Source organism: Streptomyces sp. NPDC054770 (assembly GCF_053611985.1).
Window position 1 is genome coordinate 169,332 of sequence record NZ_JBSHBL010000002.1, and the last position, 57,544, is coordinate 226,875.

The 57,544-nt window shown below is 71.3% G+C and carries 48 protein-coding genes (2 of these 48 only partly in view); 24 read left to right on the plus strand and 24 right to left on the minus strand.

Annotation, left to right across the window (positions count from 1 at the left end; all coding sequences use genetic code 11):
* Window positions 1-383 carry the start of an MFS transporter gene (locus ACWGKQ_RS03335; protein WP_453290156.1) on the minus strand. The gene continues 1,120 nt to the left of window position 1, outside the view, so only the first 383 of its 1,503 coding nucleotides appear in the window; its start codon is at window positions 381-383; its stop codon lies off the left edge, out of view.
* A 218-nt stretch (window positions 384-601) separates the two neighbouring features.
* Between ACWGKQ_RS03335 and ACWGKQ_RS03340 the strand changes: the two genes are divergently transcribed.
* Both ACWGKQ_RS03340 and ACWGKQ_RS03345 read left to right on the plus strand, forming a co-directional pair.
* Window positions 602-952 (plus strand): ArsR/SmtB family transcription factor, encoded by a 351-nt coding sequence (locus ACWGKQ_RS03340; protein WP_453290157.1) that lies wholly within the window; start codon window positions 602-604, stop codon window positions 950-952.
* Window positions 953-957: 5 nt separating this feature from the next.
* Complete coding sequence (locus tag ACWGKQ_RS03345) at window positions 958-1,482, plus strand: SRPBCC family protein (RefSeq protein ID WP_453290158.1); 525 nt, start codon at window positions 958-960, stop codon at window positions 1,480-1,482.
* A gap of 4 nt (window positions 1,483-1,486) precedes the next feature.
* On the opposite strand, the gene ACWGKQ_RS03350 is transcribed toward ACWGKQ_RS03345, so the two are convergent.
* The 5 genes from ACWGKQ_RS03350 to ACWGKQ_RS03370 all read right to left on the minus strand — a co-directional run bounded on the left by ACWGKQ_RS03350 (window position 1,487) and on the right by ACWGKQ_RS03370 (window position 8,543).
* Window positions 1,487-4,303: an NHLP bacteriocin export ABC transporter permease/ATPase subunit gene (locus tag ACWGKQ_RS03350; RefSeq protein WP_453290159.1), complete on the minus strand. Its 2,817-nt coding sequence runs from the start codon at window positions 4,301-4,303 to the stop codon at window positions 1,487-1,489.
* A gap of 1 nt (window position 4,304) precedes the next feature.
* Window positions 4,305-6,527, minus strand: coding sequence for an NHLP family bacteriocin export ABC transporter peptidase/permease/ATPase subunit (locus tag ACWGKQ_RS03355; protein WP_453290160.1), 2,223 nt, complete (start codon window positions 6,525-6,527; stop codon window positions 4,305-4,307).
* Window positions 6,524-7,330 (minus strand): HlyD family efflux transporter periplasmic adaptor subunit, encoded by an 807-nt coding sequence (locus ACWGKQ_RS03360; protein WP_453290161.1) that lies wholly within the window; start codon window positions 7,328-7,330, stop codon window positions 6,524-6,526. The genes ACWGKQ_RS03355 and ACWGKQ_RS03360 overlap by 4 nt, the downstream gene beginning before the upstream one ends.
* A 110-nt stretch (window positions 7,331-7,440) precedes the next feature.
* Entirely contained in the window at window positions 7,441-7,656 is a 216-nt protein-coding gene (locus tag ACWGKQ_RS03365) for a type A2 lantipeptide (RefSeq protein ID WP_453290162.1), read from the minus strand.
* 473 nt (window positions 7,657-8,129) lie between these two features.
* Complete coding sequence (locus ACWGKQ_RS03370) at window positions 8,130-8,543, minus strand: PaaI family thioesterase (protein WP_453290163.1); 414 nt, start codon at window positions 8,541-8,543, stop codon at window positions 8,130-8,132.
* A 207-nt stretch (window positions 8,544-8,750) separates the two neighbouring features.
* Here ACWGKQ_RS03370 and ACWGKQ_RS03375 point away from each other — a divergent pair, with 207 nt between their 5' ends.
* Window positions 8,751-10,160, plus strand: coding sequence for a S1 family peptidase (locus ACWGKQ_RS03375; protein ID WP_453290164.1), 1,410 nt, complete (start codon window positions 8,751-8,753; stop codon window positions 10,158-10,160).
* 91 nt (window positions 10,161-10,251) lie between these two features.
* On the opposite strand, the gene ACWGKQ_RS03380 is transcribed toward ACWGKQ_RS03375, so the two are convergent.
* Window positions 10,252-12,408 carry a SpoIIE family protein phosphatase gene (locus ACWGKQ_RS03380; protein ID WP_453290274.1) on the minus strand — a complete coding sequence of 719 codons (2,157 nt, stop codon included), beginning with the start codon at window positions 12,406-12,408 and terminating at the stop codon, window positions 10,252-10,254.
* Window positions 12,409-12,767: 359 nt separating this feature from the next.
* Between ACWGKQ_RS03380 and ACWGKQ_RS03385 the strand changes: the two genes are divergently transcribed.
* The 6 genes from ACWGKQ_RS03385 (at window position 12,768) to ACWGKQ_RS03410 (ending at window position 19,607) form a co-directional block, all read left to right on the plus strand.
* Window positions 12,768-15,215 carry a SpoIIE family protein phosphatase gene (locus tag ACWGKQ_RS03385; RefSeq protein WP_453290165.1) on the plus strand — a complete coding sequence of 816 codons (2,448 nt, stop codon included), beginning with the start codon at window positions 12,768-12,770 and terminating at the stop codon, window positions 15,213-15,215.
* Window positions 15,216-15,283: 68 nt separating this feature from the next.
* Window positions 15,284-15,559, plus strand: coding sequence for a hypothetical protein (locus tag ACWGKQ_RS03390; RefSeq protein WP_453290166.1), 276 nt, complete (start codon window positions 15,284-15,286; stop codon window positions 15,557-15,559).
* A gap of 162 nt (window positions 15,560-15,721) precedes the next feature.
* The gene (locus ACWGKQ_RS03395) at window positions 15,722-16,789 is read left to right on the plus strand and encodes a glucose-1-phosphate thymidylyltransferase (RefSeq protein WP_453290167.1); all 1,068 of its coding nucleotides are present in this window, start codon (window positions 15,722-15,724) and stop codon (window positions 16,787-16,789) included.
* Window positions 16,786-17,784 (plus strand): dTDP-glucose 4,6-dehydratase, encoded by a 999-nt coding sequence (gene rfbB, locus ACWGKQ_RS03400; protein ID WP_453290168.1) that lies wholly within the window; start codon window positions 16,786-16,788, stop codon window positions 17,782-17,784. The genes ACWGKQ_RS03395 and rfbB overlap by 4 nt, the downstream gene beginning before the upstream one ends.
* Window positions 17,784-18,665: a dTDP-4-dehydrorhamnose reductase gene (gene rfbD / locus ACWGKQ_RS03405; RefSeq protein ID WP_453290169.1), complete on the plus strand. Its 882-nt coding sequence runs from the start codon at window positions 17,784-17,786 to the stop codon at window positions 18,663-18,665. The genes rfbB and rfbD overlap by 1 nt, the downstream gene beginning before the upstream one ends.
* A gap of 129 nt (window positions 18,666-18,794) precedes the next feature.
* Window positions 18,795-19,607 carry a hypothetical protein gene (locus ACWGKQ_RS03410; protein ID WP_453290170.1) on the plus strand — a complete coding sequence of 271 codons (813 nt, stop codon included), beginning with the start codon at window positions 18,795-18,797 and terminating at the stop codon, window positions 19,605-19,607.
* Here the strand turns inward: ACWGKQ_RS03410 and rfbC are convergent.
* The 5 genes from rfbC to ACWGKQ_RS03435 all read right to left on the minus strand — a co-directional run bounded on the left by rfbC (window position 19,534) and on the right by ACWGKQ_RS03435 (window position 24,960).
* Window positions 19,534-20,205, minus strand: a complete 672-nt coding sequence (rfbC, locus tag ACWGKQ_RS03415) for a dTDP-4-dehydrorhamnose 3,5-epimerase (RefSeq protein ID WP_453290171.1) — start codon at window positions 20,203-20,205, stop codon at window positions 19,534-19,536. The genes ACWGKQ_RS03410 and rfbC overlap by 74 nt on opposite strands.
* 5 nt (window positions 20,206-20,210) lie before the next feature.
* Window positions 20,211-22,235, minus strand: a complete 2,025-nt coding sequence (locus ACWGKQ_RS03420; RefSeq protein ID WP_453290172.1) for a glycosyltransferase family 2 protein — start codon at window positions 22,233-22,235, stop codon at window positions 20,211-20,213.
* A gap of 282 nt (window positions 22,236-22,517) precedes the next feature.
* On the minus strand, window positions 22,518-23,102 hold the full coding sequence (locus ACWGKQ_RS03425; RefSeq protein ID WP_453290173.1) for a hydrolase: 585 nt from the start codon (window positions 23,100-23,102) through the stop codon (window positions 22,518-22,520).
* An 8-nt stretch (window positions 23,103-23,110) separates the two neighbouring features.
* A complete protein-coding gene (locus ACWGKQ_RS03430; RefSeq protein WP_453290174.1) occupies window positions 23,111-24,526 on the minus strand; it encodes an MFS transporter in 1,416 nt (471 codons plus the stop codon).
* Window positions 24,523-24,960, minus strand: a complete 438-nt coding sequence (locus ACWGKQ_RS03435; protein WP_453290175.1) for a MarR family winged helix-turn-helix transcriptional regulator — start codon at window positions 24,958-24,960, stop codon at window positions 24,523-24,525. Before ACWGKQ_RS03435 ends, ACWGKQ_RS03430 begins: the two co-directional genes overlap by 4 nt.
* A gap of 96 nt (window positions 24,961-25,056) precedes the next feature.
* On the opposite strand from ACWGKQ_RS03435, the gene ACWGKQ_RS03440 reads away from it, so the two are divergent.
* Window positions 25,057-25,557 carry a metallophosphoesterase family protein gene (locus tag ACWGKQ_RS03440; protein ID WP_453290176.1) on the plus strand — a complete coding sequence of 167 codons (501 nt, stop codon included), beginning with the start codon at window positions 25,057-25,059 and terminating at the stop codon, window positions 25,555-25,557.
* 9 nt (window positions 25,558-25,566) lie between these two features.
* On the opposite strand, the gene ACWGKQ_RS03445 is transcribed toward ACWGKQ_RS03440, so the two are convergent.
* From ACWGKQ_RS03445 to ACWGKQ_RS03480, 8 genes are all read right to left on the minus strand, one after another.
* The gene (locus ACWGKQ_RS03445; RefSeq protein ID WP_453290177.1) at window positions 25,567-27,027 is read right to left on the minus strand and encodes a hypothetical protein; all 1,461 of its coding nucleotides are present in this window, start codon (window positions 27,025-27,027) and stop codon (window positions 25,567-25,569) included.
* Between the two features lie 121 nt (window positions 27,028-27,148).
* Window positions 27,149-27,805 (minus strand): SRPBCC family protein, encoded by a 657-nt coding sequence (locus ACWGKQ_RS03450; RefSeq protein ID WP_453290178.1) that lies wholly within the window; start codon window positions 27,803-27,805, stop codon window positions 27,149-27,151.
* A gap of 33 nt (window positions 27,806-27,838) precedes the next feature.
* A complete protein-coding gene (locus ACWGKQ_RS03455; protein ID WP_453290179.1) occupies window positions 27,839-28,945 on the minus strand; it encodes an XdhC family protein in 1,107 nt (368 codons plus the stop codon).
* Complete coding sequence (locus tag ACWGKQ_RS03460; protein ID WP_453290180.1) at window positions 28,938-30,152, minus strand: vWA domain-containing protein; 1,215 nt, start codon at window positions 30,150-30,152, stop codon at window positions 28,938-28,940. Before ACWGKQ_RS03460 ends, ACWGKQ_RS03455 begins: the two co-directional genes overlap by 8 nt.
* 6 nt (window positions 30,153-30,158) lie before the next feature.
* Window positions 30,159-31,034 (minus strand): AAA family ATPase, encoded by an 876-nt coding sequence (locus tag ACWGKQ_RS03465; protein WP_453290181.1) that lies wholly within the window; start codon window positions 31,032-31,034, stop codon window positions 30,159-30,161.
* Window positions 31,035-31,049: 15 nt separating this feature from the next.
* Entirely contained in the window at window positions 31,050-31,904 is an 855-nt protein-coding gene (locus ACWGKQ_RS03470; protein ID WP_453290182.1) for an FAD binding domain-containing protein, read from the minus strand.
* On the minus strand, window positions 31,901-34,396 hold the full coding sequence (locus ACWGKQ_RS03475) for a xanthine dehydrogenase family protein molybdopterin-binding subunit (protein ID WP_453290183.1): 2,496 nt from the start codon (window positions 34,394-34,396) through the stop codon (window positions 31,901-31,903). The genes ACWGKQ_RS03470 and ACWGKQ_RS03475 overlap by 4 nt, the downstream gene beginning before the upstream one ends.
* Window positions 34,393-34,929 (minus strand): (2Fe-2S)-binding protein, encoded by a 537-nt coding sequence (locus ACWGKQ_RS03480; RefSeq protein ID WP_453290184.1) that lies wholly within the window; start codon window positions 34,927-34,929, stop codon window positions 34,393-34,395. Before ACWGKQ_RS03480 ends, ACWGKQ_RS03475 begins: the two co-directional genes overlap by 4 nt.
* 451 nt (window positions 34,930-35,380) lie before the next feature.
* Here ACWGKQ_RS03480 and folP point away from each other — a divergent pair, with 451 nt between their 5' ends.
* The 7 genes from folP (at window position 35,381) to ACWGKQ_RS03515 (ending at window position 43,069) form a co-directional block, all read left to right on the plus strand.
* Window positions 35,381-36,268, plus strand: coding sequence for a dihydropteroate synthase (gene folP / locus ACWGKQ_RS03485; RefSeq protein WP_453290275.1), 888 nt, complete (start codon window positions 35,381-35,383; stop codon window positions 36,266-36,268).
* 184 nt (window positions 36,269-36,452) lie between these two features.
* Window positions 36,453-37,796, plus strand: a complete 1,344-nt coding sequence (locus tag ACWGKQ_RS03490) for an aminomethyl transferase family protein (protein ID WP_453290185.1) — start codon at window positions 36,453-36,455, stop codon at window positions 37,794-37,796.
* A 137-nt stretch (window positions 37,797-37,933) separates the two neighbouring features.
* Window positions 37,934-38,806, plus strand: coding sequence for a methylenetetrahydrofolate reductase (locus ACWGKQ_RS03495; protein WP_453290186.1), 873 nt, complete (start codon window positions 37,934-37,936; stop codon window positions 38,804-38,806).
* Window positions 38,803-39,708 (plus strand): formyltetrahydrofolate deformylase, encoded by a 906-nt coding sequence (gene purU / locus ACWGKQ_RS03500; protein ID WP_453290187.1) that lies wholly within the window; start codon window positions 38,803-38,805, stop codon window positions 39,706-39,708. Before ACWGKQ_RS03495 ends, purU begins: the two co-directional genes overlap by 4 nt.
* Before the next feature lie 245 nt (window positions 39,709-39,953).
* Entirely contained in the window at window positions 39,954-40,823 is an 870-nt protein-coding gene (locus tag ACWGKQ_RS03505; RefSeq protein WP_453290188.1) for a bifunctional 5,10-methylenetetrahydrofolate dehydrogenase/5,10-methenyltetrahydrofolate cyclohydrolase, read from the plus strand.
* A gap of 58 nt (window positions 40,824-40,881) precedes the next feature.
* A complete protein-coding gene (locus ACWGKQ_RS03510) occupies window positions 40,882-41,910 on the plus strand; it encodes a chorismate-binding protein (protein ID WP_453290189.1) in 1,029 nt (342 codons plus the stop codon).
* 232 nt (window positions 41,911-42,142) lie between these two features.
* Window positions 42,143-43,069, plus strand: coding sequence for a LacI family DNA-binding transcriptional regulator (locus tag ACWGKQ_RS03515; protein ID WP_453290190.1), 927 nt, complete (start codon window positions 42,143-42,145; stop codon window positions 43,067-43,069).
* 21 nt (window positions 43,070-43,090) lie between these two features.
* Here ACWGKQ_RS03515 and ACWGKQ_RS03520 read toward each other — a convergent pair whose 3' ends face one another.
* The gene (locus ACWGKQ_RS03520) at window positions 43,091-43,588 is read right to left on the minus strand and encodes a MarR family winged helix-turn-helix transcriptional regulator (RefSeq protein WP_453290191.1); all 498 of its coding nucleotides are present in this window, start codon (window positions 43,586-43,588) and stop codon (window positions 43,091-43,093) included.
* A 137-nt stretch (window positions 43,589-43,725) separates the two neighbouring features.
* Here ACWGKQ_RS03520 and ACWGKQ_RS03525 point away from each other — a divergent pair, with 137 nt between their 5' ends.
* The 5 genes from ACWGKQ_RS03525 to ACWGKQ_RS03545 all read left to right on the plus strand — a co-directional run bounded on the left by ACWGKQ_RS03525 (window position 43,726) and on the right by ACWGKQ_RS03545 (window position 51,049).
* Window positions 43,726-45,069 (plus strand): aminomethyl transferase family protein, encoded by a 1,344-nt coding sequence (locus ACWGKQ_RS03525; protein ID WP_453290192.1) that lies wholly within the window; start codon window positions 43,726-43,728, stop codon window positions 45,067-45,069.
* Window positions 45,070-45,282: 213 nt separating this feature from the next.
* Complete coding sequence (locus tag ACWGKQ_RS03530; protein WP_453290276.1) at window positions 45,283-46,194, plus strand: LysR family transcriptional regulator; 912 nt, start codon at window positions 45,283-45,285, stop codon at window positions 46,192-46,194.
* Window positions 46,195-46,330: 136 nt separating this feature from the next.
* A complete protein-coding gene (locus ACWGKQ_RS03535; RefSeq protein ID WP_453290193.1) occupies window positions 46,331-47,461 on the plus strand; it encodes an MBL fold metallo-hydrolase in 1,131 nt (376 codons plus the stop codon).
* A gap of 174 nt (window positions 47,462-47,635) precedes the next feature.
* On the plus strand, window positions 47,636-48,997 hold the full coding sequence (locus tag ACWGKQ_RS03540; protein ID WP_453290194.1) for a glycine cleavage T C-terminal barrel domain-containing protein: 1,362 nt from the start codon (window positions 47,636-47,638) through the stop codon (window positions 48,995-48,997).
* Between the two features lie 195 nt (window positions 48,998-49,192).
* Window positions 49,193-51,049 carry a cellulase family glycosylhydrolase gene (locus tag ACWGKQ_RS03545; RefSeq protein WP_453290195.1) on the plus strand — a complete coding sequence of 619 codons (1,857 nt, stop codon included), beginning with the start codon at window positions 49,193-49,195 and terminating at the stop codon, window positions 51,047-51,049.
* A 71-nt stretch (window positions 51,050-51,120) separates the two neighbouring features.
* Here the strand turns inward: ACWGKQ_RS03545 and ACWGKQ_RS03550 are convergent, their stop codons facing one another.
* Window positions 51,121-52,368, minus strand: a complete 1,248-nt coding sequence (locus ACWGKQ_RS03550; RefSeq protein WP_453290196.1) for a YncE family protein — start codon at window positions 52,366-52,368, stop codon at window positions 51,121-51,123.
* A 179-nt stretch (window positions 52,369-52,547) separates the two neighbouring features.
* Here ACWGKQ_RS03550 and ACWGKQ_RS03555 point away from each other — a divergent pair, with 179 nt between their 5' ends.
* Window positions 52,548-53,213 carry a TetR/AcrR family transcriptional regulator gene (locus ACWGKQ_RS03555; protein ID WP_453290197.1) on the plus strand — a complete coding sequence of 222 codons (666 nt, stop codon included), beginning with the start codon at window positions 52,548-52,550 and terminating at the stop codon, window positions 53,211-53,213.
* Window positions 53,214-53,290: 77 nt separating this feature from the next.
* Here ACWGKQ_RS03555 and ACWGKQ_RS03560 read toward each other — a convergent pair whose 3' ends face one another.
* Window positions 53,291-54,520 carry a glycosyltransferase gene (locus tag ACWGKQ_RS03560; protein ID WP_453290277.1) on the minus strand — a complete coding sequence of 410 codons (1,230 nt, stop codon included), beginning with the start codon at window positions 54,518-54,520 and terminating at the stop codon, window positions 53,291-53,293.
* Between the two features lie 217 nt (window positions 54,521-54,737).
* Here ACWGKQ_RS03560 and ACWGKQ_RS03565 point away from each other — a divergent pair, with 217 nt between their 5' ends.
* Window positions 54,738-56,717, plus strand: coding sequence for a ricin-type beta-trefoil lectin domain protein (locus ACWGKQ_RS03565; protein ID WP_453290198.1), 1,980 nt, complete (start codon window positions 54,738-54,740; stop codon window positions 56,715-56,717).
* A 427-nt stretch (window positions 56,718-57,144) separates the two neighbouring features.
* Here the strand turns inward: ACWGKQ_RS03565 and ctaD are convergent, their stop codons facing one another.
* Window positions 57,145-57,544 carry the end of an aa3-type cytochrome oxidase subunit I gene (ctaD, locus tag ACWGKQ_RS03570; protein WP_453290199.1) on the minus strand. The gene runs 1,196 nt beyond the window's last position, so the window shows 400 of its 1,596 coding nt (coding positions 1,197-1,596); the start codon falls outside the window, past its right edge; it ends in the stop codon at window positions 57,145-57,147.

Below are 57,544 nucleotides of genomic sequence, written 5' to 3' on the forward strand. Positions count from 1 at the left end.
AAGGCACCCTGCAGGGCGCGTGCGGTGACCAGCATCCCGAAGCCGTTCGCGGCGCCGCCCAGCGCCGACACGGCGGCGAAGCCGACGACTCCTATGAGGAAGGCGGTCTTGCGGCCGAACAGGTCGGCGATGCGGCCGCCGAGCAGCAGCAGGGAGGCGAAGCTGAGGGCGTACGCGGTGACGATCCACTGCCGGTTGCCGTCGGAGAACCCGAGGTCGGCCTGGGCGGAGGGGAGGGCGATGTTCACGATCGTGGCGTCGAGCACCACCATCAGCTGGGCGACGGCGATGACCGCGAGGATCCACCACCGCTTCGGGGAGGCGGCCGGTGGTGCCTCCACGGCACCGACGCGGACGTCGTCGGTCAGGGTCTTCTCAGACATGGGGGAACCACTCCAGGGAAGTGTTCGGGATTTACCAGGACGCTGCTGCGAACGACGGCGCCTACGGAGCCGCGAACGAAACGGTTTCGTACACATCGAGCTTAGACCACTCCCAGCGAAACGGCAACGTTTCGCTGGGAGTGGTGCCGTGTGCGTGAAGGGCGAGCCGGAAGGTGTATTCCTTGACAGGAATATAACCAGACCGGCATATTGAATCCATGGCCACCGACAGCCTCTGGACCGCCCTGGCCGACCCCCACCGCCGCGCCATAGTCGGCCTCCTCCTCACCCGCCCCCGGCCCGTCGGCGAGATCGTGGACGCCTGCGGTCTGAGCCAGCCGAGCACCTCCAAGCACCTCAAGGTGCTGCGCGAGGCCGGCCTGGTCCGGGTACGGCAGGACGCGCAGCGGCGGGTCTACGCCCTCGACCCGGCCCCCATCGCCGAACTCGACGCCTGGCTGGCCCCCTACCGAAGGCTGTGGAACCGCAGCCTGGACGCGCTGGGCCGCCGCCTCGACGAGACGGCGGACGCCCCGGACGCCCCGGAAGACCCCTCCTCGAAGGACTGATCACCATGGCCGCCGAACTCACCGGCACCTACGTCACCCTCGACGACGGCCGCCCCGCGGTCCGCTTCAGCCGTGTCTACGGCCACCCCGTCGACCGCGTCTGGCACTTCGTCACCGACCCCGACGAACTCGCCGAGTGGTTCCCCTCCCGCGCCGAGATCGACCTGCGCCCCGGCGGCGGCATCAGGTTCACCGGTGACCCGAACATGCCCGAGTCGTACGGCACGGTGCTCGCCGTCGACCCGCCCCGGAACCTGACCTTCGACTGGGGCGGCGACGAGATCCGGTTCGACCTCGCGCCGGACGGCGAGGACCGCACCCGCTTCACCCTCACCCATGTACTGAGCGAGGAGAACACCGCCGCCCGCAACAGCGCCGGCTGGGAGGTCTGCCTCGCCGCCCTCGACGCCAAGGCCCACGGCGGGCGTCTCCAGGGTCCGTACGCCGGCGTCACCCCGCCCTGGAAGGAGTACTACCAGGGCTACCTCGACGCCGGCCTGCCGTCCGGCGCCCCCATTCCCGGCGCCTGACCCGTCAGGCCAGCTGGCGCCGCACCAGCTCGTGCAGCCGCCCGCCGGTGTCGGCGAGCAACTGGGCCGGCGGGCCCTGCTGGGCGACCTTGCCGTCCTCCATCACGATGACCCGGTCGGCGTCCAGGACCGTCGACAGCCGGTGGGCGATGACGATCCGGGTGGCGTTCAGCTTGCGGGTGCTCTCGATGACCGTGCGCTGGGTGTCGTTGTCGAGCGCGCTCGTCGCCTCGTCGAAGAACAGGATGCGCGGGCGGCGGATCAGGGCCTGCGCGATCATCAGCCGCTGCCGCTGGCCGCCCGAGATCGCGCCGCTCCCGGCGACGATCGTGTGCAGCCCCATCGGCATCCGCTTGATGTCCTCCGCGAGCCCCGCCATCTCGGCCGCCGCCATCGCCTCCTCGGGGGTGTACGGCTCGGTGCCGCAGATGACGTCCAGGATCGAGCCGGTGAACGGCTGCGCGTGCTGGAGCACCACCCCGCACTGGCGGCGGACCGCCGACTGGTCGAGGGCGCCCAGGTCCTGCCCGTCGTACAGCACGCTTCCCGAGACCGGCCTGTCGAAGCCGATCAGCAGCCGCAGCAGCGTCGACTTGCCGCAGCCGCTCGGGCCGACGACCGCCACGAACTCGCCCGGGCGGATGTCGAAGGAGACGTCGTCCAGGACCAGCGGACCGTCGTCGGTGTACCGGAAGGAGAGGCGGCGGGCCTCGACGGCGCCGGACAGCGGGCCGGGGCGGGTGCTGGCGGTGCGCACCTCGGGGGCGGCCTCCAGGACCGGCTTGATCTCCTCGAAGAGGGGGAGCGCGGCCACCGCCGACACGAAGGAACCGGTCAGCTGGGTGACCGAGGTGAGCAGCATCGTCACCGACGTGTTGAAGGTGAGGAAGGCCGCCGCGCCCATGGCCCCCCGCGCCGGGCCCGCCAGCAGCATGAACATCAGCAGGGTGCAGACCGGGAGGTAGACCGAGCCCAGCACGCTGGTGAGGTTCTTGATCCGGCCCACCTTCTGCTGGAGCTCCCGGCTGCGCGCGAACTCGCCCGCCCAGGCCGCGTACGCGTAGTTCTCGGCCGCCGCCACCCGCAGCTTCGGCAGGCCCCGCAGGGTCTGGAAGGCCTGGTTGTTCAGCTTGTTGCTGAGCACCACGAGCTTGCGCTGCCAGCGCACCTGCCACAGCCCGAGCCCCAGGAACAGACCGGCGATGACGACCAGCATGCCCAGGGCCGCCAGTGCCATCGGCACGCTGTACCAGAACAGCAGACCCAGGTTCATCGCCCCGACGGTCACCGACTGGGCGACCACCGGGCCGACCCCCGCCAGCAGCCGGCGGATCGCGCTGACGCCCATCGCCGCGCTGGCCAGCTCACCGGTCGAGCGCTGGGTGAAGAACTTCGTCGGCAGCCTCAGCAGCCGGTCCCAGACGGCCGGTTGCAGGGTCGCCTCGATCCGGCCTTCCAGGCGCAGGATCGTCAGGTTCTCCAGGAGCGTGAACGCGGCCGACACCACGGCGCTGATCATCACCGCCAGGCAGACCTGCACGATCAGGTCCGTCTGGGCCTTCGGCACGTAGTCGCCCAGAACCTTGCCGGTCGCGATCGGCACGAGGGCGCCGATCGCCACGGTCACCAGGCCGGCCAGCAGCAGACCGCCGAGGTCGCCGCGGGTGCCGCGCATGCTGAACCGGAGCAGGCCGAGCGGGCTGAGCGCCTTGTCGGGCAGCGGCCGGTAGAACATCACCGCGCGCGGCTCGAACTCCGCCGCGTTCGCCTTCTCGATCGGCGTCTCGCGGCCGGTCGCCGGATGGACCGCCACATAGCCGCCGCGCCGCCACAGCAGTGCGACGGGGGCCCCGGACAGGGCGCGGTGCCCGACCAGCGGGCCGACGTTGTCGTGCCACCAGCGGCCGTCCAGGCGTACCGCCCGGGTCCGTACCCGGGAGGCGAGGGCCACCCGTTCGACCGGGTCGATGCGGTCGCTCTCGGTGCCGCTCTGCGCGGGCTCCGCGAGGGTGATGCCCGCGGCCTCGGCGACCAGTCTGCAGGCCGCGTAGGAGGCGTCGGCGTCGGCGGCCGTGGTGCGCTTGGCCGCCTTGCCGATCGAGGCGAGGAGCGTGCGGTCGGCCTGGGCCCGGACCGCCTCACCGGCTTTGATACCGGCCGCCGTGCGGGTCTCGTGGGTGCGCTCCAGCTGCTCGATCCACCGGTCGAGGGTGGTCAGCAGCCGGTACTGCTGGTCGACCACGCTCTGCCACAGCGCCGGGTCCATCAGCAGGTCGGCGGCCGCCTCCGCGCCGTACAGCGAGCCGTACTGCACGCTGCCCGGCGGCACCTGCATCCAGAAGACGTCGTCGTCGGTGGGGGCCGCGGCGCGCTCGCCGGCGGTCATCGGGGCCTGGAAGAGGACGGCCAGGCCGCGGCCGACGCCGAGGGCGAGGGCGTACTCCAGGGGGCTGGTGGCCGGCGGCACGTACTGGGGGTTGCCGTACTCGTCGTAGGACCAGGTCTGGGTGTTGGAGGGCTGGTAGAGCTCGCGCAGGCCGATGCGGTGCACGACGCAGTCCCGCAACGGACGGGCCACCAGGGTGTGCTGCGGTCCCGTGACCGGGCCAAGCAGCAGCGCGCCGGCCTCCAGACGGCCCAGGTGGTGCCAGTGGCCCTGCTGTTCGGCGTCCACCGCGAACAGGTCCAGGGCGCCGGACGCCACCAGCCACAGCGTCTGCGGGCCTTCGAGGTCCAGGCGGGTGAAGCCGGCGCAGTCGATCCGGCTGCCCAGTGAGCCGAGCGCGCCGAGTACGAGGTCGCCTTCGTCCACAGTCGTCATCTCATCGCTCCCTGACCAGCGCGGCGTACGCCCCGCCGTGTGCCACCAGCTCGTCGTGCCGCCCGCGCTCCACGACCGTGCCGTGCTGGAGCACCACGATCTCGTCGCTGTCGCGCACCGTGCTCAGCCGGTGCGCGATGACGACACAGGCGCAGCCGCGGCGGCGCAGGTTGTCCATGACGGTCAGTTCGGTCTCGGCGTCCAGGGCGCTGGTCACCTCGTCGAGCACGAGGATGCTGGGCCTGCGCACCAGCGCCCGGGCGATCTCCAGGCGTTGCCGCTGGCCGCCGGAGAAGTTGCGGCCGTCCTGCTCGACCCTGCTGTGGATGCCGCCGGGCCGGCGCGTCACCACGTCGTACAGGGCCGCGTCGCGCAGCGCCTCCACCACCGCCTCGTCCGGGATCGACGGGTCCCACAGCGCCACGTTGTCCCGGACCGAGCCCTCGAAGAGGAAGACGTCCTGGTCGACGAAGGAGACGGAGGCGGCGAGGGCGCCGCGCGGGATGTCCTCCAGACGCTGTCCGTCGATGCGGATCACGCCCTCCCAGGGGGAGTAGAGACCCGAGATCAGCCGGGAGACCGTGGACTTGCCGCTGCCCGAACCGCCCACCAGGGCGACCTGCCGGCCGGGGCCGACGGTCAGGTCGAAGCCGGTGAGCAGGGGCTTGTCCAGGGGGCTGTAGCCGAAGGAGATGTTCTCCAGCTCGACATGGCCCTGCAGCCGCCGGGTGGAGTCGCCGGCGCCGGGGCGGGCGTACACCGGGTCCGCCTGGAAGTTCTCCACGTCCTTGAGGCGGGCCACGTCGGCCGCGAAGTCCTGGATGCGGCCCGCGACGCCGTTGAGCCGGGTCAGCGGGGCGGTGAAGCGGGTGACCAGGGACTGGAAGGCGACCAGGAGACCGACCGAGATGCCGCCCTCGACCGCCCGCATGCCGCCGATCCACAGGATCAGCGCGCTGTTGACGGTGGCCAGCGTCGGGGCCACCACGCCCAGCCAGGCGCTCGGCACCCCGAGCCGCTGCTGCTCCTCCAGCGTGCTCGCGTGCTGCCCGGCCCATTTGCGGAAGTAGCCGTCCTCGCCGCCGGTCGCCTTCATCGTCTCGATCAGCTGGAGACCGGTGTAGGAGGTGTTGGTGAGCCGGGCGGTGTCCGCGCGCAGCTTCGCGGTCCGGGTGGCGCGCAGCCGTACGACGAGCCGCATCGCCACGATGTTCAGCAGGGCCACGCCGATGCCGAGGAAGGTGAGCTGTGCGTCGTAGGTGTAGAGGAGCACCGCGTACAGGACGACGACCACCGCGTCCACGCCGGCCGCCGCCAGGTCGCGGGCCAGGGTCTCGGCGACCTGGTCGTTGGACTGCAGGCGCTGCACCAGGTCGGCCGGGCTGCGCTGGGAGAAGAAGGTCACCGGCAGCCGCAGCAGGTGACGCAGGAAGCGGGCGCTGCTCAGGGTGGAGGAGACGATCCGGCCGTGCAGCAGGTTCGCCTGCTGCAGCCAGGTCAGCACCAGGGTGAGCAGGACGCAGGTGCCCATCGCGGCGAACAGCACGGTGAGCAGCGAGGTCTGGCCGCCGATGAGGAACAGGTCGATGTACTGGCGGCTGAGCGCGGGCACTGCCGCACCCACGACCACCAGGAGCAGGCTGGCCAGGACGGCGGCGGGCATGGTGCCGGCGGTGCCGCGCAGCCGGGCCGGCATCGCGCCGAGGACGCCGGGACGCCGGCCGCCCTTCGCGAAGCCGTCGCCCGGTTCGAGGGTCAGCACGACACCGGTGAAGCTGCCGTCGAACTCCTCCATGGGCACGAACCGGCGGCCCTTGGCGGGGTCGTTGATGTAGACGCCCCGGCGGCCGAGACGGCGGCCCATGCCGTCGTAGACGACGTAGTGGTTGAACTCCCAGAACAGGATCGCCGGTCCCTGCACGTCGGCGAGGGCGGCCAGGTCCATCTGCATGCCCTTGGCGGTGAGGCCGTAACTGCGCGCCGCCTTCAGCAGGTTGCTGGCGCGCGAGCCGTCGCGGGAGACGCCGCAGGCGATGCGCAGCTCCTCCAGCGGGACATGGCGGCCGTAGTGGCCGAGGACCATGGACAGGGAGGCGGCGCCGCACTCGACGGCCTCCATCTGGAGCACGGTGGGCGTGCGGACGGTCCGGCCGCGGCCCTTGGGGACCGGCCGCTTGGGCGGGGCGGCGCGTCGGCGGCCGCGGGTCTCCTGGGCGGTGGTCACGGGAGCAGCCAATCGACGGGACGCTGGTCGGCCAGCCGGATCGAACCCGAGGCCAGGGTCATGGAGTCGAGCCGGAACGGCGGCCCGTCCGCCGAGGACCACTTGTACCCGCTCTTCGTCTTCTTCGACGTGTCCAGCCGGACCAGTACGGCCACCGGGCGGCCCTTCTTCGTGAACTGCTCGCCGAGCTGGCTGTCCCCGAGGAACGCCGAGATCGACTGGGCCGACTGGGCGGCGCGGTCCACCGACTTCACATGGCCGCGCAGCACGCCGTACTCCTGCGTCGACACCGACGACACGGTCAGGTCGACCGGGGCGTTCGCCGGTATGGAGGAGGCGTTCTCGGCGGGGACGTAGACCGTCGCGTACAGCGGGTCCGAGGCGTGAGCGATCTTCTCCACGGCGGCGACATCGGCGCCGGTCTGGATGATCTGCCCGATGGTGGCGGCGAGCGCGCTGATCCGGCCCGCGGCGACCGTGCGCACGACCGAGTCGCCCTGGCCGGTACGGACCTTCAGGACGGGGGAGTTCGCCGGCAGCCGTTCGCCCTGCTCGGCGAGGACCGCCGTGACCTGCCCGGCGACCGGGCTCTGCAGGATGTAACTGCCCTGTCCGTGGGTGAGGATGGCCTGCGCGCTCACCGTGGAGGCGACCGAACCGGTCACCGCCCACACCGAGGCGGCCGCCATCACGACGACCGAGACGGACAGCGCGAGCCAGCCCTGCGGACGGGCGAACCGCACGGGGAGATCGAGCTCCTCCGGCGACTGGAGCTTGGCGAGGGCCTGTTGGCGGAACTGCACGGAACTTCCCTCACCTGTGGGAGAGACGCTGGTGAACTGGGGTGCTGCAAAACGCCCGAGAGTCCCGGGGCCGGGATCCGGCTCCGGGACTCAGCGGTGACGAGGTGCGATCAGAGACCGGCAACCAGGTTCAGAGCCGGCTGGGTGTTGAGGCCGGTGACGCCCTCGACGGTGCCGACGACCGTGTTGACCACGTCGTTGACCGGGAGAACGCCGTTGACCGTGCCGGTCACGGTGTTCAGGGCGTTCAGGGAGAGGCCGCCGGAGACGCTGTCCAGCTCGGCGTCCGAGATCTCGACGGTCTCAACCTGGGGGGTGGAGTTCATGGTGGAACTTCCCTTCATATGGATATTCACAAGGGGGAGCGGCTCCCCAACGGCCCTGGCGGGGACGGAGTGGTGCGGCCGCGACCGCGGGCGCCGGACGCCCGTTTCCAGGAGCCCTTCGCGGCTCCCGCGGTGCGATGGATCAAAGCACGCCCACGGTCCGCGCTTCCAATCAACCATGCGTCTCACCTGGGCACTTGAGCCCCAGAAGGGTTCATCCGTGCAGGCGCGCGCACCGCTTGTCGGCGACTCCTTCACAAGGCGCACGACTTCGGCCCCGTCGCACGGCTTGCCCCCCGGGCGGCGAATCCGGCACTCCGGGCCAAGGGCACGCCAGGGGGCGTGCGGTTGTGCAGATCCGTCGGTCCCCGTGACTTGCTTGGGTATTGGATGTGCAGATTCCCTGAAGCAAGGATTCCGGCCCGTGATCGCAACGGACCGTCAATGACCGATTGCTGACCGTGTCGGCGAGGTCAGCCCAGAAGCGCGTAGATCGTGCTCGCCCGTGCCGCGAGCGCGCCCGAGCTCCGGTCGCGCATGGTGATGTCGGCGAACGCCATCCGGCGGCCCAGTTTGGTCAGGACCGCCTCGATCAGGACATCCGCACCGGTGACCGCGCGCTGGAACGAGGTCGACTGCTGCACCGTCGTCATCGGCACGAAGCCGCCCCGGGCCGCCGAGACCGCGATCACCGTCGCCGTGTCGGCCGCCGCCATCAACGCCTGCCCCGACAGTCCGCCGCCCTCCCGGGACAGCCGCTCCGACCAGGGCAGACGCAGCGTCGCCCGGTCCTCGCCCACCGCCTCGACGGCCAGCCCCAGATCGAGCACCCAGGGGGCGAAGTTGGCGGAGAGGATCTTGTCGGCTTCGGCGGTGGTCATCGTCATATGGGGGATTGTTCCCGGGCCGCCCGCCCGGCACGCGGACCTGTTCCACCACGGGCGCGCCATGGCCGATTCATTACAGGGTCAAGGAAGTTGGCAAACGGAATTGAACGCACCGTGTGACCCGCCCGTACCTATGGCCATCCAGGCGCCGCTCACGAACGACTGCCCCGCAACGGCAGACACTCCGTCCCTTGGAGGTCGAGAAGTTTGAGTCACAAGCGAATTCCGAAGCGCAAGGCCGCTATCGCGGTGGGCGGTGTCGCCGCGCTCGGAGCTGCGGCGTTTCTGCTGCCGATGGCCAACGCGTCTCAGGACAACGCCTCCGGCGCCACTGCATCCGCTCCCAAGACCCTGAAGGCAACGGGCGCCTCGAACCTCGCCGCGCAGCTCCAGCAGCTCCTCGGCCAGGCCTTCGCCGGGTCCTACTACGACAGCGCCAAGCAGCAGCTCGTCGTCAACGTCGTCAACGGCGACAACAACGTGATCGCCCAGGCGGAGCAGGCCGGCGCGGTCGTGCGCCAGGTGCAGAACAGCACCTCCGCACTGGAGGCCGTCGCCAAGACGCTGAAGACCAAGGCGACCATCCCGGGCACCGCCTGGGCCGTCGACCCGAAGACCAACAAGGTCGTGGTCAGCGCGGACAGCACCGTCACCGGCACCAAGTGGGACACGCTGGAGTCGACGGTGCAGGGCCTCGGCTCGAACATGGCGACCCTCAAGAAGTCGTCGGGCACCTTCAAGACCCTCGTCTCCGGCGGCGACGCGATCTTCTCCCAGGTGCAGGACGGCACCGTCCGCTGCTCCCTCGGCTTCAACGTGACCGCCTCGGACGGCAGCCCCGCCTTCCTGACGGCCGGTCACTGCGGTGTCGCGGCCAAGGACTGGTCCGACTCCGAGACCGGTCAGCCCATCGCCACCGTGGACCAGGCCCAGTTCCCCGGCAACGGCGACTTCTCGCTCGTCAAGTACAACGACGCCACCACCCAGACGACCAGTGACGTCAACATAGGCAACGGCCAGACCGTCGCCATCAACCAGGCCGTCGACGCCACCGTCGGCGAGACCGTGTTCCGGATGGGCTCCACCACCGGGCTGCACGACGGTCAGGTCACCGGCCTCGACGCCACCGTCAACTTCCAGAGCGAGACCGACCCCAACGGCGTCGACACCGTCACCGGTCTCATCCAGACCAACGTCTGCGCCGAGGCCGGCGACAGCGGCGGCTCCCTGTTCACCCAGGACGGCGGCGCGGTCGGCATGACCTCCGGCGGCAGCGGCGACTGCACCTCCGGCGGCGAGACCTTCTTCCAGCCGGTGACCGCCGCCCTCCAGGCGACCGGTGCGACCCTCGGCGGCGACGCGGGCGCCGGTGACGCCGGTGCCTCGGCCGACCCGTCCGCCACCGCCGGTGACGAGAACGGCGCCGGCGACCAGGCCGGCGGCGACCAGATCGGCGGCACCGCCGACCCGTCCGCGACGGCAGCCGACCCGTCCGCGACGGCCGGCGACCAGAGCGGCACCGGGGACGCCACCGGGACCGGTGACGACACCGGCACGGGCGACGTCAGCGGCGACCAGTCCGGCACCGGCGCGGACGGCACCTCGACGTCCAACTGACCCACCGCGCGGCCTACCAGCGGTTCCGGCCGACGGTGGACGGTCCGGCCCTCCGGCGGGAGGGCCGGACCGGATCGCTTTCCGGTCCGGGTCAGTCGTCGGTCTCCGCGCGCAGCAACAGCACCGCGACATCGTCGACCCGCTCCTGCGCCGCCGCACTGTGCCGCACGAGCGTGTCGGCGAGCTTGTCCAAGGGCTGGTCGCCGCTCTCCGAGAGCAGTTCCCCCAGGTCCACCAGGGCATCCTCGATGTCCACACCGGGGGATTCGACCAGCCCGTCGGTATAGAGGGCGAGCACCGAGCCCGGCGCGAGCGACACCTCGGTCGTCGGGTACGTCGCCTCCGCGTCGATGCCCAGCAGCGGGCCCCCGGCCAGGTCCAGCACCCGTACCCGTCCGTCCGGACGGCGCAGCAGGGGCGGCGGATGCCCCGCCCGGGCCATCACCGCGCGGCCCCGCTCCGGATCCAGCCGCAGGTACAGACAGCTCGCGAACAGTTCGGCGCCGAAGTCGATCAGCAGCCGGTTGGTGCTGCGCATCACCTCCTCCGGCGCCTGCCCGACCGTCGTGAAGGCCCTTACGCCGGTACGGATCTGGCCCATCAGCCCGGCCGCCGTCACGTTGTGCCCCTGCACGTCCCCGATCACGGCCGCCGCCAGCGGCCGGGTGGGCACCAGGTCGTAGAAGTCGCCGCCGATCTCCATGCCGTGCATGGCCGGCAGATAGCGGGCGGCCGCCTCGATGCCGGGCGGCGGAGTCAGCGAGTGCGGCAGCAGGGCCGCCTGGAGACCGTGCGCCAGCTGGTTCTTCGCGTCGTAGAGCAGGGCCCGCTCCAGCGCCTGCGCGATCAGCCCGCCGAGACTGGTGAGCACGGCCCGTTCGTCGGCGGGGAAGGCGTGCGGCTCGGCGTAGGCGAGGACACAGGTGCCCACCGGCCGGCCCGACGCGATCAGCGGCAGGTACGCCCAGGCCGCGAACCCGTCCGGGGGCTCGTCCCGGTCCGGGTACAGCCGCTCCAGCTGCTGCTTCGACTCGAAGAACGCCGGGACACCGGTGTTGAGGACATGGGTGCCGGGCGTCCGCTCGGCCAGCGGAAGACCGTCGAAGCGCGCCACGGTCCGCGGGTCCTCGTAGCCGCGGTGCCCCAGCACGTGCAGCCGGCCGCCCCGTGACCCGAGGACCACCAGGGCCTGGCTGCCGACGGCCGGGGCGACCTCGTCCGCCACCAGCTGCACCACGTCCTGCACCCCGACGGCCTCCGTCAGCGCCCCCGTCAGGCTGAGCACCTGCGAGATGGTGACCAGCCGGTGCGAGGGCGCCGCGTCCGCGCGCGGCATCGCACCCACCATCTCGGCCACCGCCCGGGCCCGGCTGATCCGGGTGGTCAGCCCGGTCGTGCTCGGATACATCCGGAACGACAGCCAGTCGCCCGGCGGCTTCAGCGCGACGAACGACGTCACATGCTGGCTGATCAGCGCCGCCCGGTAACGGTCCTCGTACATCGGGTCGTTCAGCCACGGCACCGAGACCCACGGCTGGGTGCCGAGCAGGTCGTCGACGTGCACGCCGAGCAGCTCGGCCGCCGCCGCGTTGGCGAAGACGACCCGCCCGTGCAGATCGAGCGAGACGAGCCCGTACGGCAGCCGCCCCACCATCCGCGCCGCCTCCACCGTGCCCAGCGTGCCCGCCACCCCCGACGGCGCCGCCGCCAGCAGATCCGGCTCGGCACGCAGCGCACGGCTCTCCCCGGCGACCCGCTCCAGCCGTACCGCCAGCCGGTCGCACGCCGCTGTCAGCGACTCCCGCTCCCGGTCGGACAGCACCGTCGGATGGGCGCCGGGCCAGGTCACGTACACCGCCCCGTACACGGTGTCCGCCGTCGCCACCGGCAGCGCGGCCAGCGCGAACGGGTACGGCAGCACCACCGCGATCCGCGGGTACTGGCGCGCCATGTCCTCCTCGCCGCCCACCCACACCAGCCGCCGGTCGCGCACCGCCTCCGCGACCGGGACCGGAGAGCTCAGCCCGACCCGTTCCCAGGGCGCCGCGAAGGCCCGGGGCAGCCCCGCCGTCACCGCCATCTGCAGGACCGGCTCGTCGGCCGCCAGCAGATAGACCGCGCCGGAGTGCGCCTGGACCTCCTCCATCATCGAGGCCAGCGCCAGCGACAACAGCGGCGTGGCGGGTGGGGTGCCGTCGGCCGCCGCGGCCTCGACGCCCTCTTCCGTCCCTGCCGGAGGTGCCCCCATCCCGTCGGACACGCCCGACCACCTCCTCGTCCGGCCGCGCGTCGCGTCCTCGGGATCAAGGCTCCCTCGTGGCGGCGACCGGCGCACGGCGAGAGCGGCGGGCCCCCGCACCGGACCGCCCTCGCGTACCCCGCTCGCCCCGGCGCATTCCTCCGCGCCCCGTCAGGGGCGCGGGGCTGTTGTCAATCTGCGGCTCCGCCGCATGGGCGCGACCAGCCCCCACCGGCCCGCAGTCAGGTACGGCGGAGAGCCCACGGGCCAGGACATGTCCGGTGGCGTTTCGAGCGCATCGGACCCCCGCCCTCCACGGAACGGTCACAGGGGCTGCGCAGACGCCTCATAAGCGCTGTAATGGCGGCGTGGTCAGTGAGGGCGCTGCGGTACGCGGAACGAGAACGGATCGCGCCGAAATCGCCCTCGAAACGCTCACTGGCGATCCCGGCGCACCCGATCGGCTCCGTCGCGTGCTCGAACAGGCACTGGTGTTCGCCGGCGCGGCCTTCGCCGGGGTGTACACGCCCGGCGACGACGGCACCGTGCTGCGGCTGGCCGAGTCGGCGGGCCTGCCCCGCACCCTGTACGGGCTGCGCGACGCCTACCCCTCTCTGGGACAGTCCCCGGCGGCCGAGGCCTATAGCACCGGGCGGCCCGTCTGGCTCGGCCCCGACGAGCTGGCCGACTGCCCGGAGGCCCGGCGGACCCCGTCCCAGGAGTTCTGGCTGGCCGTGCTGCCGGTACCCGGCGGCACCGGCCTCCTCGTCGCCGTCAGCGCACGGGACGACGGGTTCGGCCCCGAGGACCGGGCCTGCCTGGACCTGGTCGCCGAGGCGATCGCCCTGCCCGCCCCGCTCCCCGCGGCCACCGAAACCGGCGAACTGCCCGCCGACGCCTTCAGCCTCGCCATGGACACCGGCCGGATCGCCGTCGGCGACGGCATCCTCGACCTCTTCCGGATGGGCCGGGACGAGTTCGACGGCAAGGTCGAGACGCTGCTGGGCCGCACCGTGCCCGAGGACCTGCCCGCCCTGATGTCCGTCGTCGAGGCCGACCACATGTCCATCGGCGACCGCGAGCTGGAGTTCCGGATCCTCCAGCCCTCCGGCCCGCCCAAGTGGCTGCGGCTGCGCGGCCGGCTGGTGCCCGGCGGCGAGGGGCGCCCGGCCCGGCTGGCCGGTACCGTCGCCGACGCCTCCACGTTCCGCTCCGACGTCACCGACGTGGCCCGCGTCCAGCAGCTCGCCGCCGCCCTGGCCACCGCCCGCTCGGTCAAGGACGTCGGCCAGGCCGTCGTCACCGCCCTGCGCGGACCGCTCAAGGCGGACCGGATCGCCCTTGCCGAACTGGAGAACGACCGCCTGGTCGTCACCGTCCTCGACCCGCCCGACGCCGAGTCCTGGCCCGAGCTGTGGCGCAGCGAGTGGCGCACCGAGTGGCCCGACGCACCCGTGCGCGCCATGCCCACCCTCGCCGCCGCGCTGCGTGAGGGCCGGGCCCAGATCTGGCCCGCGGCCGCCGCCCTTGAACCCGCGCTCGCCGAGGTCGGCCCCGGCGGCCTGGCCATCCTTCCGCTGCCCGCCGGCGGCCGGATGGCCGGCGCCTGCCTGATCGGCTGGGACAGCCCGCACGACTTCGGCCCCGACGAACGCGCCCTGCTCACCGCCTCCGCCGGTCTCGCCGGCGAGGCCCTGATGCGCGCCCACGCCTTCGACGCCGAACACGAACTCGTCGGGATGCTGCAGCGCGCCCTGCTGCCGCGCCGGCTGCCCCGGCTGCCCGGTGCCGAGGCCGTCGCCCGCTACCTGCCCACCACCGAGGGCGGCCTGGAGGTCGGCGGCGACTGGTACGACGTGATCCCGCTGACCGACAACCACGTGGCCCTCGTCATCGGCGACGTCCAGGGCCACAACGCGAGCGCCGCCGCCCTCATGGGCCAGATGCGCACCGCCCTGCGCGCCTACGCCGCCGAGGGACACACCCCCGACGTGGTCGTCTCGCACGCCAACCGCCTCCTCCTGGACATGGAGAGCGACCTCTTCGCCACCTGCTGCTACGTCGACGTCGACATGGAGGGCGGCACCGCCTGGTGCGTGCGGGCCGGACACCTGCCGCCCGTGCTGCGTCACCCGGACGGCACCACGCTGATCGCCGAGACCGAGGGCGGCCCCCCGCTCGGCGTGCTCGGCCAGACCGAGTTCCCGATGACCCAGCTCAGCCTGTACCCCGGCACCCTGCTCGCGCTCACCACCGACGGCCTGGTCGAGGCCCCCGACACCGACATCGACGACGGCATGGAGCGCTTCGCCCGCGACCTGGCCGGCTCCGACCCCGCCCACCTCGGCCTGGTCGCCGACGCCCTGCTCGGCAACGCCCACCGCGCCGACGACGTCGCCCTGCTGCTGATGCGCTACGACGGCATGGCCGTCCGCCCGCTGCGCGAGAGCTGGACGGTGTGGCGGGTCCCGGAGGCCGCCCGGCACGCCCGTCGCTTCAGCAAACGCACCCTGCGCTCCTGGGGGGTGGCCGACGAGGCGATGGACGCCGCCCTGCTGGTGGTCTCCGAGCTCGTCACCAACGCCCTCATCCACACCGACGGACCCGTACGGCTCGACCTGACGCTGGTCGACCACCGGCTGCGGATCGCCGTCGCCGACGCCTCGCCGCGCAGCCCGGTGAAACCCACCAACATCGGTTGGGAGGCCACCGGCGGACGCGGCATCCTCCTGGTCGAGGCCATGTCGGCCGCCTGGGGGACCGTGCCGGCCAGCGGCGGCAAGCAGGTGTGGGCGGATCTCGTCCTGGAGGGCTGAACCCCGTCGGCCCCCGCTCCCGCGCTCTCGAGAGGCGGCGCGGGCCGACCGTCCTTAATGTCCTTGACGTGGCACACACCTTCGAAGAACTCGTGGCGAAGCACCGCGCGGCCGACGCGGCCCACGAAAAAGTCCTGGAACTGCGGGACACCTACGGGCCACCGGCCCGGCAGCAGTCGGGCGGCGCCCAGTCGGAGACCTACGAGACCGCGCTGCGCGCCTGGCGCGACCTGGCCCGCGACGAACTGACCGCGATGAACGAGTACGCCCGCGAAGAGGGCCGGTCCAGGGCCGAGGTGGAGGCGGAGGTGGAACGCGCGGCGGCCTGGCCGGAGGACTCCTGAACCACGGTCGGACGGGCGCCGAAAGCACCGGACGAAGCGGCCGGGAAGTCACTGCCCGACACCTTGTAATCACGTGAGATCCACACCAAAGACTTACTTTCGTAACCAGTCAGGAAAACGGAAGAACGTCTCAATCGGATGTTCACCTATAGGGTGTTGCGAATGAAGGCTTTGGTGCTATCCGGCGGTGCCGGAACGCGGTTGCGGCCGATCACCCACACATCGGCGAAACAGCTCGTCCCGGTGGCGAACAAACCCGTGCTGTTCTACGGACTCGAATCCCTCGCCGCGGCGGGCGTCACCGAGGTCGGGATGATCGTCGGCGACACCGCAGCCGAGATCGAGGAGGCGGTCGGCGACGGGTCGAAGTTCGGCCTGGACGTCACCTACATCCCCCAGGACCGGCCGCTGGGCCTGGCCCACGCGGTGCTGATCGCCCGCGAGTTCCTGGGCGACGACGACTTCGTCATGTACCTCGGCGACAACTTCATCGTCGGCGGCATCAGCGGACTGGTCGACGAGTTCCGCGAGACCCGCCCCGACGCCCAGATCCTCCTCACCCACGTGCCCGACCCGCGTTCCTTCGGCGTCGCCGAGCTCGACTCCGACGGCCAGGTGATCGGCCTGGAGGAGAAGCCGAAGGAGCCCAAGAGCGACCTCGCCCTGGTCGGCGTCTACCTCTTCACGCCCGCCATCCACGAGGCCGTACGCGCCATCAAGCCGTCCTGGCGCGGCGAGCTGGAGATCACCCACGCCATCCAGTACCTCATCGACCGACGCGCCGACGTGCGCTCCACGGTGATCAAGGGCTACTGGAAGGACACCGGCAACGTCGTCGACATGCTGGAGGTCAACCGGACCGTCCTGGAGAGCCAGGAGCCGCGCCTGGACGGCGAGGTCGACGAGGCCAGCGAGATCGTCGGCCGCGTGGTCGTCGAGGCCGGCGCGCGGGTCACGGGCTCCCGGATCGTCGGCCCGGTCGTGATCGGCGCCGGCACCGTCGTCAGCGACTCGTACGTGGGCCCCTTCACGTCGGTCGCCGAGAACTGCCGGATCACCGAGAGTGAGCTGGAGTTCTCCATAGTGCTGCGGGACTCCTCCATCGACGGGGTGGGCAGGATCGAGTCCTCGCTGATCGGCCGGCACGTCGAGGTCACCCCGGCACCCGGCACCCCCAGCGCCCACCGCCTCATACTCGGTGATCACAGCAAGGTGCAGATCCATTCATGAATCTCCTCGTCACCGGCGCCGCCGGCTTCATCGGTTCCACCTACGTCCGCGGTCTCCTCGCCGACCACACGCCCGACGCGCCGCACATCACCGTGCTGGACAAGCTCACCTACGCGGGCACGCTGACGAACCTGCCGGAGTCGCATCCCCGGCTGACCTTCGTGCAGGGTGACATCTGCGACGCCGACCTGGTCGACGAGCTGATGGCCGACGCCGACCAGGTCGTGCACTTCGCCGCCGAGTCGCACGTCGACCGCTCCATCGACGGGGCCGGCGCGTTCGTCCGCACCAACGTGGTCGGCACCCAGACCCTGCTCGACGCGGCCCTGCGGCACGGCGTCGGCCCGTTCGTGCACGTCTCCACCGACGAGGTCTACGGCTCCATCGAGACCGGCTCCTGGCCCGAGACCCACCCGCTCCGGCCGAACTCGCCGTACTCCGCCTCCAAGGCCTCCTCCGACCTGCTCGCACTGGCCTTCCACCGCACCCACGGCCTGGACGTCCGCGTCACCCGCTGCTCCAACAACTACGGGCCGCACCAGTTCCCCGAGAAGGTCATCCCGCTCTTCGTGAGCAACCTCCTCGACGGCAGGAACGTGCCCCTGTACGGCGACGGCGGCAACGTCCGCGACTGGCTGCACGTCGAGGACCACTGCCAGGGCATCGACCTGGTCCGTACCGGCGGCCGGCCCGGCGAGGTCTACAACATCGGCGGCGGCACCGAGCTCAGCAACAGGGAGCTCACCGGCCTGCTCCTGGAGGCCTGCGGCGCCGACTGGGACCGCGTGGACCGCGTCGCCGACCGCAAGGGCCACGACCAGCGCTACTCCGTCGACTGGAGCAAGATCCACGACGAGCTGGGCTACACCCCCAAGCACGACTTCACCTCCGGCCTCGCCGACACCGTCGCCTGGTACCGCGACAACCGGGACTGGTGGGAGCCGCTCAAGGAGCGGGCCGCCCTGGAGTCCCGCAAGGAGCAGGTGAAGCGCTGATGAAGTGGCTCGTCGCCGGAGCGGGCGGCATGCTCGGCCACGACGTGACCGGGGAACTCGCCCGCCGGGGTGAGGAGGTCGTGGCCCTGGGCCGCGCCGACCTGGACCTCACCAGCGCCGACTCGGTGGCGTCCGCGCTCGCCGGGCACCGGCCCGACCTGGTGGTCAACTGCGCCGCGTACACGGCCGTCGACGACGCCGAGACCGACGAGGAGCGGGCCCTGCTGATCAACGGCGCGGGCCCGCGCCTGCTGGCCCGCGCCGCCGCCCGGCAGGGCGCCCGCCTCGTCCACGTCTCGACGGACTACGTCTTCGACGGCGAGGCCCGCACCAGCCCGTACCCCGAGGACCACCCGACGGCCCCGCGGACCGCCTACGGGCGCACCAAGCTCGCGGGCGAGCGGGCCGTCCTGGAGGAGCTCCCGGGCACGAGCGCGGTGGTCCGCACGGCCTGGCTGTACGGCACACACGGTAAGAATTTCGTGCGCACGATGATCGAGCTCGAGTCCCGCCGGGACACCCTCGACGTCGTCGACGACCAGCGCGGCCAGCCCACCTGGAGCGCCGACCTGGCCGCCCGGATCGCCGATCTCGGCCCCCGCCTGGGCCGGGACGAGCGCGCGCACGGCGTCTTCCACGGCACCAACTCCGGTACGGCCACCTGGTGCGAGCTGGCCCGGGAGGTGTTCCGCCTGCTCGGCGCCGACCCCGCGCGGGTACGCCCCACGACCAGCGAGGCGTTCGTCCGCCCGGCACCGCGGCCCGCGTACAGCGCCCTCGGGCACGACCGGTGGGCCGAGGTCGGTCTGGCACCGCTGCGGGACTGGCGTGCGGCCCTCGCGGAAGGGCTGCCGCTGCTCCGCAAGGAGACGTCCGCATAAGGCACATCGCACCGTCGCGGCGGCCCTTTTTCACGGGTCGCCGCGTTCGCCCCTTGTGGATTGCCCCGCATCACTACGATGATGCTTTGAATGCCTTGTGGGCCGGGTAGGGAAAGGATTTGTCCCGCGATGTCGATGCGAGCGACCGTGAAGTCCGTGCTGGGTGAGAAGAATGTACGGAAACTGCGACGACTGAAGCGGCGCCTGTCCGCCCCGCCCGTCCCGCCGGCGAAGCCCACGGGGCTCGACGCGATCTCCGGTGATCTCAACAAACTCGCCCAGCACTTCAAGACCGACAAGTGGGGAATCCACCGGTACACGAAGCACTACCAGCGCCACCTCGGACACCTGAAGAACGACTCCTTCAACCTGCTGGAAATCGGCATCGGCGGCTACAACAGGCCAGGTCAGGGCGGTGCCTCCCTGCGGATGTGGAAGCAGTTCTTCCCGAACGCGCAGATTTTCGGAATGGACATCCAGGACAAGTCATTTGTCGACGAGGACCGCATCACGACGTTCATCGGTGACCAGTCCGACCCGTCGTCCCTGAACTCCATCGCCGACAAGATCGGTGAGCTGGACGTCATCATCGACGACGGCAGCCACCGCAGTCCGCATGTGCTCACGACCTTCGCCACGCTCTTCCCGCGGCTCAAGGACGGTGGCATCTACATCGTCGAGGACACGCAGTCGTCGTACTGGCCCGAATGGCAGGGCAGTGAGGACCTCGACGCCGCGCACACCAGTATGGGGATGCTCAAGCGGCTGACCGACGGCCTGAATTACGAAGAATTTGTGACCGAGAACTACCAGCCGACGTACACCGACCTCAATATCGTCGGCGTGCACTTCTACCACAACCTGGTGATCATCGAAAAAGGCCGGAATGCCGAGGGCAGCAACAAGCGGAGCGCGCTGAAGCAGCGCTACGCGAAGTCCTGAACAACACACCGCGCAGCTGCTCGTAGTAGGCCACGCAGTCCGCGTACGACGGCAGCAGTCCGGACGCCGCCGCCTCGGCCAGCGACGGCGCCTCGGCGTCCTTCTCCGACAGCACCGGCTCCAGGCCCTCGGGCCACTCGATGCCCAGCGCGGGGTCGAGCGGGTGGACGCCGTGCTCGCGGCCCGGCGCGTACCCGGCCGAGCACAGGTAGACCACGGTCGCGTCGTCGGTCAGCGCCATGAACGCGTGACCGAGGCCCTCCGCGAGGAACACGGCGTGCCGGTTCTCGTCGTCCAGCCGGACCGCCTCCCAGTGCCCGAACGTGGGGGAGCCGACCCGGACGTCCACGATCACGTCCAGCACGGCCCCGCGCACGCACTTGACGTACTTGGACTGGCTCGGCGGCAGGTCGGCGAAGTGGATGCCGCGCAGCACGCCCCGCCGCGAGACCGAGCAGTTGGCCTGCGCGAGGTCGAGGTCGTAGCCGAGGGCCTCGCGGAACTCCCCGGCCCTGAACCACTCGTGGAAGCTGCCCCGGTCGTCGGGGATGAGCTTGGGTTCATGGACCCAGAGGCCTTCGATGCTCAGCGGTCGCACAGTTCCTACTTGCCTTTCTGTCGTGCGGGCCCCGTCCCCCTGCCCAGGGCCGCGCCCAGTGCCCGGCGCACCGGCGCCGGAAGCCTGCGGGCCAGCTGCTGGACCGTGCCCGGCTTCGGTTCGAAAAATGTCCCGGGCGCGGCGAACGGGGGTTTGTTCGGGGCCCTCCTGACCACCTTCAGGCCCTTGGCGGAGCCGCGGACCACGAGCGGCGGCGCGAAGAAGCGCGGCTCGGTGGCGTCCGCGATCAGGCACAGGGCGAGCCGCCAGGCGCCCGTCTGCAGCGAGCGCACCGGCAGCGGGGCGTCCAGCACCGCTCCGCCGTCCTCGATGGGCGTCAGCGTGGCGGGTACCTCAAGCACCTCGGTGGCGCGATCCGGGCCGGTCAGCCGCACCGATGCCTTGACGTCACCGGCGACGTGGAACGGCAGCACCGCGCGCAGCCGGTCACCGGTGACCGCGAAGTCCGCGGGCTTGAGCGCGCCGAAGCCGAGCCGCTTGCCCGCGAGGTCGACGTCCAGGGCGAGGGTGTTCTTGACCGTCCAGTACGGCAGTACCCGGCGGCCCCCGACGACACCCGGGACCGGCATCGCGGGGAGGGGCTCCGTGGACACCGGGGACAGGCGGCACTCCCGGGTCCAGCCGCCGATGGTCAGCCGGACGAACCCGTCCCACAGTCCGGCCGGCAGCGGGACGCCGCCGGCGGCGGTGGCCGGGTCCACGGTGGCGGTGGCCTTCACGACCAGGCGGACGCGGCCGGGCTCGCCCTCGACGGGGACGGTCTCGCGGGTGATCTCGATGGGCTGGAAGAACTGTGCGGAGGTCTCGCGCTCGCGCATCATCAGGTCGGCCTTGGCCTTGCCGAAGCGGGCGGTGACGCCGTGCTCCAGCCATGCGATGGCGTCGGCGGCGGTCGCCGGCGGGCCGTCGAGCGGGACCGCGGTGGCGTCGGCCGGGTAGGTCCTGGGTGCGCCGTCGGCGCTGTACTCGGCGCTGAGACGGATCTTCAGGGCGCCGCCGTCCCAGGCGATGTTCTCCAGCGTCGCCTGGGGGGTGAAGGACGCCTCCCACTCGGCGACGGCCAGCACGTCCTCGTAGCGGCCGGCGCCGGCCAGCTCGGTGACCACCCGGTGGGCCGGTTCGAGCAGCGCGAACACGGATGGGCCCATGCGCTCGGCGATCACCTTGTGGATCTCGTCGAAGAGCTCCCTGCGGTAGTCGTCCGGCAGCTTCAGGAACCGCTGGCCGCGCAGCCGCTCGCCCATCTCGTTGCGCAGCCAGCGGCGGAACATCCGGTCGCGCCTGGGGCCGGGCTCGGTGTAGCGCTCGACGACGTCGAGGGCCTCACGGAGGTTCGCGAAGTAGCCGACCGGGTCGAAGCGCTGGAAGCCGGCGTTGGAGGCGTCGTCCCGCTTGAGGTGGTAGTAGCAGACGTAGTCGCCGAGCACGGAGATGTTCGACGCGCGCAGGTACGCCTCGGCGACGAAGACGTGGTCCTCCAGCCGCCTGCGGCCCTCGGGGAAGCGCAGCCCGGTACGGTCCAGGAAGGACCGGCGCAGCATCTTGTGCGGCGTCAGGCTGTCCATCAGCGGGGCGTTCTCGACGGTGGCCCGCGGGCGGTTGCGGCGGAACAGCTCAACCGGCACCGGGCGGCCCTTGCCGGCCATCTTGCCGATGACCAGGTCGGCCTCGTTCTCGACGCCGTAGTCGTACATCCGCTCCAGGGCCTCGTCGCCCAGGAAGTCGTCGTTGTCGACGAACATCACGAACTCGCCCTGGGACGCGGCGATGCCGACGTTGCGGGGTTTGCCGGACCAGCCGGAGGGTTCCTGGTGGATGACGTGGATGTGCGGGTGCTCGGCCGCGAGGGCGTCCAGGCGGGCCGGGGTCTCGTCGGTCGAGCCGTCGTCGACGAAGATCACTTCGTACTCGTCGCGCGGCAGTGACTGCCGCAGCATGGAGGCGATGCAGTCCTCGATATAGGGCCCCGGGTTGTACACAGGGACGACAACGCTGACTTTGACCGGCATCCGGCTTCCTGGCCCCCTGGGTTAGCCGCCCATGTACCTGGACGGCACGTAGATGTGGGCAAATGCTAACCCGGCCCTGTCCTGGGGCAGTGTCCGCCCCCAGGTCAAGACCGGGTCGTGAAGCGTCATCAACGTGCCAAAAGACCTGCTCAGCGGCGGTCTCGGCCGTGGTCCGGGCCGTGGCCGCGGCGCCGCGCGTTCAGGTTGCGGTCAGGTTGCGGTCCGGGTCGTGTCCCGTCCGTGGTCCCGTCCGTGGTCCCGTCCGTGGTCCTGTCCGTGGTCTCAGCCGTGGGTCTTGGCGAGCAGCTCCAGGATCTCCGCCGTGCTGCCGGACTCGCCGAGCCGCGGGAAGATCCGCTCGACGCTGCCCCGGTGCGCCTCGGCGTCGGCGTCGGCCATGGCGTCCGTGGCGAGCGTCACGTGGTAGCCGTGCGCGTAGGCGTCGCGGGCCGTGGACTCCACGCCGATGCTGGTGGCGATGCCGGTCAGCACGATCTGGGTGACGCCCCGGCGGCGCAGCTGGACGTCAAGGTCGGTGCCGTGGAAGGCGCTCCAGTTGTGCTTGGTGACGTGGATGTCGCCGTCGTGGCCGGCGAGCTCGTCGACGACGACGTCCCAGCCCTCCGGGAAGGCGAGGCCGCGGGCCTGGCGCTCGGTGCGGCCCGGGACGGCGTCGGCGAAGTCCGCCGCGAAGGAGACCCGGACCAGGACGACGGGCAGCTCCTGGGCGCGGAAGGCGTCGGCGAGCTCCACCGTGCGGGCCACCACCTCGGGGCCGGTGTGCGGCTGGGTGGGCATGCCCACGATGCCCTGCTGGAGGTCGATGACGACGAGGGCGGTGCGCGGGTCGAGGGTGCTCAGAGACATGGGGTGGATCAGGCCTTTCGGGGGGCTTGACGGGGTTGGGGGGTGAGCCGGGCCAGGGAGCGGTCCGGCAGGGTGATCGCCAGCAGCAGTGCCGAGCCGGCGAGCATGAACAGGGCCAGGCCGTGCAGCCCGCCCGTGTCGGCGCGGTGCGGGTAGAAGGCCGCGGTGGCGGCCGAGGCCCCCAGCGCGCCGAGGTACATGAAGGTGCGCAGCAGTCCGGCGGCGGAACCGATCCGCTCCGGGTCGGCCTGCCGGTACAGCGCGGTCTGCGCGGCGAGCCCGAGCAGGCCCTGCGGGACGCCGAGCAGCGCGCCGACCGCGAGCAGCAGCCAGACCGGGCTGCCGGCGCCGACCAGCAGCAGGGCCGCGCAGCCCGCGATCTGCAGCACGGAGCCGATCACCAGCTTGGAGCGGACGGCCTCCCGGCGTCCGGTGACCGTGGCGGTGACGAGCGCGGCGACCGACAGCGGCAGCAGCGCGAGCCCGGCGGTGGAGGCGCCGAGTCCGCGGCCCTGCTCCAGCCACTGCGTGTAGCCGTACAGGAAGGCGTACGAGGTGGTGTACGCCAGCAGCTGGCGTACATAGGTGACGATCAGCGGGACGTTGCCGCCGAGGACGCGCAGGTCGACGAACGGGTCGGGCACCCGCAGCTCCCGGGCCGCGAAGGCGGCGGCCGCGACCGCGGTCAGCACCGGCAGGTACCAGCGGTCCGGGCGCGGGCTCATCAGGAACAGCATCAGCGAGACCAGCAGGACGGCGAACAGGGTCATGCCGGCCAGGTCCATGCCCTGCTGCCGCCGCCCGGAGGCCGCGGTCCTCGGCAGCCACTTCACGCCGAGGACCAGACAGGCCGCGGAGAGCGGCACGTTGACGGTGAACACCAGGTGCCAGCCGCCGGCGCCGATCAGCACCCCGCCCAGCGTCGGACCGATCACGGACACGGTCTGGGCGGACACCGCGAGCGCGGTCAGCACCCCGGCCGGGCTGTCCTGCCCGGTGCGCTCGGCCTCGCTGCGGGTCAGCCGCATCGCCGCCGGATACGCCGCCGAGGTACCGAACCCGAGCAGCACCCGCGCCGCGATCAGCACGCCCAGCGAGGGCGCCAGCGCACCCATCAGCCCGGCGACGCCCACCAGGCCGGTACCGACGAGGTAGAGCCGGCGCGGCCCGTACATGTCCACGAGCCGGCCGATCACCGGCTGCCCCACGGCGGTCGCCAGATACAGCGCCGTCACCAGCCACACGGTCTCGGCGGGCGGCGCCCCGAAGGCGATGCCGATCGGCACCAGGGCCACCGCGATCATCGAGGAGTTGATCGGGTTCAGTACGGAGCCCAGGACCATCGGCGCGATCAGCCGCCGGTCGAATCCGGCGGGGGCCGGGCGGGTGTCCTTGCGGGGGCCTGCGGTGAGCCTCGGTATCACGGGCGCGACAGCCGTTCCAGCAGCTCGATCGCGGTGAGCAGGGCCCGGCGCTCCTCCTCGGTGTACCGGTCCTGGAAGGCGCGGGCCAGCCACTCGTCGCGCGCCTGCCGGTTGCCCTCGACGCGGGCCTGGCCGGCCTCGGTCAGGGTGACCAGCTGGCGGCGGCCGTCGCTCGGGTCGGGGCTGCGGCGGATCAGCCCCTGCTGGTCGAGCGCGGCCAGGGTGGCCGCCATCGACTGCGGGCGGACCCCCTCGGCGGAGGCCAGCGCGCTGGCCGTGGCCGCGCCGTGCTTCGACACCAGGGTGAGGGCCGACTCCTGCGACGGGGTGAGGTCCGCGTCCTGGGCGACCTCGCGGATACGGCGGCGCATCCTGCTGAACATCACGCGCAGGTCGCGCGCTGCGCGGGTCGCGGAATCGGAGATCTCTGCCATGCGCCCACCGTAGAACCGTCAGCCGAAACTGTCCAGTCGAGACTGTTAAGTCCGGACTGTAGATCTAGACGGGGGCCCTTGGCCTACGCTGGCCCGGTGCGCCTGCTCCTGACCTCCGACACGCACCTCCCGCTGCGCGCCAAGCGCCTCCCGGACCAGCTGCTCGCCGAACTCCCGCGCGCGGACGTCGTCCTGCACGCCGGTGACTGGGTGGACGAGGCCACCCTCGACCTGCTGGAGAGCCGCAGCCGCCGTCTCATCGGGGTGTACGGCAACAACGACGGACCCGGCCTGCGCGCCCGGCTCCCCGAGGTGGCCTGCGCGGACCTGGGCGGCCTGCGCTTCGGGGTGATCCACGAGACCGGCCCCGCCCAGGGCCGGGAGGCCCGCTGCGCCGCCCGCTTCCCGGACCTGGACGTCCTGGTCTTCGGGCACAGCCACATCCCCTGGGACAGCACGGCCCCGGGCGGCCTGCGCCTGCTCAACCCCGGCTCCCCGACCGACCGGCGCCGCCAGCCCCACTGCACGTACCTCACGGCGACCGTCGCCGACGGGGCCCTGACCGAGGTGACCCTGCACCGGCTGCCGCCGCGCTGAGGTGGCCCGTCAGGGCGCGATCCCGACCCCGTCGATCCTGCTCCACCGCCTCTCCTGCGCCGCGGTCATGGCGGGCCAGTGCAGCCCGCCCGGCCGCGGGCGGACCCGGGAGGCGTAGGAGGCGGGGCGGAAGTCCGGGTCGTAGAAGCAGCCCGTGGCGTAGGTCCGGTCGAACGCGGCGCACGAGTCCGCGATCGTCCGGGGCGTCGGCTTCCGGCCCGTGCGCACCCAACCGTCCAGGGCCGTGATCGAATCGGCGTACTCCGCGTCGCTCAGCGCACTGTGCTCGGACTCGTGGGTGAACGTCTGCACGAGGTACCGGTCCCGGTGCGCGCCGCGCAGGGTGGCCCGGTAGGCCGCCTCGTGCTCCACGAACGCCGTCGGATCGTCGATCGCGTGCATCGTGAGCACCGGGATCGACACCTTGCCGGTGAGATCACTGTCGTAGGACAGGTCGCGTACCGCCGTCGGATCGGCGCTGAACCGCTCGACCCCGGAGTTGAGCGCCTCGTCGTCGTGCGACCCCGAGTACCGGACGCCCGCGTTCGAGAACGGATCACGGCCGCCGAGCCGGTCGTGCACGATGTCCCGGAACGTGAAGACCGCGAACCGCAGATGCGACTCCAGGGTCCGCTCGGGGACACCGGTGACCGCGAGGATGTCGTCGAGGTTGCGCTGCTGGAGGGCGGTGCGCTCCTGCGGGGCCGAGGCGTAGCCCGTGCACTCCTGGAGCCGGGCGCGCAGTCCGGCCGTCGTCAGCGTCGAGTCCGCGCGCAGCCCCTGCCACAGCGGGTACTGGGGTTCGGTCGGCCGGGGCATGTTGCGGCAGTAGTACTGGTAGACGACGCGGAGGTCGACGCGGTAGTCGTACCCCCGGGACCCGCCGCCGAGGACCCCGCTGGTGAGCAGCGCCCCGTCGTACGGCCCGCCCCGGCGGCCGTACACCTCGACGACCTTGGCGGCGACGTCCCCGCCCCAGGACTGGCCGTGCACGTACGTCCGTTGCGGCTTGCCGAAGTTCGCGACGAACAGCCGGTGCACGTTCTCGGTGTCCTCGGCGGCCATGCGGGTGCCGTAACCGCCCCTGCGGTACGACGAACCCGCCCAGGCGTAGCCCTCCTTCACCATCACCGACCAGCGGGCCAGGTCGTCCACGCTGCGTGCCGGGTCCGAGCCGGTGCCGAGGTCGGGGCCGCCGTGGGCGTGCACGACCAGGGAGCCGTTCCAGTGCTCGGGGACGGCGATGGCGTAGTAGGCGCCGTGCGCGTCCTGGCCGGTGTAGCAGGTGGCGCTGCCGGTGAGTTCCGTTGGGCAGGTGACGGCGGCCGGCGGCGGGGTCTGTGCCTCCGCCTGTGCGGGAGGGGCGCCGGTGAAGGCGGCGGCGAGGGCCGCCGCCAGCGAGGCGAGCAGTCCGGTACGCCGGCTACGGCTCGTCCGGCGGACCCGTGCGGGGGTTCTCGACCTGTCCAAGGCGCGGCTCCCTGTCCTCGTCGGCGCTCCTTCGCGCCGTCCGCGGCGATGCTAGGGAGCGGGCCGGGACCGGAACCATGGCTCGGGCGTTGTGTTCATAGTGTTCGACGGACGGAACACGTCACCGGCATCGGGTGCGGTGCCCGGCGCGGTGCCGCCGGCACCTTCGCAGCCGTGCCGCCGCCACCGTGAGCACGGCGAGTACGGCGGCCACCGCCGCGGCCCGCTTGGCCACCGGAACCCCTGCCGTGCGCAGCAGGTCGAGCGGCTGTGCCGGTACGGCGTCCCCGAAGTCCTCGCCCAGCGGCTCCGGTTCACCGCCGGCGGCGGGCGGCCGCTCGGCCAGCCGGGCCGCGAGACAGTCCGCGAACTGCCCCACCAGCCGGTCACCGACCTCCGACAGCACCCCGCGCCCGAACTGCGCGGGACGGCCGGTCACCGTGAGGTCGGTGCGGACCGACACCGCCGTACCGCCGTCGCCTTCGGCGAGTGTCGCGGTGACCGTCGCCCGGGCCGTGCCCTGTCCGCGGGTCTCCCGGCCGCTCGCCACCAGCACCATCCGGTGCCCCGTATGGTCCTGTTCCTCGAAGACCGCGGTGCCCCGGTAGGTCACCGTGACCGGTCCGACCCTGACCTTCACCGAGCCGGTCACCGTCCGGCCGTCGTAGTCCTCGACCAGCGCGCCCGGCAGGCACGGCGCGACCCGTTCGATGTCGAGGAGCGCGCGCCAGGCGTCGTCGACCGGGACGGGGACGCCGAACTCGTGGTGCAGTTCCATGACTCACTCCTCCTGACGGTCAACGGTCGGCGATCAACGGACGGTGGGTGTGTGGATGGCGCCGGTAGTGGTGGTCAGGGGCGCGCCGCTGCCGCCCCAGCGCAGCGCGACGATCTCGGCGGCGACGGACACCGCGACCTCCTCGGGCGTGCGGGCACCCAGGTCGAGGCCGAGCGGCGAGCGCAGCCGGGACAGTTCGGCCGCGCCGAGCCCGGCCTCGGTGAGCCGGGCGTGCCGCTCCTCGTGGGTCCTGCGGCTGCCCATCGCCCCGATGTACGCGGCGGGCCTGCGCAACGCCTCCTCCAGCAGCGGCACATCGAACTTCGGGTCGTGGGTGAGGACGCAGATCACCGTGCGGTCGTCGGTCGCGGTGCCGCTCAGATAGCGGTGCGGCCAGTCGACGACGACCTCGACGGCGGCCGGGAAACGCTTGGGAGTGGCGAAGACCGGGCGGGCGTCGCACACGGTCACCCGGTAGCCGAGGAAGTCGCCGATGCGGGCCACCGCGGCCGCGTAGTCGATCGCGCCGAAGACCAGCATGCGCGGAGGCGGCGCGAACGACTGGAGGAACACGGTCACCGCGTCCTCGCGGCGTTCCCCGTGCGGGCCGTAGTGCCTCAGGACCGAGGCGCCGAGGGCGAGTTCGCCGCGCGCGTCCGCGGTGACGGCGACGTCCAGCCCGCTCGCGCCGAGCGTGCCGGCCGCCCGGTCCGGCCAGACGGCGAGGGTGGCGCCCCGCGGTGCCGGGCCGTCCACCACCGTCGCCATGGTCACCGGCTCGCCCGCGGCGACCGACCCGGCCACCGCGCCGAACGCCGGGTCGGAGCCCGCGGTCACCGGCCGGACCAGCAGGGTGATCTCGCCGCCGCAGGTCAGGCCCACCGCGAACGCGTCCTCGTCGCTGTAGCCGAAGGTCTGCAACGACGGCTCGCCGGTCGCGACGACCTCCTGCGCCAACTCGAAGACGGCCCCCTCGACACAGCCGCCGGACACACTGCCCACCACCTCGTCGTCCGGCCCCACGGCCATGGCCGCACCGGGCCCGCGCGGTGCGCTGCGGCTGACCGCGACCACCGTGGCGAGACCGAACGGGATCCCGGCCGCATGCCAGCCGGCCAGCGCCGGCAGGATCTCACGCACGATCCGCTCCCTTCACCGGCCGGGAGCTTGCCCGCGCCGGGAAACCCGCCCGTGCCGGGAAACCGTCCCGCGCCCCGCGCACCACCGCGGCGAGCCGTTCCAGCGCCGCCAGGCTGTGCCCCGCCACGAACGCGTCGACGCTGGGCAGCGCCGCCGCCATCCCGGCCGCGAGCGGCGCGTAACCGGGCCGGGCCTTGCGGGGGTTCGCCCAGACCACCTGGTGGGCCAGGGCGTGCAGCCGGCGCATCTGCCGGCCGAGCAGCTCCGGATCACCGCGCTCCCAGCCGTCCGAGAGCAGCACGACGATCGCGCCGCGTGCCATGCCACGCTGCCCCCACCGGTTCAGGAACTCCCGCAGCAGCTCGCCGAGACGGGTGCCGCCCCGCCAGTCGGGCACCGCCGCCGCGACCGCGGCCATCGCCAGGTCGGGGTCGCGGTGCGACAGTTCACGGGTGACCCGGGTCAGCCGGGTGCCGATGGTGAACACCTCCGTGCGGCCCGCGCGGACCGCCGCGTGCGCGAAGCGCAGCAACGCGTCGGCGTACGGGCCCATCGAGCCGCTCACGTCGACGAGGAGCACCACCCGCCGGGGCCGTTCGACGCGCGCGTGCCGGCGCAGCAGGGCGGGTTCGCCGCCACGCCGCAGCAACTCCCGTACGGTACGGCGCGGATCGACGTGACCGCGCCGTGCGGGCCGCCGCCGCGCCGTGCGCCGGGTCTGGCCCACCAGGGCGAACGCGGCGAGCAGACGGCGCAGTTGGGCCCGTTCGGCGGAGTCCAGCTCGGTGACGTCGCGGTGCCGCAGGACCTCGGAGGAGCTGGCCAGGGCGGCGGTGGGCGGCCCCGGCGGCTCGCCCTCGTCGCGCGTACGGGGCTCCGCGGCCGTCTCCCGGGCCACGAGCCGCAGCCGGGGCGGGGCGGCCGTACGCGCCGGTGGCCGGGCGGGCGGCGGCCCGGACGGTCCGAAGTACGCCGCGAACACCCGGTCGTAGCGCTCCAGGTCGTCGTGGCCGCCGCACAGGGTCGCCCGGCCCGCCCAGTACACATCCGCCCGCATCCCGGGCCGCAGGGCCGCCACGGCACGCAGGAACGCGTACCCGCGCTCGGTGCTCGCGTCCACGCCCGCCGCCCGCAGCGCCCGGACGAAACCGAGCAGTACCGCGTCCGCCGGCACCTCGGCCGGTCTCGCCGCTCCCGCCGTGCCCATGGCCGGTCACCCGCCCCGGGCCGCGAGGACCGCCCCGAGATCGAGCCCCCGGGCCCGCTCGGTGTCCTCCCGGTACTTCAGCACCGAGCCCAGCGTGGCCACGGCCAGCTCCGCGTCCACCTCGCTCGCCCCCAGCGCGTCCAGCGCCTCGGCCCAGTCCAGGGTCTCGGCGACGCCGGGCGGTTTGACCAGGTCCGCGCCGCGCAGCGCCTGCACCAGCGCCGTGACCTGTTCGGCGAGCCGCGCCGAGACCCGGGGCAACCGGCGGCGCACGATGGCGAGTTCGCGGGCGAAGGAGGGATGGTCGAACCAGTGGTAGAGGCACCGCCGCTTCAGTGCGTCGTGCACCTCCCGGGTCCGGTTCGAGGTCAGCACGGCCACCGGCGGCACCTCGGCCCGCAGCGTGCCCAGTTCGGGGATCGTCACCGAGTACTCGGACAGCAGCTCGAGGAGGAACGCCTCGAACTCGTCGTCGGCCCGGTCGATCTCGTCCACCAGCAGGACCGACGGATGCTGCTGGAGCGCCAGCAGCAGCGGCCTGGCGATCAGGAACCGCCGGTCGTACAGCTCGCTCTCCAGCCGGTCCGCGTCCTGCACGCCCGCCGCCTCGGCGGCCCGCAGATGCAGCAGCTGGCGCGGGAAGTCCCAGTCGTACAGGGCCTGCGAGGCGTCGATGCCCTCGTGGCACTGGAGGCGGATGAGCGGTGCGCCGAGCGCCTCGGCCAGGGCGGACGCGAGCGCGGTCTTGCCCACGCCCGCGTCGCCCTCGCAGAACAGCGGCCGGTGCAGCCTCAGGCCCAGGAAGCAGGTGACGGCCAGTCCGTCGTCGACGAGGTACCCCGTCTCCTCCAGCCGGGCCCGCACCTGCTCCGGGTCGTCCATCCCGGTGATCGGCGCTCACCCCATTCCGGTGGCGGTCAGCACAGCCCGCCGGGTCAGCACCCGCGCGAGGTGCTCCCGGTACTCGGGCGAGGCAGACAGGTCCTGGGCGGGCCGGGTGCCCTCGGCCGCGGCCTCGGCGGCCCGGGCCACGGCCTGCGGGCCGTCGGCGCCGGTCAGCGCCTGTTCGGCCGCGGTGGCCCGGAGCGGGGTGGCGCCCATGTTGGTGAGTCCGACGCGGGCCTCGGCGATGTGCCCGTCGGTGCGCCGGACCAGCGCGGCGACGCCGACGATGGCCCAGGACTGGGCGACCGCGTGGAACTTCTCGTAGTGGAAGCCCCAGCCGTCGGTCTTCGGGATCCGCACCTCCACCAGCAGTTCGTCGGGGGCGAGCGCCGACTGGAGGTAGTCCACGAAGAACTCCCGGGCCGGGATCGCACGCCGGCCGCCCGGGTCGGCGACGACCAGTTCGGCGTCGAGGGCGAGCGCCACGGCGGGCAGGTCGCCGGCCGGGTCGGCGTGCGCGAGGGAGCCGCCGAGGGTGCCGCGGTGCCGTACGGCGGGGTCGGCCACGGTGGCCGTCGCCTCCGCCAGCAGCCCGGCGTGCCGCCGCACCAACGGGTCGTGGACGACGTCGTGGTGCGTGGTCAGCGCGCCGATGGCGAGCGTGTCGCCGTCCTCGCGGACCCCGCGCAGCTCCGGGATCCGGCCGACGTCCACGACCAGTTCGGGGAAGGCGAGCCGCAGGCGCAGCAGCGGCAGCAGGCTCTGCCCGCCGGCCAGCACCTTCGCGTCCTCGCCCGCGTCGGCGAGGACGCGCACCGCCTCGTCGACGCCGGTCGGGCGGGCGTACTCGAACGTGGGGGGAATCATGCGGAGCCCTCCTCACCGGGCTCGCCGTACTGGCCCAGGTCTCCGGAGCGGGCGGCCTGCCCGGACTGCCCCGACTGCGCGGGACCGGTCCCGCCGGCCTCCTCGCCGGCACCGTCCCGGCCGGAGCGGGCGGCCTGCACGGCCTGCCACACCCGGTGCGGCGAGCACGGCATCCGTACGTCGGTCACGCCCAGCGGACGCAGCGCGTCCACCACGGCGTTGACCACCGCGGGCGTCGACGCGATCGTCCCGGCCTCGCCGACTCCCTTGACGCCCATGGCGTTCGAGGCCGCCGGGGTCTCCGTCCGGTCGGTGACGAAGTCCGGCAGGTCGGCCGCCGACGGCACGAGGTAGTCGGCCATGGTCCCGGAGACGAGGTTGCCGTCGTCGTCGTAGACGGCCTCCTCGTACAGCGCCTGCCCGATGCCCTGGGCGAGACCGCCGTGCACCTGGCCCTCGACGATCATCGGGTTGACGACGTGGCCGACGTCGTCCACGCAGACGTACGACCTGATCCGGGTCTGCCCGGTCTCGGTGTCGACCTCGACCGCGCACAGGTGGGTGCCGTGCGGGTAGGAGAAGTTCTCCGGGTCGACCACCGTCTCGGCGTTGATGGACGGTTCGACGCCGTCGGGCAGGTCGTGGTTGGTGAACGTCTCGAAGGCGATCTCCTGGATGGTCCTGCGCGCCTCCGGCGAACCCTTCACGGCGAACACGCCGTCCGTGAACTCCAGGTCCTGCTCGCTGGCCTCCAGCAGGTGCGCGGCGACCTTCCGCGCCTTCTCGACCACCCGCACCGCCGCCCGGTGCACGGCCTCGCCGCCCACGGCCAGCGACCGTGAACCGTAGGTGTCCATCCCCTGCGGGGAGGACCGGGTGTCGCCGTGCACCACCTCGACGTCGTCGAACGGCACGCCCAGCACGTCGGCCGCGATCTGGCTCCAGCAGGTCTCGTGCCCCTGCCCGTGCGGACTGGTGCCGGTCACCACCTCGACCTTGCCGGTGGGGAGCATGCGGATGCTCGCCGCCTCCCAGCCGCCCGCCCCGTACCTGAGGTCGCGCAGCACCCGGCTCGGTGCCAGCCCGCACATCTCGGTGTACGTCGACACGCCGATGCCGAGGCGCACCGGGTCACCGCGCTCGGCGCGCTCGCGCTGCTCGGCGCGCAGGGCGTCGTACCCGAACAGGGCGAGGGCCTTCGCGGTGGCCGCCTCGTAGTTGCCGCTGTCGTAGGTCAGCCCGGCGATCGAGGTGTACGGGAACTCCTCGTGCCGGATCCAGTTCCGGCGCCGCAACTCCACGGGATCCAGGCCCAGTTCGGCGGCCAGTTCGTCCATGATCCGCTCGATGGCGAAGGTCGCCTCGGGGCGTCCGGCGCCGCGGTAGGCGTCGGTGGGGGTGCGGGTGGTGAAGACGCCGGTGCAGTTGAATTCGTACGCGTCCATCTTGTAGATCGCCGGGTACATGAAGGCGCCGAGGATCGGGATGCCCGGGGTGACCAGCATCAGGTAGGCGCCCATGTCGGCGATCAGGTCCACCTTGAGGCCGAGCAGCCTGCCCTCGCGGGTGGCGGCGACCTCGATGTCCTGGATCATGCCGCGGCCGTGGTGGGTGGCGAGGTAGCCCTCGGAGCGGGACTCGGTCCACTTCACGGGACGGCCCAGCCTGCGGGCGACGGCGAGCGCGACGGCCTCCTCGCCGTACACCTGGAGCTTGGAGCCGAAGCCGCCGCCGACGTCCGGGGCGATCACCCGGAGCTTGTGCTCGGGGACCCCGGTGACGGTGGCCAGCATGATCCGCAGGATGTGCGGGATCTGGGTCGCCGAGTAGACCGTGTACTCGCCGGAGGCGGCGATCGGGGTGACCACGACCGCGCGCGGCTCCATGGCGTTGGGGATAAGGCGTTGCTGGTGGTAGCGGCGCCTGACGGTCACCTCGGCCCGCCGCCTGACGGACTCGAAGCTCTCGCCGGTGGCGAGCGGCCAGGTGTAGCAGCGGTTGGTGCCCTTGTCGGAGTGGACCAGCGGGGAGTCGTCGGCGAGGGCGGCCTCCAGGTCGAGGACCGGGGGCAGCGGGTCGTAGTCGACCTCGACCGCCTCCAGCGCGTCGGCCGCCGCGTACCGGTCGCGGGCCACCACGACGGCCACCGGGTCGCCGGCGTGTCGGACCTCGTCGACGGCGATCGGCGGGTGGTCGGGCAGCACGATGTCCTCGGTCACCGGCCAGGCGCAGGGCAGCGAGCCCAGGCCCTCGGCGAGGTCGGCGCCGGTGAACGCGGCGACGACGCCGGGGCGTTGAAGGGCGGGGGAGACGTCGACCCGGGTGAGGCGGGCGTGCGCCATGGGGCTGCGCAGGACGGCCAGGTGGAGCAGTCCGGCGACCTGGATGTTGTCGGTCCAGTTGGTCTGCCCGGTGATCAGCCGGGCGTCCTCCTTGCGGAGCCGGGAGCGGCCGATCTCGTGTGCTGCGGCTTTCACGGCCTGGTCGGTCATGCCGTGGCCTCCTCGCCGACCCGGCGCCCGGAGGCGTCGTGCTGTCCGTCCTGCTGACCGGCCTGCTGTCCGTCCTGTTGCCCGGAGGCGGCGAGCACCGCGCGGACGATGTTCTGGTAGCCGGTGCATCGGCACAGGTTGCCCTCCAGGGCCTGCCGGACCTCGTCGGAGGACGGGTGCGGGTTCTCGCGCAGCAGGTCCCGGGCCGCCATGATCATCCCGGGGGTGCAGTAGCCGCACTGGAGCCCGTGCCGTTCGTGGAACGCCCGCTGCAACGCCGTCCACTCCCCGTCCTCGGCCAGCCCCTGGACCGTGGTGACCGTGCAGCCGTCCGCCTGGACGGCCAGCACCGAGCAGCTCTTGACGGTCGCCCCGTCCAGGTCGACCGTGCACGCGCCGCAGTTCGAGGTGTCGCAGCCGATCGGGGTGCCGGTCAGGCCGAGACGGTCGCGCAGGTAGTGGGCCAGCAGCAGGCGGGGCTCCACCTCGTCCTCGTAGCGCGTGCCGTCCACCGTCACCTTGATGTGGGTCATGTGGCCTCCAGGCCGGTGCGGGCAGGAGCGCGGAAAAAGGGGCAAAAGAGGGGTGAATGGGTCATATTGTCGTGATATAGGTCACTCTATGGCGGTGCTTCGGCGGCGGCGAGCGCTGGGGCAGGCGATTCGTTGAACGTTGATCCGTTGCTGCCGTGCGGGCCCGGTGCGGGCCGGTTCTGCCGCATCGCCGCGCCCAGCGGCGCGAACAGGGTCGCCGTGGTCCATCCGAACGGCACCGCGAAGACCGCACCGACCGCCTCCGGCGGTCGCGCCTCGCCCGCCGGCGCGGCCGCACGCGGAAGACGGCTCCCGGATGATGCCTCGAAGATAGTTCCCGGGAAGTACTAGAACGATTAAGCTTCCCTCTGTAACCTGACGGCCTAATCGATTTAGCATTCCTTTCTCGCGGCGGGACGCGGGATCAAGGAGGTTGCCACCGATGCCAACCATGCAAGACGTCGCCGTCAGGCGGCCGGGAACGCGTACGGAACTCGAAGGGCTGCCCCTGCCCGGTCGATGCCTGGTCATGGGGATCCTCAACGTCACGCCCGACTCGTTCTCCGACGGGGGCGTGTACGCGGACACCCGATGCGCCGTCGACCGGGGACTGGAACTCGCCGCCCAGGGTGCGGACATCGTCGATGTGGGCGGCGAGTCCACCCGACCCGGGGCGCATCCCGTGGGTCTGGAGGAGGAACTCGCCCGGACCGTTCCGGTGGTGCGTGAACTCGCCCGGGCCGGCGTGTGCACGAGCATCGACACCATGCACGCACCCGTGGCCCGGGCCGCCGTGGAGGCGGGTGCGCGTCTGGTCAACGACGTGAGCGGCGGTCTGGCCGACCCGGCCATGGCGTCGACCGTCGCCGCGGCCGGCGTTCCGTACATCGCCATGCACTGGCGTGCGCCGAGCCGGGAGATGGACGGCCACGCCGAGTACGGCGATGTCGTCGCCGACGTCATCGCCGAGCTCGACCGACGCGTCCGGCGGTTGGCGGAAGGGGGAGTCGACCCGGCCCGGGTGGTCCTTGATCCGGGAATCGGCTTCTCCAAGCGGCCCGAGCACGACTGGGCGCTGCTGGCCCACCTGGGATCTCTCCGGCGACTGGGCCATCCCCTGCTCGTCGGCGCGTCGAGGAAGCGCTTCATCGGCGCGGCCCTCGCGGCCGGAGGTGCCGGTGACGTGCCGCCCGCGGGGCGGGACGCGGCGTCGGCGGCGGTCTCCGCGCTCGCCGCCGTCGGAGGCGCGTTCTGCGTCCGCGTCCACGATGTCCCCGCCGGGCTCGACGCCGTACGCATGGCGGCCGCGTACCGCGCGCACCTGGACCGAGAGCCGTGAGAAACCCGCCGACCGGTACTCGCCTTGAGCGAGAACGCTCTGCTAGCTTCCGCTAGATCGTTCTAGCGATGATGTGAATTCCCCGCCTTGCCTTGTCGGGCGAGGGGACGCTTCGCTCACGTACTAGATCGATTTAGCTTCCATGAGACAGACCGCTGAGAGTCGCTACGAGCAAGGAGCCATCATGGCAATCCCCACCCTCCAGGACGCCATCGACAGGGCCGGTTCGCCGGTCAGGCTGCTGTGGCAGCCGGGTGCCGAACCGTGGACGCCCGAAGTCGTCGAGCGCGAGTACTCCGGCTGGCGTCGGGAGCAGGCCGCCTGGCACGAGGGTGTGGCCCTCCTCAACCTCTCGCATCACATGTACGACATGTGGATCGAGGGGCCGGACGCCACGCGGGTGCTCGCCGAGCACGGGGTCAACAACTTCGAGAAGTTCGCGATCGGACAGGCCAAGCAGTACGTGCCGGTCACCCGCAACGGCCACATCGTCACCGACGGGATCCTCGCCCGGGAGGGCGAGAACAAGTACCTGCTCAGCGGCATCCCGGCCGCCCAGCACTGGGTGCAGTACCACGCGGAGAAGGGCGGCTACGACGTCGGCTTCGTCACCGACCCCTCGTCCGCCTTCCGGCCCGGCGGCGGTGACCCGAAGCTGTTCCGGTACCAGATCCAGGGCCCGTTGGCCGCGGACCTCGTCGAGCGTGCCTTCGGCGGGCCGCTGCCGGAGACCAAGTTCTTCCACTCCAGTGCGGTCACCCTGGACGGGCGCCCGCTCCGCGCCCTGCGCCACGGCATGGCGGGTCAGGCCGGCTTCGAGTTCATCGGCCCGTGGGAGCACGCCGCGTACGTACATGAGGCGTTCCTCAAGGCGGGCGAGCCGTTCGGCCTGGTCCAGGTCGGCGCCCTCGCGTACACCACGCCCAGTGTGGAGAGCGGGTGGATCCCCTCGCCCGTCCCCGGCATCTACACCGACCCGGACCTGCTGGAGTACCGCAGGTACCTGCCCCTGTTCGGCATCGAGGGCAAGCGTCCGCTGAACGGCAGCTACTTCTCCGAGGACATCGAGGACTACTACGTCTCCCCGTACGAACTGGGCTACGGGAAGATGATCTCGTTCAACCACGACTTCGTGGGCCGGGACGCCCTGGCGAAGGCCAAGGACGAGCCGCTCCGTACCAAGGTCACCCTCGTCCTCGACCCGGACGACGTCCGCACCGTCGTCGGACAGGGGGAGGACCCCGGCTTCGTCCTCTCCTACGCCCGTCACCGGGTGGAGAACGGCACCGGTCTGGTCGGCGTGACCATGCAGAGCGCGTCGATCGACCCGGTGGGGGCGGTGCTGGCGCAGACCCTGATCGACGCCGAGCACGCCGCGCCGGGCACCGAGGTGACCGTGGTCTGGGGTGAGCACCCCGGTTCCGGCACCGACCCGGATGCCGACCTCGGCCTCCCCCGCATCCGGGCCACCGTCCAGCCCTCCCCGTTCAACCAGCACGCGCGCACCCTCTACCGCCGCGACCGCTGACCTCAGCCGACTGTTCGGCACCGTTCCGGCCCGGCCTGTCCCCTGACGCGACGTCATGTGGGCCGGGCCGCCCCGGCGGTGCCGCGGGTGTGCCCCGGAACCCGGCCCCCGCAGACGAGAGAGCGAGACGAAAGACGATGAACCCCGCGAGCACCGTACGAACAGCGGTCAGTACCTCGCTGCTGGAGGACTTCTCCCTGGAGATGACGGGGAAGGACGTCCCCAAACTGGAAGAGGCCCGCGACAGCATCCCTCAGGGCACCCGGATCAACGTCACCTTCCTCGGCAACGAGAACCTCCAGATGCGGCTGGAGGCGGCCCGGTCGGTCAAACGGCTCGGTTTCGTTCCGGTGCCACACATATCGGCCCGCCGCCTGGGGTCGCGCGCCGACTTCGAGCAGTTCCTGGCCGGCCTGCGCGACGACGGCACATCCGACAACGTGTTCGTCGTCGGAGGGGATCCGGCGGATCCCGAGGGCCCCTACGCCGATTCGCTGTCCCTGATCGAGACGGGCCTGCTCCAGGAGTACGGCGTCCGCCATGTGAGCATCAGCGGATATCCGGAAGGGCATCCCGCGATAGCCGACGGCGTGCTCTGGTCCGCGCTGCGGGACAAGCACGCCTCGCTGGCCGCCCAGCCCCTGGAGGGCGGCATCATCACGCAGTTCGGGTTCGACGTCGACCCGGTGCTCGCCTGGGTCGAACAGGTCCGCGGCCAGGGTGTCGACCTCCCCGTCCGGATCGGAGTGCCCGGGCCCGCCGGAGTGCGCCGGCTCATGTCGTACGCCGCCCGCTTCGGGGTCGGGACCAGCGCCTCGGTCGTCAGGAAATACGGGTTCTCCCTGACCAACCTCATGGGCACGGCAGGACCCGATCGCTTCCTGCGCGATCTCGCCGCGGCCCACGACCCCGGCCGCCACGGCGACTTGAAGATCCACTTCTATACGTTCGGCGGACTCAAGGCCACCTCCGACTGGGCCGCCCGTTTCCGGAAGGAAAGCCCGGCATGACGCTCGCACAAGACGCTCCGGCCCGTACCGCCACGGGCAAGCGACCCGCCCAGCAGGCCTCGCTGGTCCTGCAGGGCGCCGACGCCACGGGCATCGTCGCCGCCGTGACGTCCGTCCTGAGCCGCCACGGCGCGAACATCGTCTCCCTCGACCAGTACTCCGACGATCCGCACGGCGGTGCCTTCTTCCAGCGCACGGTCTTCGGCCTCGACGGTCTCCAGGCCGCGTTGCCCGCGCTGCGGGCCGATCTCGACGAGCACCTGGTGGACGCGTTCGGGCTGAGCTACACACTGCGCGATCTGTCGGTGCCCAAGCGTGTCGCGATCTTCGCCTCGAAGTCCGACCACTGCCTGCTCGACCTGCTCTGGCGCCACCGGCAGGGGCAACTGCCCGTCACCGTCGCCATGGTGATCTCCAATCACCCCGACGTGGCCGAGGAGGTCCGCGGCTTCGGGATTCCCTTCTTCCACGTGCCCTGCCAGGGCGCGGACAAGTCCGCCGCGGAGGCGGAACACCTGCGGCTGCTCAAGGGCAACGTCGACTTCGTCGTCCTGGCCCGGTACATGCAGATCCTCTCGGGGGACTTCATCGAGAACGTCGGCATCCCGATCATCAACATCCACCACTCCTTCCTGCCCGCCTTCATCGGCGCCGGACCGTACGCCAAGGCCAAGGAGAGGGGCGTGAAACTGGTGGGAGCCACCGCCCACTACGTCACCCAGGACCTCGACGAGGGGCCGATCATCGAGCAGGACGTCGTCCGCGTCACCCACGCCCACTCGGCCACCGACCTCACCCGCCGCGGCGCCGACGTGGAACGCGCGGTGCTCTCCCGCGCCGTGCTGTGGCACGCCGAGGACCGGGTCATCCGCGACGGGAACCACACCATCGTCTTCGCCTGACGACGACACGGTTCATCGACTCTCACCGAGAGCAGAACAGCCCGGTGCCGGGACATGCGGTCCTGTCCCGCACTCCGAGCGACCGGGCCGGCCGCCGCAGCGGTGCCGAGCGCGTGCCACCGCGCGGCGGCCGCGGCGACGACCGGCCCGGTCCGGCGCCGTACAGCCGTGGTCGCACCGACCGCACACAGCACGCCCCTGTCACCCGGGCGGATCGTTCCCCATCACAAGAAGGCGGCTCGACCATGACCACCAGGATCGACGGCGCCGGCATCGCCCGACGGATCCGCTCGCAGGTCGCCGAGGAGGTCGCCGCGGCCGCGGCCACGAGTCCGGGAAGTGTCCCCGGACTGGCGACCATCCTCGTCGGCGACGATCCGGCCAGCGCCGTGTACGTCGCCGCGAAACGGCGCGCCATCAAGGAAGCCGGCATGCGCGACTTCCACCGCCACCTGCCCCGGCACGCGACCCACGCCGACGTCGCCGCCGTCATCGACGAACTGGCCGCCGACCCGGACGTCTCCGGCATCCTGCTCCAACTCCCCTTGCCCCGGCAGCTCGACGCGGCCACGCTGATCGACCGCATCCCCGTCACCAAGGACGTCGACGGCCTCACCACCGCCAGCCTCGGCCTCCTCGCCCGCGGGGAGCGGGGGTTGCGCCCCTGCACACCCAGCGGGGTCATCGAACTGCTCGATGCCGAGGGGGTCCCGCTCCAGGGTGCGAACGTAGCGGTGGTCGGCTGGGGCGAGCTCGTCGGCAAGCCCTTGACCCACCTGCTGCTGCGGCGCGGGGCGACCGTGTCGGTGGCCCACGAGTTCACCGTCGACCTCGCCGCGGTCACCCGTCCCGCCGACATCATCGTGGTCGCCACCGGAGTCCGCGGGCTCATCGGCCCCGAACACGTCGGACCCGGCGCCGTCGTCATCGATGTCGGCATCCACCGGACGCCCTCGGGCCTGGCCGGCGACGTGCGCTCCGAGGAGCTCGACGGAATCGCCGGCCGCATCACCCCGGTCCCCGGCGGCGTGGGCCCCATGACCATCGCCATGCTCCTGGTCAACACGCTGCGAGCCGCCCGGTGGAGTTCCGGTCCCGAGGCCGTCGCGGCTTGAGAACCCGCCGGAACGCGGGCCCGGCAGCGAGGAGCCCTCGCGGCAAAGGAGGTTCGGAATGGACCAGTTCCCCGCCATGGCCCTGCTCGGGGGACATATCGCCACCGGTCTCGCGGACGTCACCCACGATGCCGCGGCGCTGGACTCCGAGGGCTTCTGGGCAGTGGTGACAGACTTCGAGGGACACCTGACATGCGCCCGCTTCCGCGACGTACGACGGACGGACGACCGCCGCCTTCCCACCGGGCCGTGGCGCGGCCCTCGGGCCGACGCATGGACCTCCTCACTCGACCGCGCCGCCTACACGGACGGAGTGACACGTATCCGCGAGCACATCGCCGCCGGTGAGGTCTACCAGGCAAACCTGTGCCGGGTGCTGTCCGCTCCGATCGCGCCGGACGCCGATGTCGTGGCACTCTCCGGCCTGCTGGCACGGCACAATCCCGCGCCGTACGCGGGTGTCGTCCGCCTGCCGCGGCACGGTGTGGAGGTGGCCACCGCCTCGCCGGAACTCTTCCTGAGGCGCACCGGGAGAGATCTGGCATCGGGGCCCATCAAGGGAACCGGCCGTACCGAGGCGGATCTGCTGGAGAAGGACCGCGCGGAGAACGTGATGATCGTCGACCTGGTCCGCAATGACCTCGGTCGCGTCTGTGTCCCCGGTTCCGTGGCCGTACCCGACCTGTGCGCGGTCGAGAAGCACCCCGGGCTCGTCCACCTGGTGTCCACGGTGCGAGGGCGACTGCGTGCGGGCGTGGGCTGGCCCGGGTTGCTGACGGCGACGTTCCCGCCCGGTTCGGTCACCGGGGCGCCCAAGGAGAGCGCCCTGCGGATCATCAAGGCGTTGGAGACCTCACCCCGCGGCCCCTACTGCGGTGGCATCGGCTGGGTCGACGCCGACCGCGGACGCGGCGAACTGGCGGTCGGGATCCGCACCTTCTGGATCGACCGCGGCGAAGGGCTCCTCAGGTTCGGCACCGGAGCGGGCATCACCTGGGGTTCGGAACCCGAGCGGGAATGGGAGGAGACCGAGCTGAAGGCACATCGGCTGTTGGCCATCGCGAGCGGAGGTTCGCCAGGTCGGTAGATCGGGCAGCGCTCCGCTGCGGCAGCGGAGCGTGCGGGGTACGCGTGCGATGGGCGCGTCGTCGAAGCGCCGCGGACCGTGAAGGCTTCCGCGGTCCGGTGGGGTGGCTGCTTGTCATGGAGGGCTGAATCGATCTAGCGCGTAGAGTGGACCCAGCGTGCCCCATGTCGTCTGGTGATGCCTGCCGGCGGGGGCGTGCGGTGTGCACGGCTGACGAGGGGAGTGCGCGGGCATGGGCCGTTCGGGCCGGGTGACGTTGACCGACGTGGCCAAGGCGTCCGGTGTGTCGCGGGCGACGGTGAGTTTCGTGCTGAACGACGACCCGCGCCAGACGATCTCGGCGGCCACCCGGGAGCGGGTCGTGGAGGCCGCTCAGGATCTGGGATACGTCCCGCACGGGATCGCCCGGGCACTGCGCGAGGGATCTTCGCGCATCGTGGTGCTCAACGTCGACTGGGGCATGGAGGGCAACTTCTCCCGTAGCTATGTCCGGGGCCTGGACGAGGAGTTGGCCGAACACGACCACATCCTTCTGGTCCGGCACGGACACTCGATCCCCGAGGCCACGCAGAAGGTTCTGGACACCATCGCGCCGCGGGCGGTGCTGCGGCTCGGCGAGGCCTACATGCAGGGTCACGAACCGACCGAGGACGACTGGGAGAACGGGTTCGCCGCCAACGCCGCGCTGCAGATCGGATACCTCGTCGACCGTGGGCACACCCGGATCGCCCTGGCGATGCCCGACCATGACTTCCCGCTGACCGAGGCCCGGCTCGGATTCTCCCGGGAGGCCGCCCGGCGTCGAGGGCTTCCGCCCCTGGAGTGCCTGGTCGTGCCGAGGCCGCGGGAGGCCGGTGCGGCCGCGATCGAGTCGTTCCTGGCGGCCCACGCCGACGTGACCGCACTGGCGGCCTTCGACGACGACATCGCGCAGCGCAGCCTCGCAGCCCTCCGGGATCTCGGGCTGCGGGTGCCCGAGGACATGGCCGTGATCGGCTTCGACGAGACCGAGCACGGCTCGCTGTCCACGCCCGCGCTCACCACCGTCCACATCGATGCCGAAGTCCTCGGGCGGATCGCCGCCCGCAACGCCCTGGGCATCGGCACCGGGGGGCTGGCGCCCGTGCCCGGCCGGATCGTGGCACGCGCGTCGGCCTGACCGCGGCAGGCCGTCCGCCGCTCACGGTGTGGTGCGGACCACCGGCCACATCCCCGCGTACGCGGGATCCTCGCCCTCCAGCGCGACGAGCAGCTTCCGCAGCTGTCCGATGACCTCGTCCTTCCCTCCGTCACCCAGGATCTCGCCGAGGGCGGCGTCGATCGCGGCGATGCGTGCCCGGCCGTCCGCGACGCCGGCGAGGCCCGCTTCGGTGAGCTCGTGAAGGATGACGCGCTTGTGCACCGGATGCGGCAGCCGTCGGACCCATCCGACGCGTTCGAGTTGTGAGAGGGCCGTCGTCACGCTCTGCGGCGTGATGTGGAAGAGCCGTGACAGGTCCGAGGCGGACATCAGGCCGAGTTCGTCGAGGTGAACGGCGAGGCCGAGCTGGGTCACCGTGACGTCGAGTCCGTCGAGTGCGCCCTGAAGCCGGCCGTGCACGGCCTGCTGCGTTCGCCACAGTACGTGGGGCAGCCCGTCCTGCCATGCGGGACCCGTGCTGTCCTTCGCCGAAGACATCGTCACCCTCCGTTCGTGCGGGACGCCAGTATCCGCCCGAGAACACTGTTTCAGATGTCTTAAAACTTTGCAGACATCTGTTATACGGTCTCAGGGCGCAGCGACGAGGCTGTGCACCGGTGACCGAGAGGAATCCCATGCCCAGTCTCGAAGAAGAGATCAACAAGGCTGGAGGGGCGCTCGCCCTGCTTCGGCAGGGGCGCTCCGGGGCGTACCCGTTTCCGATAAAGCCCGAGTTCAGCAACTGGCGTGACGAGCAGGAGGCGTGGCGCAACAGCGCGGCGCTGATGGACCTGTCGCACCACATGACGGACCTCGTCGTGCAGGGGCCCGACACGTACAGGCTGCTCGAACACCTCGGGGCGAACAGTTTCCAGGGCTTCGGCCCCGGGAGCGCCAAGCAGCTCATCACGGTCCGTCCCGACGGCTACATGATCGGCGACTGCATCCTGTTCTGCGTCGGCGACCGGCACGTCCGGATCGTCGGCCGTCCGCCGGCCCTCAACTGGGTCCAGTTCAACGCGGTCACCGGTGACTGGGACGTCACCGTCCGCCGGGACGAGCGCACCGTGAACAATCCGAAGGGCCGGGAGCTGTTCCGGCTCCAGCTGCAGGGCCCGCACGCCGCGGCGATCTTCGAGAAGGTCAACGGCGGCCCCATGCCGGACATCCCGTTCTTCACCATGGGCCGCTTCAACGTCGGCCCGCACGAGGTCACCGCGCTCAACCACCGCATGTCCGGCTTCCCCGGCTACGAGTTCACCGGCCCGTACGCGGACCTCGACCCGGTGCGCGACCTGATCGTGGAGGCCGGCGCCGAGTACGGCCTGCGCCAGGTCGGCGCCCGCGCCTACGCGTCGGTCGCCACCGAGTCGGGCTGGATCGCCAACACCCTGCCGGCGACCTACTCCGGTGAGGACATGAAGGCGTTCCGCGAGTGGCAGTCGGCGCGTTCGTTCGAGGGCAACCTCGCGCTCGGCGGCAGCTACGTCGCCGACCGGATCGAGGACTACTACACCACCCCATGGGACCTCGGCTACGGCCACATCCTCAAGTTCGACCACGACTTCGTCGGGCGCGAGGGACTCGAGGCGATCAAGGACCGGCCGCACCGCCGCAAGGCCTGGGTGCTCTGGGACCGCGACGACGTCGGGAAGATCTTCGCGAGCATGTACGAGAAGGGCGCCGGGCGCTTCAAGTACATGGAGATGCCGGCGGCGTTCTACACCGCCTGCCAGTTCGACCGGGTGGAGAAGAACGGCGAACTCGTGGGAGCGGCGATGCTCACCTCGTACTCCGCGAACGTGCGCGGCTGGATCTCGCTCGGCATGATCGACCCGGCGGCCGTGGCCGGCGACCGGGTGGAGATCGTCTGGGGCGAGCCGAACGGCGGCTCGCCCAACCCGGCCGTCGAGCGCCACGCCCAGACCCGCGTGCGCGGAACGGTCATGGCGCGTCCGTTCGCGACGAAGAAGCACTGACCCGGGGGCGATGCGGCTGGGGGAGCGGGCTCGGCGAGGACGGGGACAGGGACGGGGACACTTCAGGTCTCGTGGTCATGAACGGTCTCTGTTACAGTCACTAGATCGATCTAGTGACGCTTGAGCGCGTCGACTGGCTCCGCCCAACCGCACCGCCCCATGTTCGACACGGCCCGGAGGGGCGCCGGCGCCGTGGACGACCGGAGGAACGCCGTGGACCGTCTGCTCCTCATGCGCAGTTTCGTCATCGTCGCCGGCCTCGGCAGCTTCAACGGAGCCGCCAAAGAGCTGGGGTCGTCGGGATCACTCGTGTCGCGCCATGTCGCCGAGCTGGAGCGACAGGTCGGCGTCCGGCTCGTCAACCGCACGGCCCGGTCGGTGAGCCTGACCGAACCGGGTCTGCGGTACGCCGAGTTCGCCGCCCGCATCGTGAAGGAGATCGACGCCGAGGACTCCGACATCGCGCAGCTGCACGACAGGGCGGAGGGCGTGCTCGGCATCATCTGCCCGAAGTGGATAGGGAGCCTGGATCTCGGGGACGCCATCGCCGCGTTCTCCGCCGCGCACCCCAAGATCCAGATCCGGTTCGAGCTGGGAGGCGTGTCCGACCGGACCTACGACTTCCTGGACGGCGGTTTCGACCTGGCGTTCCACACCCGGGACCTCCGGAACTCCAACGTACGTCTGAAGAAGATCGCCTCGCTGCCCTTCGTCCTGTGCGCGTCGAAGAAGTACGTCGACGAACACGGCGCCCTGGCGCACCCCAACGACCTGGCGGCCCACGACTGCCTGGTGCACGTCAACGACCCCGTCTGGCGCCTCGGCCACGGCTCCACCTCCACGCTGCACAAGATCCGCAATGTGGCCTTCTCGTCCAACTCGTACATCGCCCTGCAGAAGGCGGCCGTGCACGGGCGCGGCATCGCCCTGCTGCCGCAGCGGTCCGCCTACGACGATCTCGTCTCCGGGGCCTTGCAGGTCCAGCTGCCCGAACTGGCGGCACCCGACCGGCCGCTCTACGCGATCCACGGGCCCGGGCCGGGTACCCAGCGCAAGATCACGGTCTTCCTGGACTTCCTCGCCCAGTGGTTCGCGGCGAACCCGATTCCCACGTTCGGCCGTTGACATCCGCCGACACTTGCGTCGTGCGAAACCTTACAGTTCGCCCCGGGAACTCATATTTTGTACCGACTGATGGACAGTCGCGCTCGGTGTGGCCACTGTGGCAACGCGAATCGAGCCGCGAAGGAGCTGTCTCTTCATGTGCGAACCCCTGGGTGAACCGACGTCCCGCCGGACGATGCTGGGCGCGATGGCGGCTGCCGCCGCTGCCGCTGTCGCCGTACCGCTGCTGGACGCCGAGCCGGCAGCGGCGGCGGCGAACGCCGGATCCGTGCCCTCCACAACGGGCCTGTCCGTGACGCTGCTCGGCACCAACGGCGGGCCGCCGCCCCTGGCGAACCGTTACGGCATCTCGTCGGCGCTGACGGTGGGCGGCAGGACGTATGTCGTCGACTGTGGACGAGGGGCGGTGACCCAGTATCTGCGTGCCGGTCTGTCGATGCCGTCGCTGGCCGGCATCTTCCTGACCCACCTGCACGCGGACCACGTCGTCGACTACTACTCGTTCCCGCTGCTGTCGGCGGGCGCCTCGGGCGCGCAGGGCTTCCAGAACCCGATCGAGGTCTACGGTCCCGGTCCGGCCGGTGTCGTTTCGACCGTCGCCGGGGCTCCGGGGCCGGTGCCGGGCACCGTCGAGATGACGAGGCTGGCAGGTCAGGCGTACGCGGCGTCGCCGACCTTCTTCATGGCCGAGCACGCGGGCGTCGACCCGGCGACCCTGCTCGACGTCCACGACGTGCTGCCGCCGTCCGGTGCCGGCGCCTCGGCGACGAACACCGCGCCGGCCATGGCCCCGTTCACCGTCATGGAGAACGACGACGTGAAGGTCACCGCCGTCCTGGTCCCGCACGGCGCGGTGTTCCCCGCCTACGCGTACCGCTTCGACACGGACCACGGCAGCGTCGTCTTCTCCGGCGACACGGCACCGACCCCGAACATCAGCACGCTCGCGGCGCACGCGGACGTCCTGGTCCACGAAGCCCTGTACCCGGCGGGTCTCGCGAGTCTCGGTCTGCCCCAGGCACTGATCGACCACATCACCTCGACCCACACGGACGTGGCCGAACTCGGCCGGATCGCAGCCGAGTCGGACGCGGGAACCCTGGTCGCGACCCACCTCGGCCCGGGACAGCACTCCGCGGTCTCCGACGCGACCTGGCGTCGCCTGCTCCACGACAGCGCACGCCGGGCCGGCTTCGGCGGATCGATGGTGCTGGGCACGGACCTGTTGCAGCTGCCGGTACGACGGGGAGGGCCCCGCAGGTCCTGACCGGCCCGGCACCGCGCAGAAGTTCCGCATTGCTTGCGCCGCGCGACCGGTCAACGGTGCGTCACGACTCTCGCCTCGCCCCGAAACGCCTGTTACCGTCCGACTTAATCGATCTAGCACCGGGGCGGCGCTCCGGACGGCACCCTGGACGACGGCCACTCGACGGAGAGTGAAATGGACCTTCTCTCACAACAGCGCAGTACCTATGAAGCGGTCCTCCGACTGAACGACGCACCGTTCATCACCGAGCGGCCGGCGATGTTCAGCCCGGCCGCCGCGGCCCAGGACGAGGGCAACACGCGGGGCACCTACGGTCGCTTCGCGCAGCTTCTGCTCCCCGAGGAGTACTCGGACTGGGTCGAGGAGAGCGCTGCCCATGTCGGTTCGTGCTACGTCGGCGACTGGAGCTCCCTGCACAAGGTGAAGGTGCACGGTCCGCAGGCGCTCGCATTCCTGAGCCGGTTGGGGATGCGGGACCTGTCACGTTTCGAGACCGGGCAGATCAAGCACCATGTGCAGCTCGACGAGAACGGCTGGATCGCCTCCGAGGGCGTGCTGTGCCGGCTCGGACCCGACGAGTTCGTCTACACCGCGGGCAGTTGCGACTGGCTGCTGTGGCAGCTGAGCCTGGGCGGCTGGGACGCCGCGGCCACCGACATCAGCCCCGACGTGTTCATCTTCGGCGTTCAGGGCCCGGCGTCCCTGGCCGCGCTGGAGAAGCTGACGGGGGACGATCTCCGCGACATCGGCTTCAGCCGCAGCCGTATGTCGACGGTCGACGGGGTCCCGGTACGGGTCCTGCGCACCGGGATCTCGGGCGAACTCGGGTACGAGCTGCACGGGCCCGCCGAACACGCCAACGAGATCTGGGCGGCGGTCGTGGCGAGCGGGCAGGACGTCGGCATTCGTCAACTCGGCTTCCGGGCCCAGCCTGTTCAGCACATCGAGGCCGGGATCGCGACCAACGGGCTGGACTATCTGCCGGCGTCGATCCTCACGCCGGGTGCACCGAGGCAGTTCCGCAAGGGCGTGCCCAGCGGCAGTTTCGTCCCGGTCAACGGGGTGACCGACTACTTCCGCAAGCCGGGCGAACTCGGCTGGGGGTTCCGCAAGGGCGTTCCCGACCGCGACTTCATCGGCCGGGACGCACTTGTCAGGGACGCCGAAAGCGGCGCCCCCACCCGCCGGCTGGCAGGTCTGCGCTGGAACGAACAGGACGTCGCCGGCATCCTCACCTCGCTCCTGAGCGAGGCCGAGCCGCCCGACCAGATGGAGATGCCGCGCGGCCGCGGTCCCCACTTCGACCAGGTCCTGGTGTCGGGTGATCCGGTGGGCGTGGCCACGGGCCGGACGGTGAGCCCGACCCTGCGGGCGATGATCTCCCTCTGTGTGCTTGATCCCGCACATGCGACTCCCGGTACGGAGGTCGGCGTCCTGTGGGGCCGTCCGGGCAGCCCGCAGCGGGAGATCCGCGCGACGGTCACGGCACTGCCCTTCAAACCGGACAACCGGCGCACCGACGTCACCAGGCGGTGACGGTCCTCTCGCGGATCCTCTGCACCCCGGTGCTGCGGGGCCGGTCCCGGAGCGGCCCCGCACCCGGCCGCAACCCGCTGAGCCGCAAGGAGTACCTGTTGAACGTGGCGGGCCGAGTGACCGGCTGAGGGAACCGGTACGAAACTTACTGGCGAGTCAGAAGTATTGACTGTGTCCGGAAATCACCGGACTGTAATGGACATGACGAATATCCGGGCACGACTGATCGTTGTCCTGGTTGTCCTCTGCGGATTCCTCGCGGTGGCGGGCGCCCCGTCCGCCACCGCAGCCACCCCGTCCGGCTCCCTCTGGTTCGACGGCACCGCGCTCACCGTGCAGAACGGCCGTTTCGTCGACGGCCAGGGCCGTGAGGTCGTGCTGCGCGGCTACAACGTCTCCGGCGAGACCAAGCTGGAGGAGAACAGCGGCCTGCCCTTCGCCTCGGTCGCCGACGCGAAGAAGTCCGCCACCGCGCTGCGCGCCCTCGGCGGCGGCAACGCCGTGCGCTTCCTGCTCTCCTGGGCGCACGCCGAACCCGTCCAGGGCCAGGTCGACACCACCTACCTGGCCAACGCGACCGCGCAGATGCAGGCGTTCCTCGACGCCGGCATCCGCGTCTTCCCCGACTTCCACCAGGACCTGTACTCCCGCTACCTGTTCAACTCGGGCAGCTGGTACACCGGTGACGGCGCCCCCGAGTGGGCGGTGGCGCTGGGCGGCTACCCGGCCGAGTCCTGCGGCATCTGCCTGTTCTGGGGCCAGAACATCACCCAGAACACGGCCGTCCAGAAGGCCCAGTACGACTTCTGGCACAACAACTACGGCCTCCAGGACGCCTTCCTGGCCACCGCGCAGACCACCATGACCTACCTGGCCCAGCACCTGACGTCCGACGAGTTCGCGGGCGTGGTCGGCTTCGACCCGTACAATGAGCCGTACGCCGGCTCCTACGACTCCGGCGAGACCTCCCGCACCTGGGAGCAGAACCGGCTGTGGCCCTTCTACCAGAAGTTCCGGGCCCGGATGGACGCGGCCGGCTGGACCAGCAAGCCCGCCCTCGTCGAACCGAACCTCTACTGGAACGGAAACGTCACCAACCAGGAGGGCGGCCTGCTGGACGCGGGCACGCTCGGCTCGCGGTACGTCTTCAACACCCACTTCTACGACCAGAAGGCCATCTCCGGCATCCTGATGTGGGGCAACGCCTCCGACGGGCAGTACTCCACCGACTTCGGCACCATCCGGGACCGGGCGTCGGCCGCCGGAACCACGGCGATCGTCAGCGAGTTCGGGCATCCACTGTCCGGCACCACCTCCGGCAAGGCGCCCACCGTCGACAAGGCGATGTACCAGGCCCTCGACTCCCGCCTCTCCGGGGCGAACTGGTGGTCCACCCCCGCCTCCTCCGGTCCGGTCCTCTCCGGCACCCAGTGGCAGTGGGACATCTACAACGGCCGCCACCACGAGCTGATGAACGACAACCCGGACAAGGTCCTCACCTCCGGCGACGCCTGGAACGACGAGGACCTCTCGGCCGTGAACATGACCGACTCCGGCACCGTGACTCTCCGTCAGGACGCCCGGCTGCTCGACCGGATCTACCCGGGCGCCACCTCCGGCTCCACCCTCGCCTTCACCTACGAGGACCGCTCCCGGGACGGCTCCACGACCCTGACCTGGAACCCGGTGCCCAGCTCGCTGCCGAACGTGGCCGCGCTGGTCGGCTCCGGCCAGTACGCCGTCCAGGTCTGGCGCTCCAGCAGCGCCACCGCACCGACCGAGCTCCACCTTCCGGTCTCCTTCCCGACCGCGTCCACCACCGTCGTCTCCGACCTGGGCACGTCCTACGCGCCCCCGGCGTACACGTCCTCGACCCCGGTCGGCGTGGCGGCGGAACCGGGTGGGACGGGCAGCCGCCGACTGCTGCTCACCGACTCGGACTCCGGCGTGCTGCACTTCGCGCTGGTGACCAACGGGGCGACCGCACCGAGCTCCACCCTGCTGAACGCGGCCAAGGCGGAGCTGGCCGCCTGGGTGGCGGCGAAGTTCTGAGCAGTGCTTCGGCCTCCGGGGTGCCGCGCATCCCGGAGGCCGAAGGTCCTGATGGGCGGTCAACTATGCGGTCAACTGCCGGACGCACCGGCCCAGTCGGACTGTACGTGGCCGAGCCGGACGCGCTGCGGGTGGTCGCCGACCGGGACCGAGGTCACCTTCTGACCGGTGCCGAAGTCGATCGCGGTCACCTGGTCGGCGCCGCTCTCGGAGATGACGCAGTCCTTGCCGTCCCCGCTGACCGTGGCCCAGTACGGCGTGGACGCCGTGATGAGCGGCCCCTCCTGGAGGGTGGCGCGGTCGACGATCGTTGCGTAGTTGTCCATCGTCCCGGCGACGCACAGCTTGGTGCCGTCCGGCTTCATCGAGATGCCGTGGTGACGTGAGTCGAGGAGCCAGGTGGTGCGGTCGGTGCTGGTCGCCGGGTTCGACGGCAGCGTCTTCACCCGGGTGATCTTGTCGGTGGCGATGTCGTACTCCAGGAAGCCGTTGAAGAACGACACCTGGAAGTACATCTTCGACCAGTCGGGCGTGAAGGCCGCGGGCCGGACCGCGTCCGAGAAGTCCGTCAGGCCGACCGCGTCCAGCCGGTCCCGCATGTCGATGATCTTGACCTGCTTGTAGGTGGTGGCGTCGGCGACGGTGATGTGCCGGTCGCCCTTCGTCCAGTCCCAGGCCGGATCGTCGAGCGAGGTGGTGACCTCGCCGATCGACATGTTCCAGATGTACTTGCCGTCGGGGCTGAAGACGTTCTCGTGCGGCTTGTCACCGGTGGCGAACTCGCCCAGCTCCTTGCCGGTGTCGATGTCCAGCACCTGCACCTTGTTCGCGGTGGACGCCGAGACCGCGACCTTCGTGCCGTCGGGGGACACGGCCATGTGGTCGGCGCGGTAACCGGCCACCGGGAAGCGCCAGTTGATCGTGTCGGTGGCGAGGTCGATGGAGACGACGTCGGCGAAGCTCGGGCGGGAGACGACCACGGACCTCCCGTCGGGCGTGGAGTACATGTCGTCCACGTACTGGTCGTGCCCCTGACCGACCTCGTTGCGGATCGACGTGTAGTAGATCCACTTGATGGGGTCGGCGTTGATCTCGGCGATCCGCTGGTCCTTGTCGGGTATGACGTTGATCTGGCCGACCTTGGCGAAGTCGCCGGACGAGTTCAGGACCGTCGCGGTGCCGTCCCAGTTGTTGCCGACGAACAGCACCTCGCGCAGGGACGCGTCGGCCGCGGCGGTGGCGGCGGTCGCGGGTGCGGCGGCGGTCAGGAGGAGGGCGGCGGCCACGGAGCAAAGGTGCCTGGGTCTGAAGGCAGGCATGACTGCTCTCTTCTCTGAGGGGGGTGGGGACGCGCGCGTGTGTGCGGTCACAGGGTCGCGGAATCTGAACACGGGCGCGTTCAAACTGAACTTACTGAAAAGTAAGGATGCGGTGGCTGACTCCACAAGAGGCGTACGCGAGAAAATTGGCCATCGGGCGGTCGACGGAGGGGGCAGACTTGACGGGCAGGATCAAGGCACCGACGGGTCGCTACGGCGGCCGGTCCGCCGAGGAACGCAAGGCCGAGCGGCGTCGGCGCTTCCTGGACGCGGCACTTCAGCTCTTCGGTGACACGCCGGGGTTTCGCGCCACCACCGTCGCGGCGCTGAGCCAGGCCGCGGGTCTGTCGACCCGTCAGTTCTACGAGGAGTTCCAGACCTTGGAGGACGTGCTCGCCGCTTTGCACCTGGAGGTCAACGGGTGGGCGGAGGCGGCGGTGGCCGCGGCGTTCGCGGAGGCGGAGCCGCTGCCGCTGGTCGAGCGGGTGACCGTGCTGTTCCGCGCGTATGCCCGGGACGTGACCTCGGATCCGCGCCGGATCCGGATCGCCTTCGTGGAGGTCATCGGCGTGAGTCCCCGGCTGGAGGAGCAGCGGCTGGCGCGGCGGGCGCGCTGGGTGGAGCTGATATGCACCGAGGCGAACGCGGCGGCGGCGCGGGGGGATGCGGCGCCGCGGGAGTACCGGCTGGCGGCGACGGCGTTCATCGGGAGTGTGAACGGGTTGCTGCACGACTGGAGTGCGGGGTGGGTGGACGCGAGTCTGGATGACGTGGTGGAGGAGTTGGTGCGGTTGTTGGTGGGGATCTTGCGGCCGGAAGGGTGGAGACCGGGGGGCTCGCGGTAGTCGTGTGTCTGCGGGTGCGTGGGGGCTGGTCGCGCAGTTCCCCGCGCCCCTTACGGGGCGCATGCGCCTCTCGGTGTCTATGTGGCTAGCTCGCCGAGCGACTCGGTCACCGGAGCCACGCCGTCCTCAGCCCGGATCCGCTCGCCCAACTCCTTTGCCCGCTCGGTGAATCCAGGATCCCGCGTCGCTTGGCGCAGAGCTCCAGCAAGGGCATTGACGCTCAGTCCCCGCAGCGGAACAGCAGTCGGCGCCACGCCGAGGCTGACCAGTCGCGCTGCCCAGAACGCCTCGTCGAACTGGATCGGCAGGGGGACCGCCGGGACTCCGGCCCGTAGGCCCGCCGCCGTCGTGCCCGCGCCCGCGTGGTGGACCACGGCCGCCATCCGGGGGAAGAGGACCGAGTGCGGCATCTCGCCGATGGTCAGCATGTCGTCGCCGTCGGCGGTCAGGCCGCCCCAGCCGCTCTGGATCACCCCGCGCAGCCCGGCCTTGCGGAGGGCCGCCACCACCTGCCGACTCAGGCGCTCGGCGTCAGGGACCGTGGCGCTGCCGAGGCCGACGAACACCGGCGGTGGCCCGGCGTCGAGGAACGCCCTTACGTCGGAGGGTAGTTGGGCCGCACCGTCGTACGGCCACCAGTACCCGGACACCCCGAGGCCCGGGCGCCAGTCACGGGGGCGGGGGACCACCTGGGGGCTGAAGCCGTGCTGGACGGGCCACAGCCGGCGTTCCCTGGCCCGGCGGGCGGCGCCGGAGCGCTGCGGCGGCAGGGCCAGGCGGGTGCGCAGCGCGGGGACGGTGGACGCGAAGACCTGCTCCACGGCCGCGTTCACGCCGTGCCCGGCGATCCGGTTGCCGGTGGCGCCCCAGGTGCCGCCGCCGAGCACCGGAGGCGCGAACTCCCGGGTGGCGGCGAGCGGTTGGAGGTAGACGCCCATACTCGGCAGCCGTAGGCCCTCCGCGATGGTGTGGCCGATCGGGGCCAGGGAGCCGGACAGCAGGAGTACGTCGCTGGCCTGAGCGGCCGCGAGCAGGTCGTCCGTCATCCGTCCGACCAGCCGGCGGGCCATCTCCACCACCCGCAGCAGCTTGCCGACCCCGCTGGCACTGCGGTGCAGCCCGCGTCCCCGGGTGGACTCAAGCTCGGTCCGGGGATCGACCGGCAGGGGGTGGAAACCGACTCCGGACCCTTCGACCAGCCCCGCGAAGCGGCCGTGGGTGACCAGGGTGACCTCGTGTCCGGCACGGCTCAGCCCGTACCCGAGTCCGGTGTAGGGGGCCACATCGCCCCGCGAGCCCGCCGTCATGATCGCTACGCGCACGACCAGCAGTATGGCGGCACGCGCACCCTCATGGGGTGAACGACTCGACAGGTGGGGCGACTTCACGCCTGTCACAGCCGTTGACTTCACCCTCCGGCGGCTCTACGGTCGGCGCGCGATGTGTTCGGAACACCGATCTATGTTCGCGATTTCGAACACGATTGAGCCGTACCCCCCTCGTGCACCCCCGTGGAGGAGCCGCATGTACCCCCCGCCCAGAACGACCGGCAGCGGTCCCGTACGACATCTGTGGGCCGCCGCCGTACGCGCCCTCGCCCTGGCCCTGACGGCCGCCGCCGCGCTTCTCTTCGCCACGCCGGGACCGGCCCGGGCGGCGACCGTCTCGCAGGTCTCGGTGCCCGCCGCCCCGATGGGCTGGGCCTCCTGGAACAGCTTCGCGGCGAAGATCGACTACGACGTCATCAAGGCGCAGGTCGACGCGTTCGTCGCGGCCGGCCTCCCGGCCGCCGGCTACAAGTACATCAACATCGACGAGGGCTGGTGGCAGGGCACCCGGGACAGTGCCGGCAACATCACCGTCGACACCAGTGAGTGGCCCGGCGGGATGAGCGCCATCGCCGACTACATCCACAGCAAGGGCCTGAAGGCCGGCATCTACACCGACGCGGGCGCGAACGGCTGCGGCTACTACTACCCGACGGGCCGCCCCGCCGCCGCCAACACCGGCAGCGAGGGGCACTACGCGCAGGACATGCTCCAGTTCTCGGAGTGGGGCTTCGACTTCGTAAAGGTCGACTGGTGCGGCGGCGACGCCGAGGGACTGGACGCGGCGACCGCGTACAAGTCGATCAGCTCGGCGGTCGCCACGGCCGCGGCCACCACCGGCCGTCCGCTGACCCTGTCCATCTGCAACTGGGGCTACCAGAACACCTGGAACTGGGCGACGGGCCTCGCCCCCATGTGGCGGACCAGCACGGACATCTACTACTACGGCGGCACGGCGTCCCAGGCGAGCGTGCTCTCCAACTTCGACCAGACCCTGCACCCGGCCGCCCAGCACACCGGCTACTACAACGACCCCGACATGCTCACCGTCGGGATGTCCGGACTCACCGCAGCCCAGAACCGCACCCACATGGCACTGTGGGCGATATCAGGCGCCCCGCTGCTCGCCGGCAACGACCTCACCACGATGACCAGTGAGACGGCCGCCATCCTCAAGAACTCCGACGTCATCGCCGTCGACCAGGACGCGCGCGGACTCCAGGGCGTCAAGGTCGCCGAGGACACCACCGGCCTCCAGGTCTACGGCAAGGTCCTCTCCGGCACCGGCAACCGCGCGGTCGTGCTGCTCAACCGCACCTCCTCCGCCCAGAACATCACCGTCCGCTGGTCCGACCTCGGCCTGACCAGCGCCTCCGCGACGGTCCGTGACCTGTGGGCGCAGTCGAACCTCGGGTCGTACGCCACGAGTTACACCGCCAGCGTCCCGGCGGGCGGCTCGGTGATGCTGAAGGTGAGCGGCGGCACGGAGGCGTCGAGTACGAGTTACAGCGCCACCTCCACCGGCAAGTACACCGGCGTCGGCGCCGCGAGCACCGGCCTGGACGTCGTCGACGTCGCCTACACCAACACCGGCTCCACCGCCGTCACCGGCACCCTCCAGGTGAACAGCCAGACCGCCACGACGGTCTCCTTCCCGCCGACCGGGTCCTCGCAGGGCACCGTGTCCGTGCAGGTCGACCTGAGCAAGGGGTCGGGCAACTCGCTCACCTTCAGCGGGAGTTCGCTGCCGACGCTCGGCTCGATCGCGGTGAGCCCGATCCCCGGAACCAACGGCACGCTCCTCGTGGGCAAGGCGTCCGGCCGCTGTGCCGACGTCTACAACAACACCATCACCAACGGCACCCAGGCCGAGATCTGGGACTGCAACGGCGGCCAGAACCAGGCCTGGACGTACACCTCCCGCAAGGAGCTCGTGGTCTACGGCAACAAGTGCCTGGACGCGTACAACCAGGGCACGACCAACGGGACCAAGGTCGTGATCTGGGACTGCAACGGGCAGAACAACCAGAAGTGGAACGTCAACTCGGACGGGACGATCACGAACGTCAACGCGGGGCTGTGCCTGGACGCGTATGGCGCGGGCACGAGCAACGGGACTTCGCTGGTGCTGTGGGCCTGCAATGCAGGGACCAATCAGCAGTGGAGTCAGAGTTGAGTCGGTAGTTTGTCGGGTGCGGGTGGGCTGTGGCTGGTCGCGCACACGCGGCGGCAGCCGCATATCAGTCACAGCCCCCGCCCCTAAAGGGGCGCTCGTGCAGACAGCGTCAGCAGAATTGTGGCCGTCAGTAGGGCGCAGGCCAGCAGGAAGCAGGCCAAAAGGCGTTGACGCAGAGACCGGTATCTCGTCTCGTACTCACACCTCATCTGCTCGGCCCGATTCGTCGTGCGGTGCCAGGACGATTTGGCCAGTTCCAAGTACTCGGCTTCGAAGTGTCGTTCAAGATCGGTCCGTTGGGTGTCCGTGAGCCAACCGATACGGTCTGCCAGCCGAGTTGCCGCCCTCCGGCCCTCCTCCCTGGTCGCCGCCAGCAGTAGATGTCCCTCGACCTGGTTGACCAGCGCCCGTTCCTCCTCGTTCACGCTCATCGCGCGCTCAACTCCCGCTCCGCGGCATGGTGCAGGTCGAACGCCGGTGACTCGCTGCGGATCCGGGGGAGGGTGACGAAGTTGTGGCGCGGGGGCGGGCACGACGTCGCCCACTCCAGTGAACGGCCGTAGCCCCACGGGTCGTCCGACTCGACCTTCTCTCCGTACTTGGCGGTCTTCCAGACGTTGTAGAAGAACGGGAGCAGTGACGAGCCCAGCAGGAACGAGAAGATCGTCGAGACCGTGTTGAGGGTGGTGAAGCCCTCGACCGCCAGGTAGTCGGGGATCCGGCGTTGCATGCCTTCGGCGCCCAGCCAGTGCTGGACCAGGAAGGTGCCGTGGAAGCCGGTGAACAGGGTCCAGAAGGTGATCTTGCCGAGGCGCTCGTCGAGCATC

Coding starts and splice junctions, on each gene's coding strand:
- ACWGKQ_RS03340 (WP_453290157.1), top strand. CDS start 602: ATGGCCACCGACAGCCTCTGGACCGCCCTGGCCGACCCCCACCGCCGC.
- ACWGKQ_RS03345 (WP_453290158.1), top strand. CDS start 958: ATGGCCGCCGAACTCACCGGCACCTACGTCACCCTCGACGACGGCCGC.
- ACWGKQ_RS03350 (WP_453290159.1), bottom strand. CDS start 4,303: ATGACGACTGTGGACGAAGGCGACCTCGTACTCGGCGCGCTCGGCTCA.
- ACWGKQ_RS03365 (WP_453290162.1), bottom strand. CDS start 7,656: ATGAACTCCACCCCCCAGGTTGAGACCGTCGAGATCTCGGACGCCGAG.
- ACWGKQ_RS03370 (WP_453290163.1), bottom strand. CDS start 8,543: ATGACGATGACCACCGCCGAAGCCGACAAGATCCTCTCCGCCAACTTC.
- ACWGKQ_RS03380 (WP_453290274.1), bottom strand. CDS start 12,408: ATGGGGGCACCTCCGGCAGGGACGGAAGAGGGCGTCGAGGCCGCGGCG.
- ACWGKQ_RS03395 (WP_453290167.1), top strand. CDS start 15,722: ATGAAGGCTTTGGTGCTATCCGGCGGTGCCGGAACGCGGTTGCGGCCG.
- rfbB (WP_453290168.1), top strand. CDS start 16,786: ATGAATCTCCTCGTCACCGGCGCCGCCGGCTTCATCGGTTCCACCTAC.
- rfbD (WP_453290169.1), top strand. CDS start 17,784: ATGAAGTGGCTCGTCGCCGGAGCGGGCGGCATGCTCGGCCACGACGTG.
- ACWGKQ_RS03410 (WP_453290170.1), top strand. CDS start 18,795: ATGTCGATGCGAGCGACCGTGAAGTCCGTGCTGGGTGAGAAGAATGTA.
- ACWGKQ_RS03420 (WP_453290172.1), bottom strand. CDS start 22,235: ATGCCGGTCAAAGTCAGCGTTGTCGTCCCTGTGTACAACCCGGGGCCC.
- ACWGKQ_RS03425 (WP_453290173.1), bottom strand. CDS start 23,102: ATGTCTCTGAGCACCCTCGACCCGCGCACCGCCCTCGTCGTCATCGAC.
- ACWGKQ_RS03435 (WP_453290175.1), bottom strand. CDS start 24,960: ATGGCAGAGATCTCCGATTCCGCGACCCGCGCAGCGCGCGACCTGCGC.
- ACWGKQ_RS03450 (WP_453290178.1), bottom strand. CDS start 27,805: ATGGAACTGCACCACGAGTTCGGCGTCCCCGTCCCGGTCGACGACGCC.
- ACWGKQ_RS03460 (WP_453290180.1), bottom strand. CDS start 30,152: ATGGGCACGGCGGGAGCGGCGAGACCGGCCGAGGTGCCGGCGGACGCG.
- ACWGKQ_RS03465 (WP_453290181.1), bottom strand. CDS start 31,034: ATGGACGACCCGGAGCAGGTGCGGGCCCGGCTGGAGGAGACGGGGTAC.
- ACWGKQ_RS03470 (WP_453290182.1), bottom strand. CDS start 31,904: ATGATTCCCCCCACGTTCGAGTACGCCCGCCCGACCGGCGTCGACGAG.
- ACWGKQ_RS03475 (WP_453290183.1), bottom strand. CDS start 34,396: ATGACCGACCAGGCCGTGAAAGCCGCAGCACACGAGATCGGCCGCTCC.
- ACWGKQ_RS03480 (WP_453290184.1), bottom strand. CDS start 34,929: ATGACCCACATCAAGGTGACGGTGGACGGCACGCGCTACGAGGACGAG.
- folP (WP_453290275.1), top strand. CDS start 35,381: ATGCAAGACGTCGCCGTCAGGCGGCCGGGAACGCGTACGGAACTCGAA.
- ACWGKQ_RS03490 (WP_453290185.1), top strand. CDS start 36,453: ATGGCAATCCCCACCCTCCAGGACGCCATCGACAGGGCCGGTTCGCCG.
- ACWGKQ_RS03495 (WP_453290186.1), top strand. CDS start 37,934: ATGAACCCCGCGAGCACCGTACGAACAGCGGTCAGTACCTCGCTGCTG.
- purU (WP_453290187.1), top strand. CDS start 38,803: ATGACGCTCGCACAAGACGCTCCGGCCCGTACCGCCACGGGCAAGCGA.
- ACWGKQ_RS03505 (WP_453290188.1), top strand. CDS start 39,954: ATGACCACCAGGATCGACGGCGCCGGCATCGCCCGACGGATCCGCTCG.
- ACWGKQ_RS03510 (WP_453290189.1), top strand. CDS start 40,882: ATGGACCAGTTCCCCGCCATGGCCCTGCTCGGGGGACATATCGCCACC.
- ACWGKQ_RS03515 (WP_453290190.1), top strand. CDS start 42,143: ATGGGCCGTTCGGGCCGGGTGACGTTGACCGACGTGGCCAAGGCGTCC.
- ACWGKQ_RS03520 (WP_453290191.1), bottom strand. CDS start 43,588: ATGTCTTCGGCGAAGGACAGCACGGGTCCCGCATGGCAGGACGGGCTG.
- ACWGKQ_RS03525 (WP_453290192.1), top strand. CDS start 43,726: ATGCCCAGTCTCGAAGAAGAGATCAACAAGGCTGGAGGGGCGCTCGCC.
- ACWGKQ_RS03535 (WP_453290193.1), top strand. CDS start 46,331: ATGTGCGAACCCCTGGGTGAACCGACGTCCCGCCGGACGATGCTGGGC.
- ACWGKQ_RS03540 (WP_453290194.1), top strand. CDS start 47,636: ATGGACCTTCTCTCACAACAGCGCAGTACCTATGAAGCGGTCCTCCGA.
- ACWGKQ_RS03545 (WP_453290195.1), top strand. CDS start 49,193: ATGGACATGACGAATATCCGGGCACGACTGATCGTTGTCCTGGTTGTC.
- ACWGKQ_RS03550 (WP_453290196.1), bottom strand. CDS start 52,368: ATGCCTGCCTTCAGACCCAGGCACCTTTGCTCCGTGGCCGCCGCCCTC.
- ACWGKQ_RS03560 (WP_453290277.1), bottom strand. CDS start 54,520: ATGACGGCGGGCTCGCGGGGCGATGTGGCCCCCTACACCGGACTCGGG.
- ACWGKQ_RS03565 (WP_453290198.1), top strand. CDS start 54,738: ATGTACCCCCCGCCCAGAACGACCGGCAGCGGTCCCGTACGACATCTG.